33 protein-coding genes and 2 pseudogenes are annotated in these 40,857 nt (G+C 67.2%); 25 read left to right on the top strand and 10 right to left on the bottom strand.

Translation table 11 applies throughout. The features are described from left to right. Nucleotides 1-284 (top strand): autotransporter domain-containing protein (locus tag DWF00_RS19735; RefSeq protein WP_114832807.1); only part of this gene is annotated, 284 nt, incomplete at its 5' end. Between the two features lie 269 nt (nucleotides 285-553). On the opposite strand, the pseudogene DWF00_RS19730 reads toward DWF00_RS19735, so the two are convergent. After that, a pseudogene (locus tag DWF00_RS19730) lies at nucleotides 554-1,722 on the bottom strand (IS3 family transposase). Nucleotides 1,723-1,918: 196 nt separating this feature from the next. Continuing rightward, nucleotides 1,919-2,401 carry a Ros/MucR family transcriptional regulator gene (locus DWF00_RS19725; RefSeq protein WP_114832801.1) on the bottom strand — a complete coding sequence of 161 codons (483 nt, stop codon included), beginning with the start codon at nucleotides 2,399-2,401 and terminating at the stop codon, nucleotides 1,919-1,921. A gap of 370 nt (nucleotides 2,402-2,771) precedes the next feature. On the opposite strand from DWF00_RS19725, the gene DWF00_RS19720 reads away from it, so the two are divergent. Continuing rightward, on the top strand, nucleotides 2,772-3,176 hold the full coding sequence (locus DWF00_RS19720) for a hypothetical protein (RefSeq protein ID WP_147283849.1): 405 nt from the start codon (nucleotides 2,772-2,774) through the stop codon (nucleotides 3,174-3,176). A 31-nt stretch (nucleotides 3,177-3,207) separates the two neighbouring features. On the opposite strand, the gene DWF00_RS19715 is transcribed toward DWF00_RS19720, so the two are convergent. Continuing rightward, on the bottom strand, nucleotides 3,208-3,405 hold the full coding sequence (locus tag DWF00_RS19715) for a hypothetical protein (protein ID WP_114832799.1): 198 nt from the start codon (nucleotides 3,403-3,405) through the stop codon (nucleotides 3,208-3,210). 195 nt (nucleotides 3,406-3,600) lie between these two features. On the opposite strand from DWF00_RS19715, the gene DWF00_RS19710 reads away from it, so the two are divergent. Continuing rightward, nucleotides 3,601-4,878, top strand: coding sequence for a c-type cytochrome (locus DWF00_RS19710; RefSeq protein ID WP_114832798.1), 1,278 nt, complete (start codon nucleotides 3,601-3,603; stop codon nucleotides 4,876-4,878). 16 nt (nucleotides 4,879-4,894) lie between these two features. Here DWF00_RS19710 and DWF00_RS19705 read toward each other — a convergent pair whose 3' ends face one another. After that, nucleotides 4,895-6,877 (bottom strand): 4Fe-4S binding protein, encoded by a 1,983-nt coding sequence (locus tag DWF00_RS19705; RefSeq protein ID WP_245974106.1) that lies wholly within the window; start codon nucleotides 6,875-6,877, stop codon nucleotides 4,895-4,897. 152 nt (nucleotides 6,878-7,029) lie between these two features. Here DWF00_RS19705 and DWF00_RS19700 point away from each other — a divergent pair, with 152 nt between their 5' ends. From DWF00_RS19700 to DWF00_RS19660, 10 genes are all read left to right on the top strand, one after another. Next, the gene (locus tag DWF00_RS19700) at nucleotides 7,030-7,779 is read left to right on the top strand and encodes a biotin/lipoate--protein ligase family protein (RefSeq protein WP_114832805.1); all 750 of its coding nucleotides are present in this window, start codon (nucleotides 7,030-7,032) and stop codon (nucleotides 7,777-7,779) included. After that, on the top strand, nucleotides 7,776-8,330 hold the full coding sequence (locus DWF00_RS19695) for a DUF6505 family protein (RefSeq protein ID WP_245974104.1): 555 nt from the start codon (nucleotides 7,776-7,778) through the stop codon (nucleotides 8,328-8,330). Before DWF00_RS19700 ends, DWF00_RS19695 begins: the two co-directional genes overlap by 4 nt. After that, nucleotides 8,327-9,367: a DUF6352 family protein gene (locus tag DWF00_RS19690; RefSeq protein WP_114832796.1), complete on the top strand. Its 1,041-nt coding sequence runs from the start codon at nucleotides 8,327-8,329 to the stop codon at nucleotides 9,365-9,367. Before DWF00_RS19695 ends, DWF00_RS19690 begins: the two co-directional genes overlap by 4 nt. Before the next feature lie 10 nt (nucleotides 9,368-9,377). Beyond that, on the top strand, nucleotides 9,378-9,899 hold the full coding sequence (locus DWF00_RS19685; RefSeq protein WP_114832795.1) for a DUF3305 domain-containing protein: 522 nt from the start codon (nucleotides 9,378-9,380) through the stop codon (nucleotides 9,897-9,899). After that, nucleotides 9,896-10,600, top strand: coding sequence for a DUF3306 domain-containing protein (locus DWF00_RS19680; RefSeq protein ID WP_181832919.1), 705 nt, complete (start codon nucleotides 9,896-9,898; stop codon nucleotides 10,598-10,600). Before DWF00_RS19685 ends, DWF00_RS19680 begins: the two co-directional genes overlap by 4 nt. Before the next feature lie 117 nt (nucleotides 10,601-10,717). After that, a complete protein-coding gene (locus DWF00_RS19675) occupies nucleotides 10,718-11,536 on the top strand; it encodes a Cro/CI family transcriptional regulator (RefSeq protein WP_114832793.1) in 819 nt (272 codons plus the stop codon). A gap of 97 nt (nucleotides 11,537-11,633) precedes the next feature. Further along, nucleotides 11,634-11,792 (top strand): hypothetical protein, encoded by a 159-nt coding sequence (locus tag DWF00_RS29530; RefSeq protein ID WP_181832918.1) that lies wholly within the window; start codon nucleotides 11,634-11,636, stop codon nucleotides 11,790-11,792. A 12-nt stretch (nucleotides 11,793-11,804) separates the two neighbouring features. Next, complete coding sequence (locus DWF00_RS19670) at nucleotides 11,805-14,756, top strand: formate dehydrogenase subunit alpha (protein ID WP_114832792.1); 2,952 nt, start codon at nucleotides 11,805-11,807, stop codon at nucleotides 14,754-14,756. Nucleotides 14,757-14,772: 16 nt separating this feature from the next. After that, a complete protein-coding gene (gene fdh3B / locus DWF00_RS19665) occupies nucleotides 14,773-15,369 on the top strand; it encodes a formate dehydrogenase FDH3 subunit beta (protein WP_114832791.1) in 597 nt (198 codons plus the stop codon). A gap of 89 nt (nucleotides 15,370-15,458) precedes the next feature. Next, nucleotides 15,459-16,487, top strand: a complete 1,029-nt coding sequence (locus tag DWF00_RS19660; protein ID WP_114832790.1) for a formate dehydrogenase subunit gamma — start codon at nucleotides 15,459-15,461, stop codon at nucleotides 16,485-16,487. 283 nt (nucleotides 16,488-16,770) lie between these two features. Here the strand turns inward: DWF00_RS19660 and DWF00_RS29140 are convergent, their stop codons facing one another. From DWF00_RS29140 to DWF00_RS19640, 4 genes are all read right to left on the bottom strand, one after another. After that, on the bottom strand, nucleotides 16,771-17,073 hold the full coding sequence (locus DWF00_RS29140; protein WP_147283848.1) for a hypothetical protein: 303 nt from the start codon (nucleotides 17,071-17,073) through the stop codon (nucleotides 16,771-16,773). Between the two features lie 129 nt (nucleotides 17,074-17,202). Beyond that, nucleotides 17,203-17,859 carry a ferric reductase-like transmembrane domain-containing protein gene (locus DWF00_RS19650; RefSeq protein ID WP_114832788.1) on the bottom strand — a complete coding sequence of 219 codons (657 nt, stop codon included), beginning with the start codon at nucleotides 17,857-17,859 and terminating at the stop codon, nucleotides 17,203-17,205. Next, on the bottom strand, nucleotides 17,840-18,373 hold the full coding sequence (locus tag DWF00_RS19645) for a peptidase associated/transthyretin-like domain-containing protein (protein ID WP_181832917.1): 534 nt from the start codon (nucleotides 18,371-18,373) through the stop codon (nucleotides 17,840-17,842). The genes DWF00_RS19650 and DWF00_RS19645 overlap by 20 nt, the downstream gene beginning before the upstream one ends. Nucleotides 18,374-18,681: 308 nt before the next feature. Next, nucleotides 18,682-19,410, bottom strand: coding sequence for a GntR family transcriptional regulator (locus DWF00_RS19640; protein ID WP_181832916.1), 729 nt, complete (start codon nucleotides 19,408-19,410; stop codon nucleotides 18,682-18,684). A 316-nt stretch (nucleotides 19,411-19,726) separates the two neighbouring features. On the opposite strand from DWF00_RS19640, the gene DWF00_RS19635 reads away from it, so the two are divergent. The 10 genes from DWF00_RS19635 to DWF00_RS19590 all read left to right on the top strand — a co-directional run bounded on the left by DWF00_RS19635 (nucleotide 19,727) and on the right by DWF00_RS19590 (nucleotide 29,403). Further along, nucleotides 19,727-20,716, top strand: a complete 990-nt coding sequence (locus DWF00_RS19635) for a 2-hydroxyacid dehydrogenase (RefSeq protein ID WP_114832786.1) — start codon at nucleotides 19,727-19,729, stop codon at nucleotides 20,714-20,716. Beyond that, nucleotides 20,713-21,897, top strand: a complete 1,185-nt coding sequence (locus tag DWF00_RS19630; RefSeq protein WP_245974103.1) for an enolase C-terminal domain-like protein — start codon at nucleotides 20,713-20,715, stop codon at nucleotides 21,895-21,897. Before DWF00_RS19635 ends, DWF00_RS19630 begins: the two co-directional genes overlap by 4 nt. A gap of 5 nt (nucleotides 21,898-21,902) precedes the next feature. Next, complete coding sequence (locus DWF00_RS19625) at nucleotides 21,903-22,997, top strand: maleylacetate reductase (protein WP_147283847.1); 1,095 nt, start codon at nucleotides 21,903-21,905, stop codon at nucleotides 22,995-22,997. Beyond that, nucleotides 22,994-23,434 (top strand): tripartite tricarboxylate transporter TctB family protein, encoded by a 441-nt coding sequence (locus DWF00_RS19620; protein ID WP_114832784.1) that lies wholly within the window; start codon nucleotides 22,994-22,996, stop codon nucleotides 23,432-23,434. Before DWF00_RS19625 ends, DWF00_RS19620 begins: the two co-directional genes overlap by 4 nt. A 4-nt stretch (nucleotides 23,435-23,438) precedes the next feature. After that, on the top strand, nucleotides 23,439-24,950 hold the full coding sequence (locus tag DWF00_RS19615; RefSeq protein ID WP_114832783.1) for a tripartite tricarboxylate transporter permease: 1,512 nt from the start codon (nucleotides 23,439-23,441) through the stop codon (nucleotides 24,948-24,950). Continuing rightward, nucleotides 24,934-25,971, top strand: a complete 1,038-nt coding sequence (locus DWF00_RS19610) for a tripartite tricarboxylate transporter substrate binding protein (RefSeq protein WP_114832782.1) — start codon at nucleotides 24,934-24,936, stop codon at nucleotides 25,969-25,971. The genes DWF00_RS19615 and DWF00_RS19610 overlap by 17 nt, the downstream gene beginning before the upstream one ends. Before the next feature lie 79 nt (nucleotides 25,972-26,050). Continuing rightward, a complete protein-coding gene (locus tag DWF00_RS19605; protein WP_114832781.1) occupies nucleotides 26,051-27,001 on the top strand; it encodes a 5-dehydro-4-deoxyglucarate dehydratase in 951 nt (316 codons plus the stop codon). Beyond that, nucleotides 26,985-27,824 (top strand): hypothetical protein, encoded by an 840-nt coding sequence (locus tag DWF00_RS19600; RefSeq protein ID WP_114832780.1) that lies wholly within the window; start codon nucleotides 26,985-26,987, stop codon nucleotides 27,822-27,824. Before DWF00_RS19605 ends, DWF00_RS19600 begins: the two co-directional genes overlap by 17 nt. Continuing rightward, entirely contained in the window at nucleotides 27,821-28,996 is a 1,176-nt protein-coding gene (locus DWF00_RS19595) for an alpha-hydroxy acid oxidase (protein WP_114832779.1), read from the top strand. Before DWF00_RS19600 ends, DWF00_RS19595 begins: the two co-directional genes overlap by 4 nt. After that, nucleotides 28,993-29,403, top strand: a complete 411-nt coding sequence (locus DWF00_RS19590; protein WP_114832778.1) for a GlcG/HbpS family heme-binding protein — start codon at nucleotides 28,993-28,995, stop codon at nucleotides 29,401-29,403. The genes DWF00_RS19595 and DWF00_RS19590 overlap by 4 nt, the downstream gene beginning before the upstream one ends. Nucleotides 29,404-29,551: 148 nt before the next feature. Here DWF00_RS19590 and DWF00_RS19585 read toward each other — a convergent pair whose 3' ends face one another. Both DWF00_RS19585 and DWF00_RS30135 read right to left on the bottom strand, forming a co-directional pair. Further along, nucleotides 29,552-29,950 carry a DUF1236 domain-containing protein gene (locus DWF00_RS19585; protein WP_114832802.1) on the bottom strand — a complete coding sequence of 133 codons (399 nt, stop codon included), beginning with the start codon at nucleotides 29,948-29,950 and terminating at the stop codon, nucleotides 29,552-29,554. Nucleotides 29,951-30,190: 240 nt separating this feature from the next. Continuing rightward, nucleotides 30,191-30,334, bottom strand: a pseudogene (locus DWF00_RS30135) (hypothetical protein); the annotation flags it as partial. Between the two features lie 47 nt (nucleotides 30,335-30,381). On the opposite strand from DWF00_RS30135, the gene DWF00_RS19580 reads away from it, so the two are divergent. Further along, nucleotides 30,382-31,905, top strand: a complete 1,524-nt coding sequence (locus DWF00_RS19580; protein WP_114832777.1) for an acyltransferase family protein — start codon at nucleotides 30,382-30,384, stop codon at nucleotides 31,903-31,905. A gap of 644 nt (nucleotides 31,906-32,549) precedes the next feature. Then, nucleotides 32,550-40,857: hypothetical protein (locus DWF00_RS19575; protein WP_147283846.1), on the top strand; the 8,308-nt coding region annotated here is incomplete at its 3' end.

Below are 40,857 nucleotides of genomic sequence, written 5' to 3'. Positions count from 1 at the left end.
CCTCGACCAGCTTTGCAATGCAGGGCATGGACCTGACCCTGCGCGGCGCTCTCGCCTGGCGCCACGCCTTCGGCGATGTCGACCCGGCCGCGACGCTCGCCTTCGCCGGAAGCAACGCCTTCACGGTGGCGGGCCTGCCGATCGCGAAGAACGCCGCCCTCGTCGAGGCCGGGCTCGGCCTCGCCATCAGCAAGGCCGCGACCCTGGGCCTGTCCTACACCGGCCAACTCGCAAGCGACGCGCAGGATCACGCATTCAAGGCAAACCTCGCTGTCAGATTCTGAGTCGTTACCGTGTGCCCGGCGCAGATCGGTGGCAAAGCTGCGACTGCAAGTTATTGATAACTGGGCCGACGCTGATCCGGTGCTCAACCTGGCGCCTTCCTGCATGACCTTGGAAGTCGGCCGAGCTACTGTAATGGTCGAGCGAAAGCGGATCACGATTCACGGACGGATGTTTCAAGGCGATCAGCGAGACGTGTGTCCGCTTTTCGTCGTGAGTTGATGGATCATAGCCTCGACTGGCCTGCTCCCTTAGGTGGCCCGGTTCGAATCTAATGCATGGTGGGCTTGGCTGCCACGGTTGAGGTGGCCGACGAAGCGGGTTGGGGTGGCGCAGCCGGCCACAGCAAAGCAGCTTGAGCTGGCGCCCGATAGCCGAGCGAGGAGTGCGGGCGCTTCGTGTTGTAGTGCAGGCGCCAGCTCTCAATGACGGTTTTCGCCTCGGCGAGGCTGTAGAACAGCTCGCCGTTCAGAAGCTCGTCCCGGAGCTTGGAGTTGAAGCTTTCGCAGTAGCCGTTCTCCCAAGGAGAGCCCGGCTCGATGAACGCGGTCTTTGCACCGACGGCTGAGATCCAATCCCGTACTGCCTTGGCGACGAACTCCGGGCCGTTGTCGGAACGAACATGCCCCGGCACGCCGCGCAGGATGAAGAGGTCGGACAAGACGTCGATGACGTCGGTGGATTTGAGCTTCCGATCGATCCTGATCGCCAGACATTCCCGAGTGAACTCGGCGATCACATTCAACATCCGGAACTTGCGGCCGTTGTGCGTCCGATCTTCGACGAAGTCGTAGGACCAGACGTGGTTGCTATACTCCGGGCGAAGACGCACGCAGGATCTGTCGTTCAACCATAGCCGTCCCTTCTTCGGTTGCTTAGCAGGCACCTTCAGCCCCTCCTACCGCCAGATCCGCTCGACACGTTTGACGTTCACCACCCAGCCAACGGACAGCAGCATCACTGCGATCCAGCGGTAGCCGTAACGGCCATACTGCGTGGCGAGCGCGACGATATCGGCGGTCAGCGCCGCATCATCGGCACGCCCCTTCGGCACCTTCCTCTGCGTCGAACGGTGTTGCCCCAGAACCCGGCACGCCAGCCGCTCCGATACGCCGAACTTCGTCATGACGTGATCAATGCAGCGGCGACGGCGGGCGGGGCTCAGAAGTTTCCCGAGGGAGCTTCTTTGAGGATCAGCTTTTCCAGCGTCAGATCCGACACGGCCTTCCGCAGCCGCTCGTTCTCCTTCTCCAGATCCTTCAGGCGTTTCACCTGGTCGGACTTCAGTCCTCCGAACTCCTTGCGCCACCGGTAATGCGTGAATGGCGTAACACCGATCGTTCGAACCGCCTCTGCAACCGGTCGTCCTTGCGATAGCAGCACGTCGACCTGTCTCAGCTTCGCGACGATCTCTTCCGGCTTGTGCTTCTTCTGCGGCATTCCTGGCATCCTCCAAAGGCTCAAAAGCCTACTTCAGGGAGGGCCACTTTTCAGGGGGCAGGCCCGGTATCGACGCATCGCGCGTCGATACCGGGGGGGCCGTCAGGCGCCCGACTCGACTCTTAGGGCGCCTTCAAGCCGCTATAGAACGTATACAAAACATTCCGGCGGCCGACGGAAATCGGCTCCGGCAGGATCAGGCGCTTTGTTTTGCGCGAGGAGCCCGCTTCGCCCTCGTCGGTTTGGCTGGTTCCGGATCGGGAGCGGGAGCCGCGATCGGCGTGGCCTTTCGGCCCAGGCCCATTGACCTCGCCAATGCCGAGCGGGCCTCGGCATAGTTGGGCGCGACCATGGGATAGTCGGCGGGCAGCCCCCATCTCGCGCGATACTGCTCCGGCGTCAGGTCGAACTTGCTGCTCAAATGCCGCTTCAACGACTTGAACCTCTTGCCGTCCTCGAGGCAGATGATTGCGTCCGGCGTGACGGACTTCCTGATCGGGACTGCGGGAACCAGCGCCGCCACCGGCAGGGGGGCGGGCTCGCCGCCAAGTTTCGCAAGTGCGGCATGAGTGCTGGCGATGAGCTCGGCCAGATCGCCGCGGGGGACATTGTTGTGCGCCACGTAGGCAGAAATGATCCCCGCCGTTTGACCGAGAAGCTCTTCCATGTTTTCAGGCATTCTGTTCCTCAACTTAAACTTGAATGTAGATGATATCTATCCGTTCGATCCAATTTACAAGTCTTGTGCTGGTCGAAGCGGTAAAATCCGACGATGTCATATGAAAATTTGTCCCGGAGCTGGTGTGGTTGTTTGGGTGCCGTTATCGGCATCGGCCGGCCGGTGCGGATGACCGACGCGGAATGCTCAGTCTGGTGGCCTAGGCGCGGAGCGGCGCGCGAACGCGGGGTCATCACCGATTTCCCTTCGGGATGGCGCCCCGGTCAAGCGCATACCTGAGAAGACAAGGGCTCATAGAGCACGCCCATCTCCACGTCTTCGCGCCGAATCTGAGAGTCCGTCGCGGAACTCAAGGCGCTCGGGCGATGCCTTGGATGATCGCCCTCGGTATCCGAACTGGGGCCGTATCCGGGGGATCGCGGCTTTGGAAGGACTCACGGTGGTGTTCACCGCGCATCGGCCCGATCACGCACTCGCTGTCACCGACCGCGCCTTGCTGATGGTCGAAGGCGACCGCTACCTCATCGGCGAACTCGCCAACGTGATGACCGAAGCCAGTCTCGCGGCGCTCTACCATCTGCCGGTCCGCATGATCGGCGACGAGGAGGCGGTCATCGAGCTGCCACCGCAATACGCGGTCGTTGCCGACTATGGTCTTGCCGTGGCGAAGGAGGCCGATGTCGCCGCGCGAGCGCTGGCGCGCTTCGTTCGAACGAGCGAAGGCTGGCCGTTCCTTGAGAATAATGGGTTCATGCCCCCATCGTCGCGCACGTGAAGCCGATGGCGCTCGCGGGGCAGAGCGTCGATTACTGCGTGGCGGAGGGGAAGTTCAGCCCGCTCCAGTTCTTGCCGACCAGATTGGAGCCGGCCTCGCTATGCCTTAGCTCGGTGCCGGCCCCGACGAAGCGCTCATCGGCCGTTTCCTGAACACGGGAATTCAGGAGAAACCCAGCTCCCGCAGCAAGGATCACCGCCGAAACAAATGCGACAAGCATGACCTTCATGGCGTTCCCCCTGAGATATCCGGCTTTTCACTGATCTAAGTAGCATCTGAGTCCATCCGTTCAAGCGCTGGAGCGCCGCAACCGGTTTGGAGCGGGGGCTAGCCCAAGAGAGCTTGGTCGCCGAAATGGCGGCAAGGCGCGCTTGATCGCGCTTCGCCTCGCGTAGATTGTGGGCGTCCTCAACGGGGCCTCACCATGTTTCGCCTGTTGCTTGCCCTTGCCGTGCTTCTCGCTCAGCCCGTCGCAGCGCAGGAACTGCGCGGCCATGGCGGCCCGGTTCGCGCTCTCGCCGTCTCGCCGGATGGCAACATCGCCATCTCCGGCTCCTTCGATACCTCGGCGATCCTGTGGGATCTTGCGCGCAGCCAGGCGCTCGCCGTGCTGCGCGGCCATGACAGCTCGGTCAACGCGGTGGCCGCCCTGCCGGACGGCCGCTTCGCGACAGGCGGCGAGGATGGCCGCGTGCTGCTGTGGCGCATCGGAAGGCCTGAGCCCGAGGCGCGGCTGGAGGGCCATTCCGGGCCGATCGCGTCGCTCGCACCGTCCCCGGACGGCAAGCTGCTCGCCTCCGCCTCCTGGGACGGCACGGCGCGCGTGACGCCGCTTGCATCCGGTGAGGCCGTGGTGATTTCCGGGCATCGCGGGCCGGTCAGCGCGGTCGCCTTCGCGCCGGATGGCAGCTCCGTCGTGACCGGAGGCCATGACGGCACCATCCGCATCACCCCGCTGAACGGCGGGGTCGCGCGCAGCATCGATACCGGGCAGCCGGTAGCGGGCCTTGTGGTCGCGCCGGATGGCGAGATCGTCGCGGGCGGCGCCGATGGCCGGCTGATATTCCTCGCGGCCGACGGGCCCCGGGCCGGCGAGGTGACCGCGGCGGAGACGCCGATCGTCGCGCTGGCGCTGTCCCCGGATGGGCGCAGGATCGCGGCGGCCGGCATCCGCGGCTCGGTCGCCATCGTCGAGCGCGCGTCGCGCCGCGTCGAGCGCGTGCTGGTCGGCCCCGGCCTGCCGGTCTGGTCGCTGGCTTTTCGGCCCGGCTCGGACGAATTGCTGACGGGCGGCGGCGACCGCGTCGTGCGCCGCTGGAACGCCGCGACGGGGGAGCATCTCGGCGCCGTCGTCATGACGCGCCCGTCCGAGGCCACAGCCCGGTTCGCCGATCATCCGGGCGCGGAGGTCTTCCGGGCCTGCTCGGCCTGCCACACGCTCGATGCCGATGGCGGCAACCGGGCCGGGCCGACGCTGTACGGCGTGATCGGGCGGCGAATCGCCACCGCACCGGGCTATGACTACTCGCCGGGGCTGCGCGGCATGACGATCGTCTGGAGCAAGGAGACGATCGCAAAACTCTTCGAACTCGGGCCGAACGCCTATACGCCGGGCACCAAGATGCCCGAGCAGCGCGTCGTCGATCCCGATGACCGCAAGGCGCTGGTCGATTTCATCGCCAAGGCGACTGGGGCTGAGTGACCCGGCGCGTCCCGCCTCAGTTGAGGCCACTCTTTCCCGGCTTCGCCTCGGTGCGATAATCCTCGGCGATGCCGACCGCCGGCCGAGCCGGTGCGGCATAGGGGTCGAAGCTCTCGTTGACGATGCGCTCGGTGCGGCAATCCTCGCACATGAACAGGGCCTCGCGTCGCGCCGCGTTCGCGCCGGAGAACATCCAGTGCCCTTCGAGCTTCGCCGCGACCTTCTCGATCGTCGATCGCGTGCCGAAGGCCTTGTCGCAGCTGGTGCAATGGAAGGGCTCTTCCTCTTTCACCACCCGCTTCGGCTCGCGCCAGGCGACGAAATCGAGCTGCGGAACCAGCGTGATGGCGTCCTCCGGGCAGGTCCGCTCGCACAGGCCGCACTGGACGCAGAGGGCCTCAGTGAAGGAGAGCAATGGCCGGTCGGGGTGATCCGACAGCGCAGCCGTCGGGCAGGCCGAGACGCAGGACAGGCAGAGCGTGCAGGCGTCGAGATCGACCTGCGCCTTGCCGAAGGGCGCGTCCTGCTGGAGCGCGATCCGGTCGACCGGGGCGGGCGCCGTGGCGTGAAGTTCGAGGAAGGCCATTTCGAGCAGGCCGCGCTTCGTCCCCATCGGCAGGAAGGTCGCGGGCTTCCGCGCCGCGCGCGCCGGCGATGGCTGTCCCAGCGCGGCGTCGAGCGCGTCCGGATCGTCCGTCTCCACCAGGCGGATGATGTCGCTGCCATAGCCGAGCCCGGCGGCGATGGTGCCGGCCGTCGCGATGCTGCGCTGGAGGCCGAGCAGGTCGTGCTTCGGCTTGGCGCGCCCGAGGATCGCGATGCCGCCCGCGCCATAGGCGAGCGCGGCGGCAAGAAGCTCGGGCCCGATCTGGGTGATCTCGTTGACCTGCAGCGGCAGCACGTTGGCCGGAAGCCCGGAGCCGAACCGCGCCAGCGCGTCGATCAGCGGCAGGCCGTGGTCGCCGTCATGGAGCAGGACCACGGCGCCGGTGCCGCCGGCCGCCGCATAGGTCGTGACCAGCGTGCGCAGGCGCCGCATCAGCGCGTCCACCGGCGGCAGGGCATAGGCGGCGGCGCCCGTCGGGCAGGCGGCGGCGCACTGGCCGCAGCCGGCGCAGATGGCCGGGTCGATCGCGACATGGTCGCCAGCGGGCGTGATCGCGCCGGTGGGGCAGAGGTCGAGGCAGCGCGTGCAGCCGGTGATCTTCGAGCGCGAATGCGCGCAGAGATCGGCATCGAAGCTGACGAAGCGCGGCTTGTCGAAGGTGCCGACCAGCCCGCCGGCCTCGCCGATCAGCCGCTCCACCGCGGCCGCATCGCGCGGATCGGCCCGCAGATAGCCCGGCCGCGTCTCGGGCGCCGGGAAAAGCGGCGTGCCGCCGGTCAGGTCGATGACGATGTCGCAGGTCGAGCTCGCGCCATTGCGCGGCGGCTGCCAGGCGAAGCTGCGCCGCGAGGACGGGGAGGGCAGGGCATAGTCGTCGACATTGAGGCTGAACGTGCCGAGATGGCCGCTGGCGGTCGTGATCGTGCCCTTCACGACGGGGAACTCGGTGGCGCGCGGCGGCGTGACCTCGCCGGGCCGCGTCAGCAGCACGGTGACGTCGAGCGCGGCCGAGAGGCGGCGGGCCGCCTCGACGGCGACCTCGTCGCGGCCATAGATCAGCGCGACGCCCTTCGATTCGAGCGTCACCGCCTGGATCGGCGGCATCTCCTCGGCCGCGGCGGCCAGCAGGGCGGCCGTCTTGGGACCGGCCTGGCGGGCCTCGTCCGACCATCCCGCCTGTTCGCGCACGTTGGCGAAGGTCAGCCGGCCACCATAGCCGAGGTCCTCGGCCGTCTCGCCGAAAAGCGGGGCCTCCTGCGTGCAGGCGACCGTGACGTCGCTCTCCTGCGCCAGGACGGATTTGAAGAAGTCGAGCTCCTTGCGGCAGAGCTGATCGGCCGTGCGGACCTTGGTCCGGCAGGCTTTGGCCACGGTTTCGCCGTGGAGAGGCATCGTTTCCTCGCAGGAGCAGAGGAATATGGTGCCTGCCGTCATCGCCGTCTCCGAGCTGCGGCTCTTCCAGCCGCGCGTGAACTCTATATATTTGAAACGGTCCAAAGAACCAGACGGGCGTGACGACGCGCCGCTTCAGCTTCCGGCCCCTCATGGCATTGTTCACGTTGCGCGCACCTGCGAGTCTCGATCTGCCACCCGGCTTCCGGGCAGTGGCCTTGCGCGAATCGGGCGACGCCTTCGCCCATGCCTGCCGCATCGCGGCCGAGGAGGGCGCCGGCACGCTCGTCTGGATCAGGCGCTTCGACATGGCCGAGTTCGCCGTCATCCTGGAGCCCGAGGCGCCGCTCGGCGAGGCGCGCAAGGCGTTCTTCCTGGGCATGAACGCGTTGCTTCAGGCCATTGCCGCGAGTTGCCCGCCGGAGCGGCCCGTCACCTTCGACTGGCCGGATGCGATCCGCTTCGACGCGGGACTCGTCGGCGGCGGGCGCCTCGGCTGGCCCAAAAGCTGCGCCGAGGACGAGGTGCCCGATTGGCTGGTCTTCGCCGGCACCGTGCGGGTCGCATTCCCAGGGCTGACCGAACCCGGGCAGGCGCCCAATGCCGCCGCGCTCGATGACGAGGGTTTCGAGGGCACCGGCCCGTCCGTCATCATCGAGAGCTTCGCGCGCTTCTTCATGCGGCAGGTCGATATCTGGCAGGCCTCGGGCTTCGGCCCGATCGTCGGCGCCTACCTCGAGCATCTCGACAAGGAGCGCGTCGCCGATGCGCTGTCGCTGACCCCGGCCGGTGACCTCGTCATACGCCCGGCGGTCGGCCCGTCCGAGCGGGTCTTGCCGCTGCTGCCGGCGCTCAAGGCCGCCGCCTGGCTCGATCGCGACACCGGAGGGCCGAAGCTGTGAAGCTGCTGCGCACCATCCGGCTCGACCCGTCCGACAGCTTCGTCTTCCCGGCCGCGGCCGAGCCCGGCGAATGGGCGGTGACCGGCTCCTTCCTGTTCTGGGGACGCGATCCGGCGGAGCTGACGGGCAAGGAGCGTTCCGCCTTCCGCGCCGGCTTCGTCGGCGTCGACAGCCTGGGCTTCTCGACGCTGGTCGTCGCCCAGCCCATCCGCCCCGAGGAGCGGTTGGCAGCCGTCGAGGCGCTCGCGGGCCATCTCGTCGCCAGGCTCGGCGCGCCCGATCTCGGCACCGCCCGCATCGCGGCCGAAGAGGAGATCGCCTTCGCCATGACGCTGGCGGAGCATGAGGAGGGCACGCTCATCGCCTTGCACCGCAGCGTCGAGAATGGCGAATTGCGCGAGCAGTACCGCACGCTGACGGCGCGCGAGCGCGTCCCCGGCCTCGACGGCCTGCATGCCCAGGCCCGCGCCTTCTCCTTCCATGAGGTGGTCGAGGATGACGGGGCCGAGGAGCGGGTCGACCTGATCGACATGATGGAAACGCGCAAATGAGTCTCGAGACCCGAACCGTCACCGAATTCTGGGTCTCCTCCGGACATCACATGACCCGGCGCACCGAGGGCGGCGGCCTCGCCATCACCGACGAGATGATCCTGGCCTATCTCGCTCGCCCGGAGCTGGTGCCGCCCGAGGAGGCCTGCGAGGCCGAGCGCGGCTTGCACGCGCTGCTGATGAAGGAGCCGCGCCATCCGGTGACTCGGGCGATGGTCGAGGCCGTCGCAGATGCCGATGCGCGCGAGAACTGGCAGTTCATGATCGGCTTCCGCGACAGGCTGATCGCTCACCCGTCGCTCGAGGCCGCCTATCTCGCGATCGTCCGCAAGGGCGCGCAGCGAATTCCGCCGCTCTTCCTCAACCAGCTCGTCCACCTGATCCTGCGCAATGCGCTGGATGGCTGCGAGGACCCTTTCATCCTGCGCGCCGCCGAGTTGCTGTTCCGCGCGCAGAAGGGCTCGCTGAAGGACGACACGCTCCTGCTCGCGGATCAGGAGCTGATCGAGGAGCTCGATGCCGAGCGCCAGTCCCTCCTGCACACCGCCCCGCTCGCGGCGATGATGGGTCAGGACGCGCTCAGTGAGCTCGACGTGATGACCGAGGAGACCGCCCCGAGCTACTGGTCGCGCTCCGACGCCTTCTCGATGGTGCTGAACATCGGCGGCGACGCGCGCTCGCGCGAGGCCTTCTGCCGCGTCCTCGAAACCTGGATCGCCCACATGCTGGGGGTCGAGACGCGGATCGCCCCGGCGGAGCGGGTCGAGGATGCGGACTGGCGCTGGTTCGTCGGGCTCGATGCCGAGGCCACGGCGATCGGCAATCGGCTCTGGCGCGGCGAGGAGCCCGATGCGACCGAGCGCGCCCGCATCTGCGGATTGTTCCGGCTCGATTTCGCCGATCCGCGCGCCGTCGATCCCAAGATCGCCGGAAAGCCGGTTTATCTCATCATGGCCTTGACCGAGGATATGATCCTGCGGGTCAAGCCGCAGAACCTGATCGTCGGCCTGCCGCTCGCCGGCGCGCTGGCAGCCTGAGGAAACGCCCATGGCCGTTCGTCACCTGAGCGTCGGCATCGTCGCCGTCAAACGCAAGCTGAACAACCCCTGGGTCGATTTCGAATGGCTGCCGGAGGCGGTCCTGCCGGGCCTGCCCGCAGTCGAGCCGCGCTCCCTGATCGGGGCTGAAGGCAGCGTCGAGCGCTGGTATCTCGGCGAGGCCGAACTCGCCTTCCATTCCGGCGAGACCTCGCATTATCGCGACAACCTGGTCTCGGGACGGCCAGCGGTCTGGGTGGCCCTGCGCGAGAGCCACGAGGGCGCCTGGCATGTCGCGGGCGTGACCGTCGATCCCTATGAGGGCGAGTCCTTCGTCGACGTGATCACCGACAAGGTCGAGGCGCTGCCGATGCCGCATGAGATCGCGGTTGAACTGCAGGCCTTCATCGACGCGCATCACGTCGAGCAGCCCTTCCACAAGCGCAAGCGCGACCGCAAGGACCCCGATGCCGAGCAGCCCGAATACGGCATCGGCCACCCGCTGCGGCAGGGCACCGGGAGGCGCCCGTGAGCGAGGCGCGCGACGGCTTCCTCTCGCGCTGGTCGCGGCTGAAGCGGGAAGGGGAGCCTGCGCCCCGGACGGAGGCCGGCTCGGCTTCGGTTTCGGCGCCCTCGTCCGAGGAGGTGAGCCTGCCCGATGGCAAGCCGCTTGAGGAGCTCATCGCCGAGCTGCCGCGCGTCGAGGACCTCGTGCCCGGCCAGAACCTGGCCGTCTTCATGCAGGCCTGGGTGCCGGACGCGCTGCGCAATGCCGCGCTCCAGCGCATGTGGCTGCTCGACCCCGCCATCCGCGACTATGTCAGCCCGGCGCTCGACTACGCCCATGACTACAACACTCCCGGCGGCGCGCCGGGCTTCGGCACGATCGAGACGACTCAGGAGATGGTGCGCGAGGTGTCCGAGATGTTCGACCGCGCGCTGCTGCGCGGCCGGCCGGCCGACTCCTGCGGGACTGCCGGAGATGATGACGGCAATCTGTCGCAGGGGGACGAGGACGAGCCCGGTAACGATGCTGCGGCGCAGCGAGAGCGCATCATCCGAAAGTCTGACGGCCCTGCTGGAAACCGCCTGCCGCAACAGCCGATCGCCCAGCTGCCCGCGCCTGACGTCGCACAACCTGACCGCGCAGCTACCGCACCGCACAACACCCCGGCCGATGAAACGCTGGCGCGGCCGCCCGGACGCCGTCACGGGAGCGCGCTTCCAGGTTAGGCCCGCCCTATGCAACTTGCCTGCGAAGGTCATAGCTTGTACCTATTCTAGTAAGAAACAGGTACAGGCTATGGCTATGAACGTCAGGGTCTGGCCGAACGAAACGAGCGAACGGCTTTGCGTGAAGACAGCCTCGAGGAAGCGATCAAGGCCGTCGGCGGCGTCGGCGCCCTGGCCCGTGCGCTCGGCATTTCGCAGCCTTCCGTATCGAGCTGGAATCGCGTCCCCTCCGAGCGCGTGCTGGAGGTCGAGCGTGTCTCCGGCGTGGGCCGCAGCCGCCTGAGGCCCGACCTCTTTGGGGAGGCCAGGCCGAGCCTTGCGCTGGCCATGGAAACGGCCCGGGGCAAGGTGGACGATGCCGCGATCGACGAGATGGACCGCCTGCGCGCCGCCGAATACGGCTTGCTCGCGCTGCTGCTGTTCAAGGTCCCGACGGCTGCTGTCCTCAAGCAGGTCGCGGCGCTGAAGGGCGACGCCTCGCCGCTGGGCCTGGCGCATCTGGCCCTCGCCGAGGCCGCGGCGGACAGCTCGTTCGAGACCGTCGACCGCGAGTTCTTCGACCTGTTCATCGGCGTCGGGCGCGGCGAGCTCCTGCCCTACGCCTCCTATTACCTGACCGGCTTCCTGCACGAGCGGCCGCTCGCGGAGGTGCGCAGCGCCTTCGTCGCGCTCGGCATCATCCGGGGCGATGAATCGCGTGAGCCGGAGGACCACATCGCGCTGCTGTTCGACGTGATGTCGAACCTCGCCATGCGGACCATAGGCGACGGCTATGAGGCGGAGAAGGCCTTCTTCGCCACGCATCTGCAGCCCTGGGCGGCGCGTTTCTTCGCCGATCTGGAGCAGATGCGGGACCGGCCTTTCTACGCTGCGGTCGGCGCGGTGGGCCGGCTGTTCATGGAAATCGAAGAAGAGGCTTTCTCCTTCGACGCCTGAGGGCGTTGGGGGACGGCGTGGAGGATGCGAGATGTCTGGTGATGCCAAGCAACCGAGGGTCGCAGCCGCTCCGGGCCGTCGCGACGTCCTGAAGGCAATGACCGGTGCTGCGTCCGCGGCTGTGGTGGTGGTCGCCGCCGAGCCGGCCGAGGCGCAGCCTGCGTCCGAGCGCGAGAGCCGCGATGAGCGCACCAAGGCGCGCTACCAGCCGGACGCGCCGGACGTGCAGGCCTTCTACCGCACCAACCGCTACTGAGGGGCTCCAGCCATGCTGATCAAGCGCAAGTCCCAGGACGCCGCCCGCACCCGCCTCGCCGGTCTGGCCGGCGGCCTGACCTCGGGCGTCATGGATCGCCGTACCTTCCTGGCCCGCTCCGGCCTCACCGCCGCCGGCGCCATCGCCGTCGGCGCGCTGACGCTCGGCTCGGTGCGCCGGGCCGATGCGATCGAGGGGCCGCAACCTGGCGTTCCGGTCACGATCAAGAAGAACATCTGCACGCATTGCTCGGTTGGCTGCACGGTCAGGGCCGAGGTGCAGAACGGCGTCTGGACCGGGCAGGAGCCCGCCTGGGAAAGCCCGATCAACCGCGGCTCGCATTGTGCGAAGGGGGCTTCCGTCCGCGAGATCGTCCATGGCGAGCGTCGGGTGAAGTACCCGATGAAGCTCGTCGGCGGCCAGTGGCAGCGCATGAGCTGGGACCAGGCGATCAGCGAGATCGGCGACAAGATGCTGGATATCAGGGCCAAGTCCGGCGCTGACTCCGTCTACCTGCTCGGCTCGGCCAAGTTCACCAACGAGGCGGCCTATCTCTTCCGCAAGTTCGCCGCCTTCTGGGGCACGAACAACGTCGACCACCAGGCCCGCATCTGCCACTCGACGACCGTGGCCGGCGTCGCCAACACCTGGGGCTACGGCGCCCAGACCAACTCTTACAACGACATCCGCAACGCCAAGACCATGATCATCATGGGCGGCAACCCGGCGGAGGCCCATCCCGTCTCGCTCCAGCACGTGCTCACGGGCAAGGAGATCAACCGGGCCAACATGATCGTCATCGATCCGCGCATGACCCGCACCGCGGCGCATGCGACGGAATATGTCCGCATCCGCTCCGGCACCGACATCCCGGTGATCTGGGGCCTGATGTGGCACATCGTGAAGAATGGCTGGGAGGACAAGGACTTCCTCGCCAAGCGCGTCTACGGCATGTCCGAGGCGCTCAAGGAAGTCGAGAAATGGGACCCGAAGACGGTCGAGGACGTCACCGGCGTCCCGGGCGCGCAGCTCGAGCGCGTCGCCAAGCTGTTCGCCACCGAGAAGCCGTCGACCCTGATCTGGTGCATGGGCGCGACCCAGCACACGGTCGGCACCGCCAACGTCCGCGCCTACTGCACGCTGCTGCTGCTCACCGGCAATGTCGGCGCGCCCGGCACCGGCGCCAACATCTTCCGCGGCCACACGAACGTGCAGGGCGCGACCGACATGGGCCTGGATGTCACGAACCTGCCGCTCTACTACGGCCTGGTCGAAGGCGCCTGGCGGCACTGGGCCAATGTCTGGGAAGTGCCCTACGACTACTTCGTCTCGCGCTTCGACGACGTGCCGGCCAAGGCCGGCCGCGCCGCGCGGACCGGCAAGCAGAACATGGAGGTCTCGGGCCTGCCTTCGACGCGCTGGTTCGACGCCACGCTGCTGCCGTCCGATCAGGTCGACCAGAAGGACAACATCAAGGCGATGTTCGTCATGGGCCATGGCGGCAACACCATTCCGCGCGTGCCCGGAGCGGTCGACGGCCTCGGCAAGCTCGACCTGCTCGTCATCGTCGATCCGCACCCGACCAACTTCGTCTCGCTCCACAACCGGCGCGACGGCACCTATATCCTGCCCGCCTGCACCAGCTTCGAGTGCGACGGCTCGCGCACGGCCTCGAACCGCTCGCTGCAATGGGGCGAGAAGATCGTCGAGCCGATCTTCGAGTCGGGCAACGACTACTGGATCATCTACAAGTTCGCCCAGAAGCTCGGCTTCGCCACCGAGATGTTCAAGAACATCGAGCTGGTGAAGGGCAAGTTCGGCGACGAGCCCTCCGCCGAATCGCTCCTGCGCGAGATCAATCGTGGCGGCTGGTCCACCGGCTATACCGGCCAGTCGCCGGAGCGCCTCAAGGCGCATATGGCGAACCAGGACAAGTTCGACATCGTCTCGCTGCGCGCGCCGAAAGAACTGGCAGATATCGGCGGCGACTATTACGGCCTGCCCTGGCCGTGCTGGGGCAAGCCGGAGGTGCGCCATCCCGGCACGCATATCCTCTACAACACCAACCTGCGCATGATGGATGGCGGCGGCGCCTTCCGGCCGCGCTTCGGCCTCGAGCGCAACGGTGAGACGCTGCTCGCCCAGAACTCCTGGAATCTCGATTCGCCGATCCAGGACGGCTATCCGGAGTTCACCTACGCCGTCTTCCAGCGCCTGGGCTGGGATGCCGACCTCACCGCCGAGGAGAAGGCTACGATCGAGCGGATCGGCGGCGCCAACCCCGGCAACGTCAGCTGGGCGACGGACATCTCCGGCGGTATCCAGCGCGTCTGCCTGGCGAAGAACGTCTGCCCCTTCGGCAACGGCAAGGCCCGCGCCATCGCCTGGAACCTGCCCGACCCGGTGCCGATCCACCGCGAGCCGATCTACACGCCGCGGCCCGACCTCGTGGCGAAGTATCCGGCCCGCGCCGACGAGCGCAACCTGCGCATGCCCAACCTCCATACGACCTATCAGAAGGGCGCGGTGGACAAGGGCATCGCCAAGAGCTTCCCGATCATCCTGACCTCGGGCCGCCTCGTCGAATACGAGGGCGGCGGCGAGGAGACCCGCTCCAACAAATGGCTCGCCGAGCTGCAGCAGGACATGTTCGTGGAGGTCAATCCGGGTGACGCCGCCCAGCGCGGCATCGTCGACGGCCAATGGGTCTGGGTCGCCGGTCCCGAGGGCGGTCGCGCCAGGGTCAAGGCGCTGGTGACCGAGCGCGTCGGCCCCGGCGTCGCCTGGATGCCGTTCCATTTCGGCGGCTGGTACCAGGGCGTGGACCAGCGCGGCAATTATCCGCCGGGGGCCGATCCGATCGTCCTCGGCGAGAGCGTGAACACCGTGACCACCTACGGCTATGACCCGGTGACGGGCATGCACGAAGGCAAGGCCACACTTTGCCAGATCCAGGCGGCGTGAGGGGGAGGACCGAGCCATGGCCCGCATGAAATTCCTCTGCGACGCTGACCGTTGCATCGAGTGCAACGCCTGCGTCACCGCCTGCAAGAACGAGCACGACGTGCCCTGGGGCATCAACCGGCGCCGCGTCGTCACCATCAACGACGGCAAGCCCGGCGAGCGCTCGATCTCGATGGCCTGCATGCACTGCACCGACGCGCCCTGCGCGGCGGTGTGCCCGGTCAACTGCTTCTACACCACGGCCGACGCGGTGGTGCTCCACTCCAAGGAGCTCTGCATCGGCTGCGGCTACTGCTTCTACGCCTGCCCGTTCGGCGCGCCGCAATATCCGCGCGTCGGCAATTTCGGTTCGCGCGGCAAGATGGACAAGTGCACCTATTGCTCTGGCGGCCCGCTCGCCGACAACTCGCTCGCCGAATACGCCGCTTATGGCGCCAACCGGCTGGCCCAGGGCAAGCTGCCGCTCTGCGCCGAGATGTGCTCGACCAAGGCGCTGCTCGCCGGCGACAGCGACATGATCGCGACCATCTACAAGGAGCGCGTGCTGAAGCGCGGCTATGGCTCGGGCGCCTGGGGCTGGCAGACGGCCTACAAGGAAACGATCGCCACCTGATCCGCGCGGCGGCGTCCGCGCCGCCGTCCCATTGCTTGTCTAATCCGGGTGGCCGCTGCGGCGGACCTCCCGCAGGGAGGATCTTCCGGATGCGCAGCTCGCTTCGGTCTCTCGTTGCACCTCTCGCCGTCGCCATGGCGCTGTCGCTCAGTGCGCCGGCCATCGCGCAGCAGCAACAGCAGCAGCCGTCCTCGGTCAATCCGACGGCCTCCTCGGTGCAGGAGCGCCAGTTGCTGGAGGCGCTGCGCGCCGGCACGCCCGGCACGGGCACGACCCTGCACGGGCGCATCACCATCCCGGACACCAATGCCAGCAACCTGATCCAGCCGCAGGGCCAGGCTTGGCGCAGCGTCCACCAGGGCCTGATGCACTGGATCGCGGCCATCGCCATCCTCGGCATGCTGGCCGTCCTGGTGCTGTTCTACCTGGTGCGGGGCAAGATCCGGATCTTGCACGGCATCTCCGGCATCCGTGTCCTGCGCTTCTCGGCCTTCGAGCGCCTCGTCCACTGGATGGTCGCCAGCTGCTTCATCATTCTCGGCCTGTCGGGCCTGAACGTCACCCTCGGCAAGTTCCTGCTCCCGCAGCTCTTCGGCGAGGGCGTCTTCGCCACCTTCTCGCAATGGGCGAAATACGCCCATAACTACCTGGCATGGCCCTTCATGCTCGGGCTCGCCTTCATGTTCCTGATGTGGGTCGCGCACAACATTCCCGGGCGCATCGACATCGACTGGATTCGCCGCGGCGGCGGCATCATCGGCAGCGACCATCCCCCCGCCCGCAAGTTCAATGCGGGTCAGAAGGGCATCTTCTGGGCGGTGATCATCGGCGGCGGCACGCTGTCGCTGTCGGGCTTCTACCTGCTCTTCCCCTACTATGCCGGCGGCGTGCTGGGCGGGCAGTTCTGGAACATCGTGCACGGCGTCGCCGGCGTGCTGCTGATCGCCGTCATCTTCGCCCATATCTATATCGGGACGATCGGCATGGAGGGCGCCTCAGAGGCGATGACGACCGGCGAGGTCGATCTCAACTGGGCCAAGGAGCACCATTCGCTCTGGGTCGAGGAGGAGAGGGTCAAGGCGAGCATTCACCCGCAGGCGCCGCAGCCGGCCGAGTGATCCGTCCATAGCTTCGTAGCGCTTTCGCGCCCGGCTTCGGCCGGGCGCTGTCGTTTCGGACTGGCGAACGCGCGGTCCGCCTACGCGCCGCTGGCGGTGGCGTTGGGGAAGAAGAGCTGCTGCCCGCTGATTTTCGGAAAGATCCGATGCAGTAACAAAAGCCTAGATCGCCACTTTGCGTCCAAAAGGATGCACGGCGATCTAGGCCAGAGACGGTCGAAATCGGTCGCGCCGATAGGCGTTTCAATTTCGACGGGGCCGCCCGGCTTCATCCGCTGAATACTCAGGGCTTGATCGGATTGGTGCGTGACGCGCCGGCCTTGTCGCCTGGTGTTGCGGGGACCGTGCAATCCTCCGGCTTTGCCTGACAATCATAGACCATGGTAGGCGCGGCGGACGGGCCCGATCGCCCGGCGGAGGGCAGGATGCTGTTCTGCCCCTTGTCGATCTGACTCGGGTGGGTGGTCGTAGGGCCGGTGCCGGGACTGGCTTGTCCGGCCGGCGGAAGCGTCTGCGCCATCGCCCCTGCCGACAGGGCAATGGTCAAAGCAGCGGCCTGGACGGTCCAGCAAGCGGAACGAAGCATATCGATCTCCCCTGGCCCGAAACGGGCCGCTAGGAGGAACGGCTCCGCTCGGCCCGTTGTTCCCGCGCGACCGCCGATGCTGCAGCCAGGGTAAGGAATGTCTGGATCCGAACCATCGCTGAATGTCGGCTATCCGCGCCCGGACGACCTGGTGTCTCGCAGCACCCGCCGGCGGCGCATTGGGGCAAGCACGTTGACCTCGAGCACGCCGGCCGTCGTCGCGGTCAACGCCGCGATGCAGATCGCCAGCTTGGAGTACTCCTCCATCGCCCCTTCGATCTGGATGGCGTGGATCGCGCCGGCTCCGACCAACGCAACTGCCAGGCCGCTGTGAAGGATGCGCCATGGCTTGTAGCCCAGCTTAAGAACACGGCGCGTCGCGGCCAAAGCCGCGGTCAACACCAGGCACCACAGGCTGATCACCCCGTAGAGCGAGAATGGCGTCGGTGCGACCAACAGCAAGGCGTCGGTAATGTCCTCAGGGCTGTAGGCGTAAAGAGCGCCAATATGCAGGCCTACCATGGTGACGATGGCGATCCCGCCCCAGCGATGCCAGCGGACACCGCCTCTCGCAGTAAGCAATGGCGGGGCCGCCGCCATCAAGAGAGGCTGCACGAACAGCAGGCTCAGCGCGACAACCCCGGCCATGCCGCCAGTGATCCACAGCAACTCCCGCCCGCCCTGCAGCGGACTGGCTGCGGCGGCAATGACTGGCACGGCCGCGACGGCCGCCACGACGATCCATGCTGTGGTGCGGCGGCGCCCGTCAGCTACGACGCGGTTCATTCGAAGAGGCAAGCGCAAGGACGAAATCAGCCGTGATGCTCTTGTCGTGCCGGCTGCTCAGGACCGGCCGGAGGAACAATGTCGCGAAGTCACGATCGTCATAAGCGATATGGATGTGCGGCTGCCCGAACTGCGGAACGATCGGCGAGATTTCGAGGCGGTAGGTGCCGTCCGGCCCGGTCATGACGCTACCCCGGTTGCTTGTCACACGCTCTCCGCCGCGCTCGGTGGCCGCCCAGATCTGAACGCGGACATTTGAAAGAGGCGCGCCGTCGCCCGCTCTCCGAACCACCCCCGAGGCGACGAAGCCGGTGCCGAGATTTTGAACCAGCGGTGCATTGGCGATGTAATTATTGGAGCCGCCGGGCATGGTCTCCGTTGGCGAAAACGAGCTGCTCGTCGACGACTGTGCAACGGCGGGCGTGACGAAGCTCGGTAGCAATCTTGCGCCTCCGACCGCGGCCGCGCCGGCCAAGAGGGCTCTGCGATCTACGACGATGATCTTGCCGCTCATTGTCTGCTCCTTCGCTGTGGGTGTGAGGCGGGCAGCAGCCTTGATCGAGTGCGAAGCGGCCGCTCGAGCGGCCCGCGGGCCTGAACCTGTTGTCGGAGATTACGGGCTCCTCACCCTCGAAGTCCACCGATGGGACCCCCCAACCGGCGTCAGGGGTGATCACCTTCTCGTCATGGTTTGGCCTGCGCGTTCGGCCGCGAGCAGGCGAAGCTTATCCTACAGCCCGATAGCCGCGCGGTCGTTACAGTGCGCAACGCCGCACAGGGGAAGGCTCTAGCGTCGAGTGCATGAAACGCAATTCTATAAATTTAGCTGCGTTGCCCGCGATCATCCAGCACCCGTGGATCGGTCTCTTTGACCGCCCGCTTCAATCGCGAACGTCCAGCTTCGAGGTGGGACGCGATGGCCGTTTGCGCGGCTTCGCCGTCCCCGGCGTTAAAGGCTTCGAGAATCTGCTGATGCTCGCCCAGCACCTGTTCTGATGGCGCGCCCGTCGCGCTGCGCGTGAGGTAAAGCCGCGACTGCAGCAGGATGATATGCAGCCCGCCGTAGATCTTCGACATGGCCGGGTTCTCGGCGCTGTCGATGATGGCCTGGTGGAAGCGGGCGTCCTCGTCGGTGAACTTGCGGTATTCGCGGTACTTGGTGCCGAGCCGCCGGATAGAGCCCATCTTCTTGTAGGATTGCTCCATCGCCCTCAGCGTTTCCGGACGCTTCTTGGGTGCCCCGATCAGGGCGCAATGGCCTTCCCAGAGGATGCGGAAATCCAGCAGCCCTTCGAGATATTCCGGCTGCGGAGGCGGGGCGACCGAGTAACCTGCGTAGAGTTCGAGCGAGACGAGCTGCTCGCGCTCCAGCCGGGCCAGCGCCTCGCGGATCGGCGTCGAGCTGACGCTGAGTTCGCGCGCGAGGGCGTCGATGTTGAGGCGCGCTCCCGGCGGGAGCGTCTGGTCGATGATGCGCTCCTTGATGTCCTCGTAGGTCTGCTCGGAGACGGTCGTTCGTACCAGTGCTCTTGGGGGCATTTTCACCGTCATGGCGGTCCTTTCGGCGATCGTGCACGATTCTAGTACGAAACAGCCTAAGAATGCCAGCGGCTTGGGATGGTTATAAACCAAAGGCGAAGGGATTGCGCACTGCCTGATATCGTGCATTATGCACGAAACATCGGGCATTAAACGACCGCGATGACGGGTGCGAAAGCGCTCCGCAAAATGAGTCAGAAGCCATCCGCAGGCGCCGGCGAGGCTCCGGATTGCGTTGTGTCGGGAAAGGAAACGTCATGGTCTTGCGACTTCGTCGCTTGCCTTCCGGCTGCGGCCGCTTCGCTGGCCGTGCGCCCGGGGCCACGGCATGAAGGTCGTGCTGATCGGCGATGCAGCGCGTCAGCAGGATGTGCTTGCGCCGCTTCTTCCGGGCGTGAACATCGTGACGTTGCCGCGCGAGGCGACGGCTTCGGCCGAGTTCGATTCGCGCATCGCGTCCGACGACGTCGTCGTCAGCATCCGCTTCAAGCGTCCTGATGGCGCGCCGCCTTTCGCCTTGCTGCACGTTCCCGGCGCGGGGCTCGACGGCATCGACCTGCCGGCGCTCCAGCCTGCCTGCCGTGTCTGCAACGTCTTCGAGCACGAGATCCCGATCGCCGAATATGTGCTGCATGCGATGCTGGGCTGGGAGATCCGGCCCGACGCGATGCGTTTCACTGCGGCGGGCTGGGGCGAGGCCCATCGCAACCGCAAGCCGCATGGCGAGCTGGCTGGCAAGACGCTCGGCATTATCGGTTTCGGCCGGATCGGCCGCGCCATCGCCGAGCGGGCAAGGGCTTTCGGCATGCGCATCGCGACACTGGATCGCTCGATCGGTTCTTACGCTGCGCTGGTCGATGAGCGCATTCCGCCAGGCGATCTCCACCGGCTGCTGGGCCTCTCGGACTACGTCGCGCTCGCTTGTCCGCTGAGCGAGAGCACGCGCGGGCTGATCGGGGCGGCCGAACTCGCGGCGATGTCCCCCTCGGGCGTGCTCATCAACGTTTCGCGCGCCGAGATCGTGGCCGAAGCCGCGCTCTATGACGCGCTGGCTCAGCGCAGGATCGGCGGGGCCATCCTCGACGTCTGGTACCGCTATCCCGCTGGCGCGCAGGACAATCCCGCGCCCTCGGCCTTCCCCTTCCTCGATCTGCCCAACGTCGTCGCGACGCCGCATTCCTCGGCCTGGACCACGGCGCTGCCGGGCCGGCGCTATCGCATCATCGCCGAGAACATCCGCCGCCTCAGGGCCGGCGAGCCTCTCCTCAATCAGGTCTGGCCCGAAGCGCAGACCATCAGCCGGAAACAAGCATCGTGAACGAGCCGATCAAGATCATCGACATCCAGACCCTCGTCGTGAATGCCGAGATGCGGAACTGGGTCTTCGTCAAGGTCGTCACCGACCAGGACGGCCTCTATGGCTGGGGCGAGGCCAGCCTGAACTGGAAGACGCGCGCGGTCACCGGCGCGGTCGAGGACTTGAAGCCGCTGCTGATCGGCAAGGATCCGCGCGACATCGAGCAGATCGTCCGCATCCTCAACAAGCACAGCTACTACCGGCTCGGCATCATCGGCGCGACGGCGATCAGCGGCATCGAGCACGCGCTCTGGGACATCTTCGGCAAGAGCCTCGACCTGCCGGTCTGGCGCCTGCTCGGCGGCAAGACGCGCGACAGCGTACGCGTCTACACCCATCTCGGCCTCGGCGACATGAAGTCGGTCTACGAGACCTTCGACGAGGGTGCGCTGCGCGACAAGGCGCTGGCCGTCGTCGAGCAGGGCTACGATGCGCTGAAGGTCGTCTTCATCCCCTATGCGCATTTCTCGGTCGGCATCCCCGCCCGCAAACATGTCGGACGCCTGATGCGCACGCTGCGCGATGCCGTCGGCGACGGCGTCGACATCATGATCGATTTCCACGGTCGCCCGGCCTCGATCGCCGGCGCGCTCCAGTTCATCGAGGAGCTCGCGCCCTACAACCCGATGTTCTGCGAGGAGCCGGTCATCCCCGGCGACACCGAGGCGATGCGCTTGGTCACCGAGCGCGCCGGCTGCCCGATCGCGACCGGCGAGCGCCTCGTCGGCTTCAAGGAGTTCGAGCCGCTCTTCGCCGCCAAGGCCTGCCATATCGTCCAGCCGGACCTGAACCACACCGGCGGCATCCTCGAGGGCAAGCGCATCGCGGCTGCGGCCGAGCAGGCCTTCATGGGCGTGGCCCCGCATAACCCTAACGGGCCGATCGCCGGCGCTGCGGCGCTGCATTTCGACGTCTCCACCCCGAACTTCGTCATCCAGGAGGAGATGAGCGGCGCCGTGCCCTGGTACGACGACGTCGTCTCGGTGCCGATGAAGCGCACCGGCAGCGCCTGGGCCGTGCCGGAAGGGGCGGGGCTCGGCGTCGAGGTCAACGAGCGCGAGGCAGCCAAGCACCCGTTCAAGCAGGAAGTCTTCCATACCGCGACGGCGATCCTGCCCGACGGCACGATCGTGGATTGGTGAGCACCATGACGAACTTCTTCGATGCGAGACGTGAATTTGCGCTGCCGGGCGGCGTCTACAACGCCACCCCCTCGCGGGTCATCTTCGGCGCCGGCTCGCTGGCCAGGGTCGCAGACGCGGTCGAGGCCTATGGCGCCAAGCGCGCTGTCGTGATCTCGACGCCCGGCCGCTCCGGGCTGGCCCAGCGCGTCGCCGATCTCCTGGGGGATCGCTGCTGTGGCATCATCCCCGAAGCGGTCTCGCAGGTGCCGATCGAGCTCGCCATTCGGGGGCGCGGGCTGGCCGCGGATCTCAAGGCCGATTGCATCGTCAGCGCCGGCGGCGGCGCCTCCGTCGGGCTCGGCAAGGGCATCGCGCTCGAATACGCCAAGCCGATCGTGGCGATTCCGACCACCTATTCCGGCTCCGAGATGACGGGCTTCTGCGGCATCACGATCGATGGCGTGAAGCGCATGCACAAGAGCCTGAACATGCTCGCCTCGACCGTGATCTACGATCCGGAATTGTCGGTGGGGCTTCCGGTCGATGTCAGCATGGCCAGCGCCATGAATGCGCTCGCCCATTGCGTCGACGCGATCTACGTCTCCACCGTCAGCCCGCTGATCGTCGGCTCCGCCTATGAGGGTGCGGCCGTGCTGGCCAAGGCGATGCCGCGCGTCGCCGCCTCTCCCGGCGATGTCGGCGCCCGCACCGACCTGCTTTACGGCGCTTTCCTCGGGGGCGCGGCGCTGACCGGCGGCTTTGCCCTCCAGCATGGCGTCGCCCATGTCCTCGGCGGCTCGTTCGGCATCGCTCACGGCCTCTCGCATGCGCTCGTGCTGCCCCATGTCGCCGCCTACAACGCCCGCCACGCGCCGCGCGAGATGAAGCGGCTGGCCGATGCGATGGGCGTCGACAATGTCGGCGCGGCCCTGTTCGACCTGATGGTCGGCGTCGGCCTGCCGGCGAGCCTCAAGGAGGTCGGCTTCGACCGCGGCAATATCGAAAGGGCGGCGCAGATCACGGTCGAGACTGATAACGGCCTCAATCCCGGCCCGGTAACGATAGAGGGCGTGCGGGCCCTGCTGGAGGACGCCTATGCCGGGCGGCGTCCGGCATGATCGAGCGGCTCGTCAACCTCACCTGGATCCTGGTCGGCGGCGGTGCGGCGGTGCTGTCCTGGCGTATCGGGTTGACCGGCCAGTACGGTCCCGACTCCGGCCTCTTTCCCTTCGTCGCCGGGCTATTGGTCTGCGCCGGCGGCGTCGGCCTGATGCTGACTAGGAGCAACGCCGTGACCGGGCTCGAATGGCCCGATCGCACCGGCTGGAGGCGCATCGGCGGCGTGCTGGCCGGCCTCGCCTTCATGGCGGCGAGCATCCCCTATCTCGGCTTCGCGGTCGCGGGCGTGATCACCATGCTGATCCTGCTGCGCACCGTCGAGCAGAGCAGCTGGCGCTCCTCGATCCTCCTGGCTGTGGTCTCCGTCGCGGTGACGCTCGGCCTGTTCGGCTATCTGCTCGGTCTGCAGCTGCCGCGCGGCCCCTGGGGTTTCTGACGTCATGGAAGCGATCTCGGGTCTGATGACCGGCTTCGGCGTCATCCTGACGCCAAGCAATATCCTGCTCTGCCTGCTCGGCAGCTTCGTCGGCACGATGATCGGCGTGCTGCCCGGCATCGGGCCGCTGGCGGCGCTGGCGCTGTTGCTGCCGGTGACCTTCTCGCTGCCGCCTGTCGCCGGCGTCGTGATGCTCGCCGCGATCTTCTACGGCGCGATGTATGGCGGCTCGACGACCTCGATCCTGCTGAACATCCCCGGCGAGGCGGCCTCGGTCGTGACCTGCCGCGACGGCTACCAGATGGCGCGCCAGGGCCGCGCCGGCGCGGCCCTCGGTATCGCCGCGATCGGCTCCTTCGTCGCCGGCACGCTCAGCGTCATCGCGCTGACCTTCTTCGCGCCCGTGCTGGGCGTCATCGCCCTGCGCTTCGGGCCGCCGGAGAATGTCGCGTTGATGGTGCTCGGCCTCGTCTGCACGCTCTACATGATCACCGGCTCGACGCTGAAGGGGCTGACGATGATCGCGCTCGGCGTGCTGCTGGCGATGATCGGCATCGACGTCGTCAACGGCCAGGAGCGCTTCACCTTCGGCTCGATCAACCTCACGGGCGGGCTCGACCTGCTCGCCATCGTCATCGGCCTGTTCGGCGTGTCCGAGATCCTGGCCAATGTCGAGAAGATCACCAAGAACGCTCTGATCGCGGAGAAGATCAAGGGGCTGTTCCCGACCCGCGAGGACTGGAAGGCCTCGCTCGCGCCGATGCTGCGCGGCAGCGGGCTCGGCTTCCTGCTCGGCCTCGTGCCGGGCGGTGGGCCGATCACGGCCTCCTTCATCTCCTATGCCGTCGAGCAGCGCTTGGCGAAGGATCCGAGCCGCTTCGGCAAGGGCGCCATCGAGGGCGTCGCCGGACCGGAGGCCGCCAACAACGCCGCCGTCGGCGGCGGCATGATCCCGGTGCTCTCGCTCGGCATCCCCGGCACGCCGGTGACGGCGCTGCTGCTCGGCGCGCTGGTCATTCAGGGCATCCAGCCCGGCCCGCTCTTCATGCAGCAGCGACCGGATCTGTTCTGGGGGATCGTCGCCAGCATGTATATCGGCAACGTCTTCCTGCTCATCCTCAACCTGCCGCTGGTCGGGCTCTGGGTGCAGCTGCTGCGCGTGCCCTACCGCGTGCTCTTCCCGATCGTGCTGATGCTCTCGGTGGTCGGCACCTATTCGGCCAACAAGAACGTCTTCGACCTGTGGGTGATGCTGAGCTTCGGCGTCGCGGGCTACGTGCTGCGCAAGCTCGAATACGACCTTGCCCCCTTCCTCATCGCCTTCGTGCTCGCGCCCTTGCTCGAGCAGTCGCTGCGCCAGTCGCTGGTGATGTCGCCTGACGGGATCATGATCATGGTCCAGAGGCCCATCGCCGCCGGACTCATCGCCATCGCCTTCGTTCTGGTGGCGCTGATGATCAGAAGAGGCCTGAAACCTCAAGAAACGGGAGGATTGATCAATGAAATTCGTCAGTAAGGGCAAATTTTTCAGTAGGGGCATGGCCTTCGCCGCTGCCCTGGGCCTTGCCGCCTTCGCCGGGCCGGCGCTCGCGCAGGGCACCAATGCCGAGCTCGTCAAGGCGAAGCCGGCAGGCTTCCCGACCCAGCCGATCGAGATGACGGTGGTCTATCCGGCCGGCGGCGGCGCCGACCTGACCGCGCGCCTGCTCGCCAAGACGATGGAGCAGCTCTCCGGCAGCCGCATCCTCGTCAACAACCGCACCGGCGGCGCCGGCATGGTCGGCCATGCCTGGCTCGCGACCCAGGCTCCGACCGACGGCACCGCCATCGGCATGCTGGTCAACCTGGTCTGGGGCGACTCGATGCTGCGCTCTCAAGGGCGCTGGTCGCATACCGATCTCGAGCCGGTGGGCTACCTCAACAGCGACCCGATGGTCTGGTTCGTCACCACCGACGGGCCATTCAAGGACAAGACCGCCCAGCAGGTCATCCAGGCCGCCAAGGAGAAGCCCGGAACGATCCGCGTCGCCACCGTTCCCGGCAGCATGTGGGACTACAATATCGAGCAGGTCGAGGCCCAGACCGGCGCAAAATTCCTGCGCGTGCCGTTCCAGAGCGGCGGCGCCGGCGTGGTCGGCCTGATCGGCAACAATGTCGACGTCGCGCTCGGCTTTTATGCCGAGGCCAAGCCGCATCTCGATGCCGCCAAGGTGCGTGGCGTCGGCGTCGCAGCCGGCGAGCGCCTGGCGCATCTCAAGGACGTCCCGACGCTCAACGAAGCGCTCAACGGCAAGGACTACCTCTGGACGCTGGTGCGCTTCGTCGTCGTGCCGAAGGCTACGCCCGCCGACCGCAAGGCCTATCTCGGCGCGATGGTGAAGGCGGCGATGCAGGACCAGGGCCTGCGCGGCGAATACGCCAAGCTCGGCGTCTATTTCGACCCGACGCTGGAGAAGGCTCCGAACATCACCGAAGCGCTCAACAAGGAAGCCGAGCGCGAGCGTGAGTTCTACGTCAAGACCGGCCGCCTGAAGTGAAGCCCTGAGCTTCTGCGCTTCGGCCACAAACCTCGAGCCTCCCGGCCAAGCCGGGAGGCCTCTTCAACCGGACAGCATCATGACAGCTCCACTCTCGCCCGAAGCTTTGAAGGCGCGGCTCGCCTGCGGCCTGCTCGGATTCCCGCTGACGGATTTCGCCACTGACGGCAGCTTCGCGCCCCAGCCCTTCGGCGACCGGGTACGCTTCCTGGGCGGGCAAGGCTGCGCGGCGCTGTTCGTCGCCAGTGGGGCGGGCGAGTTCTTCTCGCTGACCAGGGATGAATATGCGGCCGTCCTCGCGACTGCCGTTTCGGCCCGCGATGGCGACATCCCGTTGTTTGGCGCTGCCGGTGGCGGCACGCGCGACGCCATCGAGCATGCCGCCATCGCCCAGCGCGCCGGCGTCGACGGGCTCCTGCTGCTGCCGCCCTATCTGACCGAGGTCTCGCAGGAAGGCCTGCGCGCGCACGTCACCGCGATCTGTCGCAGCACCGATCTCGGCATCATCCTCTACAGCCGCGCCAATGGCCGGGTTCGCCCGGAAACCCTGTTCCGCCTCGTCGATGATTGCCCCAACCTGATCGCGCTCAAGGACGGTGTCGGCGAGGTCGAGGACCTTTGGGCGATGCGCACGCGGCTCAGCGGGCGGCTTGCCTTCCTCAACGGCATGCCGACGGCCGAGGTCTATGCGCCCTCATACCGCGCCATGGGCGTGCCGACCTATTCCTCCGCCGTCTACAATTTCGCACCGCGCGCCGCCATGGCCTTCTTCAATGCGGTGCAGACCGGCGATCTGGCGCTGATCGACCGGATGATGCAGGCCTTCTTCATTCCCTATGGCCGCATCCGCGCGCGCCAGCCGGGCTATGCCGTGAGCATTGTAAAGGCCGGCGTCGACATTGTCGGCCGTTCGGCCGGCAAGGTGCGGCCGCCGCTTTCCGATCTCACACGCGCCGAATACGAGGAACTCGCTCCGCTGATCGATGCGCTCATTCGCTTCTCGGAGGATGCCCATGCCCTCGCCAGGTGAAATCTCGATCTTCACGGTCTCGGCCAGCTCGCAATGCCATGACGGCCAGCGCGGCCATGTCGTGGTCTCCGGCTCCTATGGCGGCGAGTACAACGCCTTCCACGCCGGCAAATGGGGCATTCGCGGCGTCGTCCTCAACGATGCCGGCATCGGCAAGGAGCGGGCCGGCGTGCGCGGGCTCGACTATCTCGACCGCGTCGGGCTTGCCGCCGCGACCGCCGATTGCATGACCTGCCATATCGCCGATGGCGACCATATGCTTGCCCATGGCCGCATCAGCCACGTCAACCGGGCCGCTGCGGCGCTCGGCTGCCTTGTGGGCCAGAGCGTGCGCGACTGCGCCGAGCTGATGAAGGCCGGCACCCCGGCCAAGGGCGAGCTGCCGCCGATCACGGGCGGCAAGCGCTATACGATCCGGGACGTGCCGGGCGAGCCGAAGGTCATTTGCCTCGATGCCGCGCCGATGCTGGAGGAGGCCGATGCCGGTTCGATCGCCATCACCGGCTCGCATGCGGCGCTGTTCCGCTTCCAGCCCGACGACGTGATCAGGCCGCAGCTCCACGCCGTCTTCTTCAGCGATGGCGGCGTTGGGCTCGACAATGCCGGCGTGCGCCGCCTGCCCGAGCTCGACAAGCGCGGCATCCCGGCCGGGGCGATCGCGGCGATGAGCGCGCCGATCGGCGACGCGCGCGGCATCTACCAGGACGGCGTCTTCTCGCATGTCAACGCCACGGCCGAGGCGCTGGGCGCCCGGCCGGGCCAGCGCGTCCACGATTTCGTCGAGAGCCTGCTCGTGGCCGCCAGGAAACAGGCGGCCCGATGACGGCGGCCAAGGCGCTCAATATCGCCGAGCTTCACCAGCTCGCGCGCCGGCGCCTGCCTCGCATCCTGTTCGACTGCATCGAATCGGGGACCGAGGGCGAGACCGCGCTGGCGGCGAACGAGGCGAGCTTCGGCCGCTATCGGCTGATGCCGCGCCATCTCGTCGATGTCGCCCGGCGCGATGCCGGCCTCTCCCTGTTCGGGCGCCGCTATGCGCAGTCTTTCGGAATCGGGCCGACGGGCTTCGCCGGGCTCTTCCGTCCCGGCGCCGACGCCATGCTGGCGCGAGCAGCGGTCGCCGCCGATATCCCCTTCGTGCTGTCAGGCGCGAGTATAGCGTCGCCGGAAGCGATCGCAGCCCAGGCGACGGGCCGCCTCTGGTATCATCTCTACGCCGCCAAGGACCCGGCAATCTCGGCCGACCTGATGCGCCGCGTCGCGGCGGCCGGCGTCGAGGTCCTGGTGCTGACGGTCGACAATCCGGTGCCGGCCAAACGCGAGCGCGACATCCGCAACGGCTTTTCGCTGCCGCTCAGGCTCAAGCCGTCCATCCTGCTCGAGGCGCTGACGCACCCGGGCTGGATCATCGGGTACCTGCGCGATGGCGGCCTGCCGGGCATGGGCAGCTGGGCAGCCTATGCGCCCCCCGGTTCCGGGCCGGCCGAAATCGGCCAATTCTTCAGGAGCCACAGCCCGTCGATCCAGACCTGGGACGATCTCAAGCGCTTTCGCGAGCAATGGCGCGGAAAGCTGGTGCTGAAGGGCATCCAGCATCCCGAGGATGCCCGGATGGCGCTCGCGGCCGGCGTCGATGGCCTCATCGTCTCCAATCATGGCGGCAAGGCCTATGACATGCTGCCGATTCCGCTGTTCTCGCTGGCCGCGGTCAAGGCGGCCGTCGGGGCGCAGATCCCGGTCATGTTCGACGGCGGCGTCAGGCGCGGTTCGGACATCCTGATCGCGCGGGCGCTCGGCGCCGATTTCGTCTTCACCGGCCGCGCCACGCTCTACGGAGTGGTCGCTGGCGGCGAGGCGGGAGCGGCAAGGGCGGTCGAGATCCTGCGCGACGAGGTCGATCGCGGCCTCGCCATGATCGGCTGCCCCAAGATCGCAGATCTCGACGAGCGCTGGCTTCAGCCCACCGCCCAATCCCTGCACGAGAGGCCCGCATGACCGCGCAACCGACGAAATTCGCCCTGACGCAGCCTCATGTCCGCGCAGCGCTCGCGGCCGGCGAGGCTGCGGCGTTGGCGGCTGCAGCGCGGGTTTCCATCGCGGTGGTGGATGATGGCGGTCATCTCCTCGGTTTCGTCAGGATGGACGAGGTGCATACCGGCACGGTCGAGGTCGCGCTCGCCAAGGCACGCTCCGCCGCCGGCTTCCGCAAGCCGACGCGCGATCTGGCGCAGAGCCTCGCTGCCGGTATGACGGCGCTGCTGACCTTGCCGGGCTGCCTGCCGATACCGGGTGGCGTGCCATTGTGCGTCGGCGGACAGGTAGCGGGCGCGATTGGCGTTAGCGGAGCGAGCCCCGATACCGACGACGCGATCGCGCGCGCCGCAGCCGGCGCCACCCCATGACGAGGCCCGCCCCCTTGCGGGAGCGGACCTAGAGCATCGGACCGAAAAGTGGAATCCGGTTTTCGGAAAGATCCGATGCAATAACAAAGGCCTAGATCGCCACTCTGCGTCCGATAGGACGCACGGCGGTCTAGCCGAACCAATGACGTCAGTTGATGATCTGAATGACGCGGCGGGTGCGCGGCTCAACCACAACGGCGCGACCATTCACCACTGTGTAGCGATAACCTTGCGCTCCGTATTCGACCGGGACCTCGCGGTAGGCGACCCCCTCGTCTGGCAGGATCGTTCCGACCGCGATCGGCGGGTCGTAGCTGTAGGACGGCAGGCCCTGTTCCATCACGTAGGTTCGGAAGCGCGGCGTATCGTCCACCATCGTCCCGCCCGCAGGATCACGCGTCAGCGGAACCTGAACCGTCCCAACACCAAGTGCGGGATCGCGTGTCGCGCCGCCAGTGGGATCGCGGACCACCGGCCCGCTGCTCTGGGCGAAGGCAGTGATAGGCAGCACGGCTAGCGCCGCTGCGAAAACGAGTGTCTTCATCATCATAGATCTCCTGGGATTTGGGGCTTGCTGAACCAACCAAGCTGCGGCGCTGAGGTTCCCCGGCACTCCAGTCACGATGGGGAAGAAGGTGGCCCGCAACCAGCGGGACGACCCACCAGAGAGTCCCAAGACTCGTCACGACGAGGAATGGCCCAAGCGGGAGTCGCAACATGCCCGCCGGCAAGGTCTGGAAGATGCGGACGGTCGGGAATCGGCCGACCGACGGCGGTTACGCCGAATTTATACACGGGCGTAGCGACGGTTTAGCTGGACCTGAAGCGCAATAGGTTCACCGTTGGGCAGTCGCTCGCGGGCCATATCGACCAAAGCGCGTTGAGTGTCGTCGGTGGCAGCCTTCTTGGTCTTGAAATCAAGACCTTCCTTGTCCCGGAAATGCTGTTACCGTCATCCGTGGTGGCGAAGAATTTGGAATGCTCCGCTTGCCCAACGTGGACCTGACGACATCAACGCAACGATCGCATGTCGGGGCGGATAATCGGAACGTACGGTTGCAGTACTTGCGAGCCCTGGCGGCGCTCGCGGTGTTGCTCTTTCACGTCTCGGGCACCATTCAGCGCTTGTCCGGTGTCGATAGCTACATTGCCATCTTCAATGGCTATTGGGGTGCATACGGTGTCGCGATATTCTTCGCGCTCTCCGGCTACCTCATGGCAGAGCTTATTCGACGAGACGATGCGCCGCATTTCCTGGTCAGCCGCCTCGCTCGGATCTATCCGCCGCTGTTTCTCGTCGTCGCGCTTTTCTCGGGGGCGCTGCTCGCGATCGGCTTTCCGCGCGGCGTCGATATTTTGGGCCTATCGCTCATTCCGGCGGGTGGGCGCGACTATTTTCTCAACGTCGAATGGACGCTTGTCTATGAGATGACCTATTATACCGCCCTCGGCGCCTTGGCCTTCCTCGGCTTGCAGAGGTTTGCCTCGGCGTTTGCGGCCCTTTGGATTCTGCTGATCCTCGGGCGCCCGCTATGGGGCGATGGATATGAGGACAATATCGTCCCAGTCCTCAGCGAGCTGCCGTGGCAGACCGTCAACCTACCCTTCCTGTTCGGCTTTCTGCTTCGCGCAATCGTGGAGCGGCACAGGCTGCCGCCCGGCATCGGCGTCGCGGCGCTCGTTGCGGTTATTGCGGCACCATATGTGATTCCGGGAGATGTTCGCGTGCAGACGGTCATTCCCGCCGTCCTCCTCGTCGCTGCGGCGGTTCGTGCGCCTCTAGCGAAGCCCGGAGGGGCGCTTGGCCGGATCGGCCTGAAGCTCGGCGATGCGAGCTACGTGCTTTATCTCTCTCACATACCCTTGTTGCTCCTGCTCGGCAGTCTGCTTCCGACCAGTCTATCCGCGCACCTCGTTTTTATTGGCTGCTCGATCGCGGCAATTCTGCTGTCGCTTGTGCTCGCACAGGCTGATCTGGGCATGCATCGCTCGCTGAAATCGATGATTGCCCGGGCTTCCGCGGCTCGCCTGCGCGTGGTCGCGCTCGGCTTCATCGCTGTGTTCGCCGCCGTCGCGGTCTACGCCGAGCGCGACGTGCATACCAAGCGATCGGCTTTAGCCCGTGCTGAAGCCATCCTCTCGGAAGCAAAGGTTGGCGCATACGCGACAGTGCGCGCCGAGGTCGATTCCGCCGACCGTCTCCCAGATGGATCGTGGTTGATCCGCGGGTACGCAATCGATCTGGAGAAGCCAGGCTTGGTCACCCATGCTGCAATCCTTCAGCAGGGTCGAATTGTGGCGATCGATCGAATGCGGCGCATGCGCGCCGCGGTCGCAGCATCTCTGGCTCGCCCCGATCTCTCCAGCATCAGATTCGGGTTTGCCCTGAGCCTACCAGCGACCACGGATTGCAACGCGGGACCGCTTGAGATCCGGATTGCTCTGGAGGATGGCCGCCTCGTTACACCGGCTTCCGAGCCAATGCGGAATATCTGCAATTAGGCAGAGCCACCGAAGCGGCCGGACACTGCGAATTCGTACGCGGAACGGAAGGCCTCCTTGCGTTCCGGGTGATGCTGGCGGCCGGATGCTGCTCGGGAGCCGGCATCAGGCCGAGCGGCCAGGAGGCGGGCCTGCCGCGCTCGACGTATGCTTCGTCACACCATGAGAACTCGCCCTCGTCGTGCATCATGATCGCTCTGGTCGCTGCGATTTGAATTATTAGCCGAATAATTGCAATGTATATCACTCTTCTCGCGCTGAGTATGGTATTAATCCAAATGACATGGCCTGTTATTGAAATTAATATGGTTCGTTCATCCGATTCTGCCGGATTGCGTAACCTTTTATCCTGTAATAATAGAGAATTTTCGTAAAAATCGTATCGTTATAGATAAGGCGATTGGCGATTACTGATTCATTCCGCAGTGAAAATCTATTCATGGGAAAATCTCCATCTAGGTCAACTTCTGTCCTGTTTCGGACCTAGATTGTCCGGTCCGTGTCTCGTCCGTCCCCCCCGATCTAACCGATATCTCGATAGCCTAGCGGCAGATTAGGCAAGTAGTTGGCCCGCTCATTCGAACGGACTTGCTGGTTGTCCCCCAATCATGTCGCGGCTTGTCGTGGGTTGAACGGGGCGGTCGATGAATATGCTTGACTCTATGCGCGAGATTGCCGGCCCGCGGCTTGCCGATCAGGGAGCGGCAAGTCCCGCGACGGCCACGCGACGGGACGGGCCGAGCAAGTCGCAAAGGCGTCGGCTTGCCGCGATCTTCCGCCTGGCCTTCCGCGTTCTCGGCATGGGCGAGAAGCGCTGCATCGGCACGCTCGGCCGTGGTTCGGCAGTGGCGCAGGCGCTCGCCGCGATGGGCATCATCAACTCGCATGCGCATACCGGCCATGCCAGCCGCTTCGCTGCCGACGAGGGGCCGTCAGGCTTGCCCGACGAGCCGCGCTGCCCCGATTGCGGCCGGGTTCTGGTCGCCTTCGCTTCGGCGGAGCGCAAGCGCGCCTGGGCCAGGCTGGGCTGGAAGCCGGCGGCCGCGGCGCTGCCGCTGGCGCTGGGTCTCGGCTTTGCGGTCCCGGCGCAGGCGGACATGACGGTGACCCCGAGCGGGACCTGCTCGCGGCCGGGGTTCGGTGGATCTGGCGACTGGACCTGCCAGGTGCCGACCGCCAATGGCGGCTTCGCGACCGTAAGCGGGATTCCCGCCGACTTCTTCGGTGCTGGCGTCGACCTGACGACGCTGAATACCTGGATTGCCAACAACCTCGGGACCAACGCCATCGCGCTGGGTAACGCAGCGACGAGCGCTGCCGGCGCGAACTCGCTCGCCATCGGCATGGCCGCGAAGGCGACGGCCGCGGACGCGATCGCGTTCGGAACCCAGAGCCAGGCCGTCGCGGCCAACGCCATCGCCATCGGCAAGGAGGCGACGGTCGGGACCAAGAGCGCTGGCTCCGTCGTGATCGGCTACGGCGCCAAGTCCGACAACACCGTCAGCAATGCTCCCACCAATAGCGTCGCGATCGGTGCTGGGGCCTCCGTCGGACCCTCGGTCGGCTCGGTCGCGATCGGCATGGGCGCGCGTTCGGGCTACCAGGGCAACGTCGTCATCGGCAAGGAGGCCGCGGACGGCACCGGCATGGCGTCGGTCGTGATCGGCGAGCTGGCAGGCAAGGGCAGCAAGGGCAGCGGGAATACCGCCATTGGCTATCAGGCCGGACAGTTCACGGGAACGTCCGGCTTCGGCGGCGCCAATACCGGGCTTGCGATAGACAACACCGCGTTGGGACAGCAAGCGGGCCGATATGCCAATGGCTCGAGCAATCTCGCCGTTGGGCTGAGAGCCGGCAACGTTGTCGATGGCAGCGGGAATGTCGGCGTCGGCACCGACGCGGGCAGTTTCGCCAAGGGCTCCAGCAATCTGGGCCTGGGCCAGAGCGCCGGATACAAGGCGAGCGGCGACAGCAATGCCGCCTTCGGCAATAACGCCGGATCCAATGTCGTCGGCTCCTACAATCTGGGTTTGGGCAACAGCGGCGGGGCGGGGGTCCAGGGCGCGTCGAACATCGGCATCGGTCAATCCGCAGGCTCCAGCGTGAAAGGATCCCAGAACGCGGCCGTCGGGTATGGAGCCGGAATTGGCGTTGAGGGCTATAACAACGCCGCGTTCGGAGTCATGGCAGGCACGTACTCGAAGGCCAGCTCGAGCGTGGCGATCGGTCAGGCTGCGGGCAGCTATATCGAGGGCTATTCCAACATCGCTCTCGGAACGAACGCTGGCAAGGGTGCGTCCGGCGCACTGCTGAGCGGGAACTACACGATCGCCATCGGCGATTCCAGCAAGGCATCGGCCGATTATGCGATCGCATTCGGCACGCAGGCGCAGGCGACCGGCGTGAACGCCATCGCCATCGGCCGCCAGGCCATCGCCACCGGCTCGGTCGCGCTCGGCTCGGTCGCGCGGGCCGGCAATGGCGGTACGGCGCTGGGCGACGGCGCGGTCGCGACCTATCTCGGCGGCGCGACGGTTGCCGGGACGATCGCCGGCACGGCCGTCGGCAAGAACGCCAGCGCGGATGTCTCCGGCGGTACGGCGCTGGGCACGGCTTCGAGCGTCACCGTCGCGGGCGGCGTGGCGTTGGGCTCCGGCTCGGTTGCGGGCACGGCGGCGGGCTCAGCCGGCCTGAACCCGGTGACGGGCGCGGCCTCGGCCGACACGTCGGCGACTTGGAGGAGCACGCTGGCCGCGGTTTCGGTGGGCGATGCCGCCAACGGCAAGACCCGCCAGATCACCGGTGTTGCGGCGGGCACGGCGGCGACCGACGCGGTCAACGTCGCGCAGCTGCTGGCCGGCCAGACGCATTACTACAGCGTCAACTCGACCGGCGGCGGCAACTTCAACAATGATGGCGCTGCCGGCAAGGACGCCATCGCCATCGGCAAGGATGCAGCGGCCAATAGCGGCAAGGACATCGCGCTTGGCTTCGGCGCGGTTGCCACCGGCACCGTTCCGTCCGGCGGTTTCCCCTACGGCTCCTCGGTTGCAATCGGCGAAATGGCCAGTGCGACGGGCGTCGCCGGAACGGCTGTCGGGGCTGGTGCGAATGCCGGCGGATTCCACGGCACGGCATTGGGCGTGCGCGCAGATGCGCTCAGCAACTATTCCGTCGCCATCGGCGACAGCCATGTCAGCGCGACGGCGCATGCCGGCATCGGCATAGGCCTCAACAACACCGTAGCCGGCCTGGGCAGCGTAGCAATCGGCAACAACAATAGTGCGGGTGGCCCCGGCACCGCCGAGAACGCGATCGCGATTGGTCAATCGGCCGCCGCGCAGGCTGCCGCAGCGATTGCCATCGGCAATGGTGCCAACGTATTCGGTGATCAGGGCCTGGCCTTTGGTCAAAGTAGTTCCACAAACGTCGCCGGGGGCGTCGCACTCGGTGCGAGTTCGTTCGCAAACAGGGCGGCGGGCGCCGATGGCTATGTCCCGCCAACGGCCGACGCGACCGCTACTGCGGCGATCAACGCCACAAAGAGCACGCTCGGCGCGGTCGCGGTCGGCGATGCCGGCAACGGCCGGTTCCGCCAGATCACCGGTGTCGCGGCCGGCACGGTCGACAGCGACGCGGTCAACGTCTCCCAGCTGAAGGCTGGCGTGGCGGCGGCGACGACGCATTTCTACAGCGTCGGCTCGACCGACCCGATCGCTGCCAACTACAACAATGACGGCGCGACCGGCTTCAACTCGCTTGCTGCCGGCGTAGGGGCCACGGCCAAAAACGGCCAAGGCGTCGCGGTCGGGGCCTATGCAAGCTCGACCGGCGCGAACGGGATTGCGATCGGGGCATATTCGCAGGCCACCGGAGCGTACGGTGTGGCGGTCGGCGAATTGGCTCAAGCCGGAGACCTCACGGTTGCGATCGGCAGCCAGGCTGGCAATGGCAGCACGGGCACCAACCAAACCTTCATCGGCAACGGAGCCGGTGCCCAGCTGACGGGCAAAGGCAACCTCGCGGTCGGTGAGGTCGCCGCGATCGGCGTCAAGGGCAACTACAACAGTGCTACCGGAACCAGCGCCTTCGCCGGGGGCATCGGCAGCCAGAACATCGTCTCCGGCACCTATGCCGGTGTCTCCACCACCGGCGACAACAATGTCTTCACCGGCAGCGGCGCGGGCCTGCTGACCACCGGCAGCAACAACCTCGCCATGGGCAAGGGCGCGGGCACCGGCTTCTATCTCGACGCCACCAGCGGCACGATCACCGACCGGGCCGGTAATGTCGTCACCGGCACGCCGCCCGCGGTCGCGCTGAACGACACGATCGCGCTCGGCAACACGGCGATCACCGATGCCGACCGGGCGATTGCGATCGGCAAGAGCGCACTCGCCACCAGGGCGGATGCGATCGCGATGGGTACGGGTGCCCAGTCGACGGGCGAGAAGGCGATCGCGATTGGCGCGGGCGCGACGGCGACCGGCTCGGTCGCATTCGGCGCGGCAGCGTCGGCAGGCGCTGGCGGCACCGCGCTCGGCGACAACACGACGGCGATCCTCGCCGGCGGCGTGGCGCTGGGCAAGGGTTCGGTCGAAGGCGCGGCCAACGCGACGAAGGAAGGCGTGATCAACGGCGTGACCTACGGCTACGCGGGCACCAACCCGTTGAGCGTGGTCTCGGTCGGCGCCGCCGGCGCTGAGCGCCAGATCACCAACGTCGCGGCAGGCCGGGTCACGGCGCTCTCGACCGACGCGATCAACGGCTCCCAGCTCTTCGCCACCAATCAGGCGATCGAAGCGACCGCCGGCAAGCTGACGCATTATTACAGCGTCAACGATTTCGGCGCGATTGGCGTCAACTATGCCAATGATGGCGCCAAGGGCCTGAACAGTCTGGCAGCGGGTGTGGGCGCGAAAGCCGCCGGCCAGTACGGCGTGGCTGTCGGCTACAACGCCGAGTCCGGCTCCCTTATCAACAACACGGCTGTGGGCCAGTCGGCGCAGGCCGTGGGTGCGGAATCGACCGCGATCGGCTCGCGCTCCGTCGCGAAGAACTCACAGGACACGGCGCTCGGCGTCGGTGCCACGGCGACCGGCTCCGGCAGCACGGCGCTCGGCGTCGGCGCGCAGGCCACGGGGCAATACTCCGCGACCATCGGCGGCACGGCGACCCAGCACTTCAGCAACGCCTTCGGCATTGGCAGTTCGGCCACCGCCTATGGCGCCATCGCCACCGGCATCAAGGCGTCGGCTAGCGGGAATAACTCGGTGGCGATCGGCGGCGGCACCATGGACGCCAGCGACACCATCACCCTGACACCCGGCGCGAATGCCTCGGGTGCGTCGGCCGTCGCCGTCGGCAGCGCCTCGAAGGCCGTGGGCGGCTCGAGCGTGGCGCTCGGCGCCGGCGCGAGCGCCGAAGGGCTGGCGACCGTGGCGATCGGTTCCGGCGCCGGCCTCGGCGGCGGCGCGGGCAGCGGAGGCAGCGCCTTCGTCGGCTTCCAGGCCGGCAATAACAACACCGGCACCCTGAACGACGCCTTCGGCTACCAGGCCGGTTCGTCGGTCACTGGCGGCTATAACAACGCCATGGGCTTCCAGGCCGGCTCCTCGGTCACCGGCAGCAAGAATATCGGCTTCGGTTTCCAGGCTGGCAGCAGCACGACCGGGTCCAACAACGTCGCCATCGGCACGAGCACCGTGACCTCCAGCAGCGATGGCATCGCGATCGGCAACACGGCCAAGTCCACGGCGGCGGGAGCCATCGCGCTCGGCAAGAACGCTGCCTCCAGCGGCGCCGACGCCATCGCCATCGGCACGGGCGCCACGGCGACCGGCTCGGTCTCGCTCGGCGCCTTCGCCGCGGCGGGCAATGGCGGCACGGCTCTCGGCGACAACACTACGGCGATCCTCAACGGCGGCGTCGCGCTCGGCAAGGGCTCGATCGAGGGCGCGGTCAACACCGGCACCTACGTGATCGCGGGCAGCGCCACGCCTGCGGCCGGCATCACCGGCATCACCAGCGTCGTCTCGGTCGGCAAGGCCGGTGCCGAGCGCCAGATCACCAACGTCGCGGCGGGCACCCTCTCGGCTCTTTCGACCGACGCGATCAACGGCTCGCAGCTCTTCGCCACCAACCAGGCGATCGAGGCGACCGCCGGCAAGCTGACGCACTACTACAGCGTCAACGACACGGGCGCCGTGCGTGGGCAGGTGGACGCCACCAACTACGCCAACGACGGTGCCACCGGCATCGACGCGCTGGCGGCGGGGCAGAACGCCCAGGCGAACGGCGACGTCTCGACTGCCGTGGGTACACGCGCCAGCGCCAGCATGTGGGGCGGCACGGCGGTCGGTACGGATGCTCTCGCAGGGGAGGTGGCCGCGACCGCTATCGGCCGAGGCGCGCAGGCGCAAGGGTTTGCGTCGACCGCGCTTGGCGAAGCCTCGCTCGCCTATGGCGAGCTGGGTACGGCCGTGGGCTCGGCCAGCCGGGCTGGCTGGCACGACACGGCCGTGGGCCAGTTCAGCCGCGCCGAAGGTGGGGAATCGACGGCAGTGGGGCAGGGTTCGCTGGCCCAGAGCTACCGGGACACGGCGCTGGGGCAACAAGCCAGCGCCACTGGCGGAGCATCGACCGCCGTGGGCCAGTTCAGCGAGGCCACGAGATCGTACACAACCGCCCTGGGCCAGGACAGCCATGCCACGGCCAATTACTCCACCGCGCTGGGCCAGTTCAGCCAGGCCACGCAGGAGTATTCGACCGCCGTGGGCCAGGGCTCACTCGCCAACAACTACAACACCACCGCAGTGGGTCAGGCCGCCCAGGCCACGGGGGTGTACTCCACCGCGGTGGGCCAGTTCAGCCAGTCCATTGGTGAGCGCTCGACCGCAGTTGGCATGGCCTCGCGCTCGGACGGCAACTTCTCCACGGCTCTGGGGCAGGAAGCCCAGTCCACCGGAGAATTGTCCGTGGCTGTAGGTATGGGCACGGTGGCCAGCGGTCTGGCCAGCACGGCGGTGGGCCAGGTCGCCGAAGCGTCGGGCGACCATTCCACGGCATTGGGCCAGCACAGCAAGGCAACGAATATCTGGACGACCGCGGTGGGTGAAGGCTCCATCGCATCGGGCGAGAACGCCACCGCGCTTGGCCAGCACGCGGAGGCCATAGGCACCTACAGCACGGCCCTGGGGCAATACAGCGTAGCCGATGCCGCTTATGCGACCGCGCTTGGGCAGGCCGCCCAGGCGAAGGGTGAAAATTCGAGCGCTTTGGGGCAATTCAGCCAGGCATTGAGCGCCAATACCGTTGCCGTCGGTCACTCATCGATTGCAGATGGCGAGAATGCGACGGCTATCGGCCAGTTGGCGAGCGCGACGGCGGTAGGGGCCACGGCGCTGGGGCAGAATAGCCAGGCGACCGTCGCAGGCGGCGTGGCGCTCGGCTCCGGCTCCGTCGCCAACACGGTGAGCGGCATCGCCGGCTATGTCTCGCCGGGAGCTGACGCGACGGCGATCAAGGCCACCACCAGCACCCTGGGCGCCGTCTCGGTCGGCGATGCGGCCAACGGCAAGTTCCGCCAGATCACCGGCGTCGCGGCCGGCTTGGCCGATAGCGACGCGGTCAACGTCTCGCAGCTCGCGGCGCTCTCCGACCAGGTCGCGGCCACGACGACGCATTTCTACAGTATCGGCTCGACCGACAAGGCTGCCGGCAACTACAACAACGACGGCGCCACCGGCAAGGATGCGCTCGCCGCCGGCGTCAACACCGCGGCGACCGGCGACTTCAGCACGGCCATCGGCACCAACTCCCTCGCTTCCGGAGACAGTGCCGTCGCGCTCGGCACCACGGCGAAGGCCGCGGGCTATCTCAGCACGGCGATCGGCAACAACGCCTTCGCCTCGGGCGGCGGCGCCATCGCGATCGGCTGGACGGATGGCTCCGGCACCATGGGCGCGATCGCCGACGGTGCTGTCACCATCGGCTCGGCGGCGACGGCGGTTGCGGCCGCCACGGATGCGGTGGCGCTCGGCCGCAACTCGATCGCCAACAATGCGGGAGACGTGGCGCTCGGTGGTGGCTCCATTACCGGCGCTGCGGTGAAGGTGTCGAGCGCGCTGATCCCGACGGGGACGGGCCCGCTGCTGCTGACCGGTTTTGCGGGGACAAACCCGACGAGCGTGGTCTCGGTCGGCGCTCCGGGGGCGGAGCGTCAGATCACCAACGTCGCGGCGGGTCAGGTCACGTCGACCTCGACGGACGCGATCAACGGCTCGCAGCTCTACGCTCTGGGCACGGTGGTCAACACGGCGGTCAATGGCGGCGGCATCAAGTACTTCCACGCCAACTCGACCGACCCGGACTCGCAGGCGCTCGGCCTGAACAGCGTGGCGATCGGCCCGAACGCGATCGCGTCGGCGGTCAACAGCATCGCCTCCGGTAATGCCAGCCAGGCCGGTGGTGCGGGCAGCGCGGCCTACGGCGCCCTCAGCGTGGCCTCGGCCGACAACGCGACGGCGCTCGGCGCGCTCAGCAAGGCGAGCGGCGTCGGCAGCACGGCGACCGGCGCGGGCGCCGACGCCTCGGCCCAGAACGCCACGGCGAGCGGCTCGAACAGCAAGGCATCCGCCGAAGGCGCCACGGCGACCGGCGCGGGCAGCGAAGCCTCCGGCGCCAACAGCACGGCGACCGGCGCGGCCAGCACAGCGAGCGGCGCGGGCAGCACGGCGAGCGGCGTGGGCAGCAAGGCTACCGCCGACAACAGCACGGCGACGGGCTCCAACAGCACGGCGGCGGCCACCGGCGCCACCGCGAGCGGCGCGGGCAGCACGGCGTCTGGCAACGGCAGCACGGCGGTCGGTTTCGGCGCCACGGCGAGCAATGCCGGCGACGTGGCCCTGGGCTCGGGCTCGGTCACCGCCGGGCCGAACCCGACCTCGGGCG

The organism is Allobosea caraganae, from assembly GCF_003351345.1.
Classification (GTDB): domain Bacteria; phylum Pseudomonadota; class Alphaproteobacteria; order Rhizobiales; family Beijerinckiaceae; genus Allobosea; species Allobosea caraganae.
The sequence above is the reverse complement of the archived record's forward strand: the minus strand, read 5'-3'. Positions and strand labels throughout refer to the sequence as shown.

Excerpts from the sequence above, each read along its gene's own strand:
- DWF00_RS19600 (WP_114832780.1), top strand. The coding sequence starts at position 26,985 with ATGCCCTCGCCAGGTGAAATCTCGATCTTCACGGTCTCGGCCAGCTCG.
- DWF00_RS19620 (WP_114832784.1), top strand. The coding sequence starts at position 22,994 with ATGATCGAGCGGCTCGTCAACCTCACCTGGATCCTGGTCGGCGGCGGT.
- DWF00_RS19685 (WP_114832795.1), top strand. The coding sequence starts at position 9,378 with ATGGCCGTTCGTCACCTGAGCGTCGGCATCGTCGCCGTCAAACGCAAG.
- DWF00_RS19635 (WP_114832786.1), top strand. The coding sequence starts at position 19,727 with ATGAAGGTCGTGCTGATCGGCGATGCAGCGCGTCAGCAGGATGTGCTT.
- DWF00_RS29140 (WP_147283848.1), bottom strand. The coding sequence starts at position 17,073 with ATGCTTCGTTCCGCTTGCTGGACCGTCCAGGCCGCTGCTTTGACCATT.
- DWF00_RS19660 (WP_114832790.1), top strand. The coding sequence starts at position 15,459 with ATGCGCAGCTCGCTTCGGTCTCTCGTTGCACCTCTCGCCGTCGCCATG.
- DWF00_RS19585 (WP_114832802.1), bottom strand. The coding sequence starts at position 29,950 with ATGATGAAGACACTCGTTTTCGCAGCGGCGCTAGCCGTGCTGCCTATC.
- DWF00_RS19580 (WP_114832777.1), top strand. The coding sequence starts at position 30,382 with ATGCTCCGCTTGCCCAACGTGGACCTGACGACATCAACGCAACGATCG.
- DWF00_RS19605 (WP_114832781.1), top strand. The coding sequence starts at position 26,051 with ATGACAGCTCCACTCTCGCCCGAAGCTTTGAAGGCGCGGCTCGCCTGC.
- DWF00_RS19670 (WP_114832792.1), top strand. The coding sequence starts at position 11,805 with ATGCTGATCAAGCGCAAGTCCCAGGACGCCGCCCGCACCCGCCTCGCC.
- DWF00_RS19650 (WP_114832788.1), bottom strand. The coding sequence starts at position 17,859 with ATGAACCGCGTCGTAGCTGACGGGCGCCGCCGCACCACAGCATGGATC.
- DWF00_RS19700 (WP_114832805.1), top strand. The coding sequence starts at position 7,030 with ATGGCATTGTTCACGTTGCGCGCACCTGCGAGTCTCGATCTGCCACCC.
- DWF00_RS19710 (WP_114832798.1), top strand. The coding sequence starts at position 3,601 with ATGTTTCGCCTGTTGCTTGCCCTTGCCGTGCTTCTCGCTCAGCCCGTC.
- DWF00_RS19715 (WP_114832799.1), bottom strand. The coding sequence starts at position 3,405 with ATGAAGGTCATGCTTGTCGCATTTGTTTCGGCGGTGATCCTTGCTGCG.
- DWF00_RS19595 (WP_114832779.1), top strand. The coding sequence starts at position 27,821 with ATGACGGCGGCCAAGGCGCTCAATATCGCCGAGCTTCACCAGCTCGCG.
- DWF00_RS19690 (WP_114832796.1), top strand. The coding sequence starts at position 8,327 with ATGAGTCTCGAGACCCGAACCGTCACCGAATTCTGGGTCTCCTCCGGA.
- DWF00_RS19610 (WP_114832782.1), top strand. The coding sequence starts at position 24,934 with ATGAAATTCGTCAGTAAGGGCAAATTTTTCAGTAGGGGCATGGCCTTC.
- DWF00_RS19615 (WP_114832783.1), top strand. The coding sequence starts at position 23,439 with ATGGAAGCGATCTCGGGTCTGATGACCGGCTTCGGCGTCATCCTGACG.
- DWF00_RS19640 (WP_181832916.1), bottom strand. The coding sequence starts at position 19,410 with ATGACGGTGAAAATGCCCCCAAGAGCACTGGTACGAACGACCGTCTCC.
- DWF00_RS29530 (WP_181832918.1), top strand. The coding sequence starts at position 11,634 with ATGACCGGTGCTGCGTCCGCGGCTGTGGTGGTGGTCGCCGCCGAGCCG.
- DWF00_RS19590 (WP_114832778.1), top strand. The coding sequence starts at position 28,993 with ATGACCGCGCAACCGACGAAATTCGCCCTGACGCAGCCTCATGTCCGC.
- DWF00_RS19705 (WP_245974106.1), bottom strand. The coding sequence starts at position 6,877 with ATGCCTCTCCACGGCGAAACCGTGGCCAAAGCCTGCCGGACCAAGGTC.
- fdh3B (WP_114832791.1), top strand. The coding sequence starts at position 14,773 with ATGGCCCGCATGAAATTCCTCTGCGACGCTGACCGTTGCATCGAGTGC.
- DWF00_RS19645 (WP_181832917.1), bottom strand. The coding sequence starts at position 18,373 with ATGAGCGGCAAGATCATCGTCGTAGATCGCAGAGCCCTCTTGGCCGGC.
- DWF00_RS19725 (WP_114832801.1), bottom strand. The coding sequence starts at position 2,401 with ATGCCTGAAAACATGGAAGAGCTTCTCGGTCAAACGGCGGGGATCATT.
- DWF00_RS19625 (WP_147283847.1), top strand. The coding sequence starts at position 21,903 with ATGACGAACTTCTTCGATGCGAGACGTGAATTTGCGCTGCCGGGCGGC.